Annotated in this window: 34 protein-coding genes; 19 read left to right on the forward strand and 15 right to left on the reverse strand. The window is 60.8% G+C overall.

The features are described 5' to 3' along the window. Positions 1 to 456 (reverse strand): hypothetical protein (locus tag ACXJKO_RS11510; RefSeq protein WP_457091229.1); only part of this gene is annotated, 456 nt, incomplete at its 3' end. Between the two features lie 780 nt (positions 457 to 1,236). Here ACXJKO_RS11510 and ACXJKO_RS11515 point away from each other — a divergent pair. Further along, positions 1,237 to 1,827, forward strand: coding sequence for an NUDIX domain-containing protein (locus tag ACXJKO_RS11515; RefSeq protein WP_457091230.1), 591 nt, complete (start codon positions 1,237 to 1,239; stop codon positions 1,825 to 1,827). 305 nt (positions 1,828 to 2,132) lie between these two features. On the opposite strand, the gene ACXJKO_RS11520 is transcribed toward ACXJKO_RS11515, so the two are convergent. Beyond that, a complete protein-coding gene (locus tag ACXJKO_RS11520) occupies positions 2,133 to 8,768 on the reverse strand; it encodes a VCBS domain-containing protein (RefSeq protein WP_457091231.1) in 6,636 nt (2,211 codons plus the stop codon). Positions 8,769 to 9,072: 304 nt separating this feature from the next. After that, positions 9,073 to 9,246 (reverse strand): hypothetical protein, encoded by a 174-nt coding sequence (locus tag ACXJKO_RS11525; protein ID WP_457091232.1) that lies wholly within the window; start codon positions 9,244 to 9,246, stop codon positions 9,073 to 9,075. A 228-nt stretch (positions 9,247 to 9,474) separates the two neighbouring features. Between ACXJKO_RS11525 and ACXJKO_RS11530 the strand changes: the two genes are divergently transcribed. Next, entirely contained in the window at positions 9,475 to 9,666 is a 192-nt protein-coding gene (locus ACXJKO_RS11530) for a phage tail protein (RefSeq protein WP_457091233.1), read from the forward strand. 180 nt (positions 9,667 to 9,846) lie between these two features. On the opposite strand, the gene ACXJKO_RS11535 is transcribed toward ACXJKO_RS11530, so the two are convergent. Then, entirely contained in the window at positions 9,847 to 13,713 is a 3,867-nt protein-coding gene (locus ACXJKO_RS11535) for a VCBS domain-containing protein (protein ID WP_457091234.1), read from the reverse strand. 1,160 nt (positions 13,714 to 14,873) lie between these two features. On the opposite strand from ACXJKO_RS11535, the gene ACXJKO_RS11540 reads away from it, so the two are divergent. Next, entirely contained in the window at positions 14,874 to 15,071 is a 198-nt protein-coding gene (locus ACXJKO_RS11540; RefSeq protein ID WP_457091235.1) for a hypothetical protein, read from the forward strand. A gap of 534 nt (positions 15,072 to 15,605) precedes the next feature. Here ACXJKO_RS11540 and ACXJKO_RS11545 read toward each other — a convergent pair. Further along, the gene (locus tag ACXJKO_RS11545; protein ID WP_457091236.1) at positions 15,606 to 16,862 is read right to left on the reverse strand and encodes a serine hydrolase domain-containing protein; all 1,257 of its coding nucleotides are present in this window, start codon (positions 16,860 to 16,862) and stop codon (positions 15,606 to 15,608) included. Positions 16,863 to 17,149: 287 nt separating this feature from the next. After that, positions 17,150 to 17,428, reverse strand: coding sequence for a sugar phosphate nucleotidyltransferase (locus tag ACXJKO_RS11550; protein ID WP_457091237.1), 279 nt, complete (start codon positions 17,426 to 17,428; stop codon positions 17,150 to 17,152). Between the two features lie 448 nt (positions 17,429 to 17,876). On the opposite strand from ACXJKO_RS11550, the gene ACXJKO_RS11555 reads away from it, so the two are divergent. From ACXJKO_RS11555 to ACXJKO_RS11565, 3 genes are all read left to right on the forward strand, one after another. Continuing rightward, positions 17,877 to 18,095 carry an antitoxin gene (locus tag ACXJKO_RS11555; RefSeq protein WP_457091238.1) on the forward strand — a complete coding sequence of 73 codons (219 nt, stop codon included), beginning with the start codon at positions 17,877 to 17,879 and terminating at the stop codon, positions 18,093 to 18,095. After that, the gene (gene vapC, locus ACXJKO_RS11560) at positions 18,095 to 18,508 is read left to right on the forward strand and encodes a type II toxin-antitoxin system tRNA(fMet)-specific endonuclease VapC (RefSeq protein ID WP_457091239.1); all 414 of its coding nucleotides are present in this window, start codon (positions 18,095 to 18,097) and stop codon (positions 18,506 to 18,508) included. Before ACXJKO_RS11555 ends, vapC begins: the two co-directional genes overlap by 1 nt. A 746-nt stretch (positions 18,509 to 19,254) precedes the next feature. Further along, positions 19,255 to 19,791 carry a type II toxin-antitoxin system VapC family toxin gene (locus tag ACXJKO_RS11565; protein ID WP_457091240.1) on the forward strand — a complete coding sequence of 179 codons (537 nt, stop codon included), beginning with the start codon at positions 19,255 to 19,257 and terminating at the stop codon, positions 19,789 to 19,791. A 185-nt stretch (positions 19,792 to 19,976) separates the two neighbouring features. Here ACXJKO_RS11565 and ACXJKO_RS11570 read toward each other — a convergent pair whose 3' ends face one another. The 6 genes from ACXJKO_RS11570 to ACXJKO_RS11595 form a co-directional block, all read right to left on the reverse strand. Further along, positions 19,977 to 20,567, reverse strand: coding sequence for a hypothetical protein (locus tag ACXJKO_RS11570; protein WP_457091241.1), 591 nt, complete (start codon positions 20,565 to 20,567; stop codon positions 19,977 to 19,979). Between the two features lie 93 nt (positions 20,568 to 20,660). Further along, entirely contained in the window at positions 20,661 to 21,035 is a 375-nt protein-coding gene (locus ACXJKO_RS11575) for an HNH endonuclease (RefSeq protein ID WP_457091242.1), read from the reverse strand. A 12-nt stretch (positions 21,036 to 21,047) separates the two neighbouring features. Further along, positions 21,048 to 21,326 (reverse strand): hypothetical protein, encoded by a 279-nt coding sequence (locus ACXJKO_RS11580; RefSeq protein WP_457091243.1) that lies wholly within the window; start codon positions 21,324 to 21,326, stop codon positions 21,048 to 21,050. An 822-nt stretch (positions 21,327 to 22,148) separates the two neighbouring features. Continuing rightward, positions 22,149 to 22,472 (reverse strand): HGGxSTG domain-containing protein, encoded by a 324-nt coding sequence (locus ACXJKO_RS11585; protein WP_457091244.1) that lies wholly within the window; start codon positions 22,470 to 22,472, stop codon positions 22,149 to 22,151. After that, the gene (locus ACXJKO_RS11590) at positions 22,408 to 23,040 is read right to left on the reverse strand and encodes a hypothetical protein (RefSeq protein ID WP_457091262.1); all 633 of its coding nucleotides are present in this window, start codon (positions 23,038 to 23,040) and stop codon (positions 22,408 to 22,410) included. Before ACXJKO_RS11590 ends, ACXJKO_RS11585 begins: the two co-directional genes overlap by 65 nt. Before the next feature lie 305 nt (positions 23,041 to 23,345). After that, entirely contained in the window at positions 23,346 to 24,269 is a 924-nt protein-coding gene (locus ACXJKO_RS11595) for an IclR family transcriptional regulator (RefSeq protein WP_457091245.1), read from the reverse strand. 401 nt (positions 24,270 to 24,670) lie between these two features. On the opposite strand from ACXJKO_RS11595, the gene ACXJKO_RS11600 reads away from it, so the two are divergent. From ACXJKO_RS11600 to araD1, 12 genes are all read left to right on the forward strand, one after another. Next, the gene (locus ACXJKO_RS11600) at positions 24,671 to 25,873 is read left to right on the forward strand and encodes an ABC transporter substrate-binding protein (RefSeq protein WP_457091246.1); all 1,203 of its coding nucleotides are present in this window, start codon (positions 24,671 to 24,673) and stop codon (positions 25,871 to 25,873) included. A gap of 54 nt (positions 25,874 to 25,927) precedes the next feature. Continuing rightward, entirely contained in the window at positions 25,928 to 26,788 is an 861-nt protein-coding gene (locus ACXJKO_RS11605; protein ID WP_457091247.1) for a branched-chain amino acid ABC transporter permease, read from the forward strand. A gap of 64 nt (positions 26,789 to 26,852) precedes the next feature. Continuing rightward, positions 26,853 to 27,824, forward strand: a complete 972-nt coding sequence (locus ACXJKO_RS11610; protein WP_457091248.1) for a branched-chain amino acid ABC transporter permease — start codon at positions 26,853 to 26,855, stop codon at positions 27,822 to 27,824. 4 nt (positions 27,825 to 27,828) lie between these two features. Continuing rightward, entirely contained in the window at positions 27,829 to 28,608 is a 780-nt protein-coding gene (locus ACXJKO_RS11615; protein WP_457091249.1) for an ABC transporter ATP-binding protein, read from the forward strand. Positions 28,609 to 28,611: 3 nt separating this feature from the next. Further along, positions 28,612 to 29,337 (forward strand): ABC transporter ATP-binding protein, encoded by a 726-nt coding sequence (locus ACXJKO_RS11620; protein ID WP_457091250.1) that lies wholly within the window; start codon positions 28,612 to 28,614, stop codon positions 29,335 to 29,337. 41 nt (positions 29,338 to 29,378) lie between these two features. Next, positions 29,379 to 30,293: an N-carbamoyl-D-amino-acid hydrolase gene (locus ACXJKO_RS11625; RefSeq protein WP_457091251.1), complete on the forward strand. Its 915-nt coding sequence runs from the start codon at positions 29,379 to 29,381 to the stop codon at positions 30,291 to 30,293. Between the two features lie 111 nt (positions 30,294 to 30,404). After that, positions 30,405 to 31,409 (forward strand): quinone oxidoreductase family protein, encoded by a 1,005-nt coding sequence (locus ACXJKO_RS11630; protein ID WP_457091252.1) that lies wholly within the window; start codon positions 30,405 to 30,407, stop codon positions 31,407 to 31,409. A 4-nt stretch (positions 31,410 to 31,413) separates the two neighbouring features. Then, entirely contained in the window at positions 31,414 to 32,892 is a 1,479-nt protein-coding gene (gene hydA, locus ACXJKO_RS11635; RefSeq protein ID WP_457091253.1) for a dihydropyrimidinase, read from the forward strand. A gap of 70 nt (positions 32,893 to 32,962) precedes the next feature. Further along, on the forward strand, positions 32,963 to 33,694 hold the full coding sequence (locus ACXJKO_RS11640; RefSeq protein WP_457091254.1) for an aspartate/glutamate racemase family protein: 732 nt from the start codon (positions 32,963 to 32,965) through the stop codon (positions 33,692 to 33,694). 91 nt (positions 33,695 to 33,785) lie between these two features. Further along, positions 33,786 to 35,054, forward strand: a complete 1,269-nt coding sequence (locus ACXJKO_RS11645; RefSeq protein ID WP_457091255.1) for an alanine racemase — start codon at positions 33,786 to 33,788, stop codon at positions 35,052 to 35,054. 32 nt (positions 35,055 to 35,086) lie between these two features. Continuing rightward, entirely contained in the window at positions 35,087 to 35,452 is a 366-nt protein-coding gene (locus ACXJKO_RS11650) for a RidA family protein (RefSeq protein WP_457091256.1), read from the forward strand. Between the two features lie 9 nt (positions 35,453 to 35,461). After that, on the forward strand, positions 35,462 to 36,454 hold the full coding sequence (gene araD1, locus ACXJKO_RS11655; RefSeq protein WP_457091257.1) for an AraD1 family protein: 993 nt from the start codon (positions 35,462 to 35,464) through the stop codon (positions 36,452 to 36,454). A gap of 770 nt (positions 36,455 to 37,224) precedes the next feature. Here araD1 and ACXJKO_RS11660 read toward each other — a convergent pair. Beyond that, positions 37,225 to 37,614 carry a type II toxin-antitoxin system VapC family toxin gene (locus tag ACXJKO_RS11660; protein ID WP_457091258.1) on the reverse strand — a complete coding sequence of 130 codons (390 nt, stop codon included), beginning with the start codon at positions 37,612 to 37,614 and terminating at the stop codon, positions 37,225 to 37,227. After that, a complete protein-coding gene (locus ACXJKO_RS11665) occupies positions 37,601 to 37,876 on the reverse strand; it encodes an AbrB/MazE/SpoVT family DNA-binding domain-containing protein (RefSeq protein ID WP_457091259.1) in 276 nt (91 codons plus the stop codon). Before ACXJKO_RS11665 ends, ACXJKO_RS11660 begins: the two co-directional genes overlap by 14 nt. A 1,257-nt stretch (positions 37,877 to 39,133) precedes the next feature. On the opposite strand from ACXJKO_RS11665, the gene ACXJKO_RS11670 reads away from it, so the two are divergent. Continuing rightward, on the forward strand, positions 39,134 to 41,794 hold the full coding sequence (locus ACXJKO_RS11670; protein ID WP_457091260.1) for a peroxidase family protein: 2,661 nt from the start codon (positions 39,134 to 39,136) through the stop codon (positions 41,792 to 41,794). 86 nt (positions 41,795 to 41,880) lie between these two features. Here the strand turns inward: ACXJKO_RS11670 and ACXJKO_RS11675 are convergent. After that, a partial coding sequence (locus tag ACXJKO_RS11675) for a transposase (RefSeq protein WP_457091261.1) occupies positions 41,881 to 42,076 on the reverse strand: 196 nt, incomplete at its 5' end.

Below are 42,076 nucleotides of genomic sequence, written 5' to 3' on the forward strand. Positions count from 1 at the left end.
GGCGTCCACTGCCCCGACGACGGCTTGCCCGCCCGCCCCAACATTGACCATCTCCACGTTGACCATGGCCGCCCCTTTGCCGCGGTGGCGGTCGAGCCCTTCCAGCTGCCGCTGAAACATGGCCATCAGCCGCATCGCTTGCCGGAAGCAGAGGTCTCGAGCTTCGGGCGTTTTCTGCGCCGTGGCTTTGCGCATGCAATCGACGGCGGCATAGTGCAAAAGGACGATCTGGGCGACGGCCATCCCTTCGAGGGCATCCCGCGGCTTCAGGTCAGCCATAGCCGCAACAGCGGCCGCCGCCTGTCGGTTGGCGTCACTGCCAAGAGCCGCCGCGAGCGGCAGGGCCATGGTCACCTGCGAGACCAACTCCTGCTGGAGATCGGTGTCATCGGTCCCGGTTGCGGCTTTAAAGCCGACTTCGGCCAGCTTTTCCGCCGGCCCGATCTGGTCATTCATGATGTGTCTCCTCACGATTGAGTGAGACAGCGAAATACTCCCTGCTTCGGGTAGTGCGGCACCCTCCAATTTAAAGAAATCCGTAACCCGTTGTGGAAAACAGGCTCTGCACCGCACGCCCACAGAAGACGCGCCCTAAAGCTGCGCAGCGTTGCCATGACGCCTATGGGCCAGCGGCGCACGCAACCTCGCTTCACCTCATTCAGCATGTGGTGTGAGCATTGCAACAGAGCACTCACCGGCTGACGCTGCCTATCGTGTCTTGCGTCTGCAAATCCCATCTGTAGCGCAGTCCGGTTGCCCATCGGCACTCCCGTTCCACGGGCTCCGCCGTGCATCCGGCGCCGCTTCTTCCCGCGAACGGCGGGTGCCTGACGCGCGACCCCAGAGCGCGTCATCGCTCCACATCGCAGACTGCTCCGCATGGGCCCCTGTTGCGCACATGGTCACCCACGGCGGGGACATCCGCTTGAGCCGTGCCTCGCCGCCCCCACAGACCGGGTCGCCGTCCGCCCCAAGGGACTCCCATCGCCGCTCCCTCCCCTGTTTCGCCGTCGACAAAACAAGGACCCTCCCGCGGGAACACGTCTGTCGCGTTTCTCATTGCATCAGCCTGGACGCTGAGCACGCTGCAGGCCCGTCAACCTGATCAGCCTGGTGAGACTACGGCCCTTTCCTCCGCGTGTGCCTTGGCTGAGATCCAAAGCCTATCGTCTGGGGCGTGGTCCGACAGACTCCCAGCTATCCTAACCCTCGACACTTCCCTCAGCGGCCGGTGACATGATGACAGATCAGAGCAATCCTTGGGTGACCCTGTCCACGCAACACTTCTATGACAGCCGCTATGTCGGTGTTGAGGAAGACCAAGTTCGTCATCGAAGCGGACGCGTGCACCCCTATACAGCCCTTCGCTTCCGCATCGTCGGCATCGCTGTTCTGCCGATCCTCTCCGATGGCAGCACGCTCCTGGTCGGACAGTATCGCTACCTGTCGCAATGCTACACCTGGGAATTACCGCGCGGCTCAGGCCCGAAGACCGAACCTGCGCTCGCAACAGCGCAGAGAGAGCTTGAAGAGGAAACTGGTCTGGCAGAGGGCCAGTGGCTGCAGCTGTCCAACCTCATGGTCTCGCCGGGCATCAGTGACGAGCGGGCTCCCTGCTTTGTGGCATGGGATCTTGAGCAAAAGGCCGCTCATCCAGACCCGCAAGAGGATCTCACCCTCAGAAGGCTTGCGTTTCAGGACGCCGTGGACGCTGCCCTTGATGGAACGATCCAAGATGCTGTGAGCATTGCCACTCTTCTGACGGTGCAAAGTCGGGCCGCGCGCAAGGATCTTCCCGACGGCCTCATGCGACTTCTCGCGCTCTAAGGATCGACTCACAGACCCTGTCTGAGACAGACCGAACGCCCAATGAAAAATTCGGCTGGAAGACGAAGCCAGGTGCAGTTGCCATCCCACCGCGTCGAAACTTCAGGAGCGGTCTAGCTGTTGCTCCTGCCAAAAGACAAGTTCGCCCGCCCATCCAATAAAACGCAGCGAGACGCAGGCAACAAAGCGCCTCGACCGCCAGCTCCCGTCCAGCAGCCAGAACACCAACGGCGGAAGGAAAGGCCTCCGCGCTATTACGGAAACGAAGAGGCCGGGCGGAATCATATCCCGCCCGGCCTCTGTTGTCAGAGCAGCACGTCTCCGGCCGAGAAATGGCCTACGATTCTGATCTGGAAGTCGGACCGGCCGTTACCGTCCACGTCGCCCATCAGGATGCCGTCGGCATAGCGCAGTTGTCCTGCCGTGCCGGTGAACGCAGCCGACAGGAACGCTGAGGCGTCGCCGGGGTTCAGGAACGGCACCAGGACGTCGGTCCAGGTGAAGGCCTGGTTGCCCTTGACCAGTGTGTTGGCGTCGATGGTGCGCAGGTCGACTCGGTCCACACCCGACTGGAAGTCGTGGATCATGTCGCGCTGCGCGCCGACCCGGCTGTCCTTGATTGTGTCGAAGTCGAAGATGTCGGCACCAGCCCCGCCCCACATCTTGTCGCGGCCCAGCCCACCGCGGATCCAATCCTTGCCAGCCTCGCCCCGGATCAGGTCGTCGCCGGCGCCGCCGAGTAGCGTGTCATGGCTGGTGCCGCCATAAAGGCGATCGTTGCCAGCTCCGCCGTCCAGACGATCACGGCCGGAATCGCCATAAAGGCTGTCATTTCCACCACCGCCATCAATGGTGTCGTGGCCGGTGAGGCCGTGGAGCAGACTGGATGCGTCCGTATCGACAAAGCGGTCTCTTCCGGATGTGAACACCGGAATGACGATATCTTCCGTCCCGCCAACGGTGATGCGGATGATCTGCACAGTGCCATCGAGCGATTTGACGGTGAATTGCTCTGTCCGGATCTCGTCTGATCCCAGGCTCTGCACCGCCGGATCGGCATTGGCCAGCACATAGCGCCACGACCCTGTGCTCGCCTCAAACGAGAACGTGCCGTAGGTGCCTCGCTGGTCGGCCTGGGATTGGAAGCCAGCTTGCCCGTCATCGATATCGGCGACCGTCAGGATGCCGCTCGCACCCAAGGTGCCGTCCTCAACCACCGCTCCTGTGTCGGTGCCCTTGAAGCTGGCAGCATCGTTCTCGCCGGTCACCTCAAACGTGAGGCTGGCCGAGTGCGTGCCGCCCTGCCCATCGGAAATGGTATAAGAGAAGCCATCGGTTCCGACCACGCCCTCCCCGAGGACCTCCGCCGCTGCCGTGTTGGCGACATAGGCGTAGCTGCCATCCACGTTCAACATCAGGGCGCCATAGATGCCGGTGATCGCCGTGCCTGCCGCCACACCCGGCGCGCCACCCTGTGAGGCTGCACGGACCGACAGCACGTCGCAATCCGCATCCGTGTCGTTGGCGAGAACGCCGGTCAGAGCAGTGGCTGTGACCGTACCGTTCTCGGCCACAGCAACCGGACCGTCATCGATGGCAACCGGCGTGTCGTTCACCGGTTGAACGACAACTGTCAGGCTCTGATCATCCGAGAGCTCGCCATCGCTGACGACAAGCGAGAGCGTCGTCTCGACCGACTGGCCGGGCGCACCGGCATTCTCGACGGGAACGAAGACGATGCCACGCAGGGCCGCCTGGAGTTGAGCGGCCGTTCCGCTGAACGAGTAGCGGCCGTCCGGATCCTGCGCGAAGCCGCCGAGATTGCTCAGAGAGCCCGTGCCGGTTTTGTCGAGTGTGATCGTCGCGGTCAGGATCGTGTCTGCGCCATCGAGGTCGCTGATGGCCACGTCCGGGAACGGCTTCCCAGTCTCGGTATCGTTGATGTCGAGCCCGGCCAGGAACTGGCTGATCGCCGGTGCGTCGTTGACGGTGGTGACATTGACCGTTGCGGTGATCGGATCGGACAGGTTGTTCAAGCTCTGGCCATCATTCACCTGGAAAGTGATGGTGCGGGTCGTGGCGCCGCCGGCGGTGGGGTTGTCGCTGGTCGAGTTGAACGTGGCCGACTGTAACACGGCTTGCATGTCCGCCAGGCTGCTGGAAGACAGCATGTAGACGCCGTTACCCATAGGGGTGACCTCGACCCCAGTGGTGCCGACGGTGAAGGACAGCGCGTCTCCATCCACGTAGCCGCCGATCGTCACGCCCGCCGTGACCGTGGTGCTGTCAACATCGGTCAGCGTGCCAATCTGGTTCCCGACCGCGGCCATTCCGGTCTGTTCCGTATAGGAATAGGGGCCGGAGTCAGTGTCACCGAGAACCGGCTTGTCGTTGAGGGCACTCACGGTGACGGCGACCGTGTCCGTGACGGACGAATAGGCCGAGGAACCGCCGTTCGTGCTAACATTCACGCCCGAGGTACCGCTGTCCGCCGCCGTGCCACTGCGGTCCCAGGCGCGGAAGGTGATCGCGTCCGAGATGATGCCGTTCACGTTCGCAACAGGCTCGAAGTAGACCAGCGCGTCATCATGCAGGACAAGCGCGGAGGTGTCCGATGCCGTACCCGTGAATGCGATCCAGTTCGTGCCGTTGTCGAGCGAGTACCAAAGCGTTCCCTGGCTGCTGACGCCCGTGATGGCGATGCCTTGACGGGCATCCGTGTCCACATCCGAGACCCCGCCGAGCAAATCGGCAACGCGCGTGCTGCCCGTCGTCGAACCGTTCACCGGGTGGCCCGGGTCCTCCGAGGTACCGGTCAGGGCGGGGGACAGGGTGGCATCGAGCATGGGTGCATCGTTGACCGGAGTCACGACGAGAGTGAACTCGGCTTGGTCGGCCTTCGCGCCACCTGTGCCGACGTTGCCGTTGTCGCTGATGCTGACCGTGACCTCGACGTCGCCGCTGGCGTTCGCCGCTCCGAGGAACGTCACCTGGCTTGCAGCGATGAAGGCATTGATATCAACGATGGTACCCGACAGCGTCAGGGCCGAGGCGGTCCCACCGACAGCCACGCCGCCTCCGCTGCTGGCGGCCAGCGTTCCAGAGGGAACCGAGACGGTAACCGTCACCAGGCCCGTTGCGGCATCGACATCCGCGACGCTGATGCCGGTCAGGGCCGTTGAGACGTCCTCCTGGACCAAGACCGTTGCCGGCACCGTAACGACAGGAGCATCGTTCGCGGCTGAGATGGTCAGGTCGACCGTCTCGGTATCGCTGAGCGAACCGCCGCTCCCGCTGTTGCCGTCATCGTCAATCGAAACGGTGAGCACGCGCGTGCCGGTCTCGTTGGCAGCCGGCGTATAGGCCACGCCGCGGGCGGCGATGAAGGCGTTGATGTCGGCGATGGCGCCCGTGAGCGTCAGAGCCGAGGCGGTGCCGCCCACCGTCACGCCGGCGGCGCTGGTGGCCGACAGCGATCCCGCAGGCACGCTCAAGGTCACCGTAACGGCGGCCGCGGCCGCATCGATATCCGCAAAACTGATGCCCGTCAGGGCGGTCGCGGTATCTTCCGATACCGCGATGCTGGACGGCAGCGTGGCGACGGGGGCATCGTTCACGGCTGTGACGGAGACCGAAACCGTGTCGGTGGTGGCCGAGAAGGCTGTTGATCCGCCGGTCGATGTGACATCGGCCGTGCTGCCGTTGGTGCCGCTGGTGGCATCCCAGGCGCGAATGGTCAAACCTGCCAGGACAGTGCCCTGGTAGTCTGCCGCCGGGTGGAAGTAGAGGCGCGTGCCAGCATCCGCCATCAACAGCCGGCCCGCACCGGCCGATGGCGCTCCCAGCGATTGCCACTGGCTGCCGTTATCAGTCGAGAAGAACCACGTTCCCTGTGTGGTGTCAGCCCCGACGATCGCAATGCCCCGCAGGGCACCAAGATCTGCATCGGAGATGCCACCGATCAGGGAGGAGACGAGGGTTCCTGTGGCGCCCACCGGGCTGCCCGAGTCCTCAGTCACGGGATCGAGAGCGAGTTCGGTATCAGCCAGGATCGGGGAATCATTGACGCTGCTGATCGTGACAGACGCGGTGTCGACTGCCGCGGAAAAGGCCGAGCCGCTGGTTGTGTCGATACCTGTCACCCCGTTGAGGTGGCCGTCGGAGCGGTCCCAGGCTTTGAAGGTCAGGGCATCGGAGAGCGTGCCATTCAGGTTGCTGGCGGGCTTGAAGTAGATCCTTGCATCGCTGTGAAGCAGCAAGGCGTTGGTCGCCGAGAGGGCAGCCGTGACTTGTGTCCAACTGGCGCCGGAATCAAGGGAGTACCAAAGGCTGCCTTGGGTGCTGACGCCAGTCACCGCTACGCCTTGCAGCGCGCCGACATCGACATCGCTCATGCCGCCCAGGAGCGCAGCCACAAGTGTGCTGTTGGCTGTGCTGCCGTTGGTCGGGCCCGCGAGATCCTCAGCGATGCCGGTCAGCGTGGGAGACGCTGCGATGTCCAGCACAGGCGCATCGTTCGTGGCGACGACAGACAGCGTGACCGAAACGGGCGCACTGTCCAGGCCACCGCTGTCGCTGACTTTGACGCTGATCACCCGATCCGCATTGCCTGCGCCCACTGACGGGTTATCGCTCGTCGTGCTGTACGTGACCGACCGCAGCGCGGCCTGGTAGTCTGCCACACCTGCGGTTCCAGTGAGTGTCAGGACGCCAGTCGACGCATTATAGCTGCCGGTGATGCCGTTGGCGGCGACAAAGCCCAGCACGTCACCTGCCACGAAATCAGTGATCGTGAGCGTCGCCCCAGCGAGCGAGGCGCTGTCGGTGTCGACGACCGTCACGGCTGGGGCAACACTGGTCGCCGTCCCTCCCTCGGTGTGGGTGGGCGTTGGCGCGCCGCCAACTGTGACCACGGGCCGTGCGATGATCACGATATTGAAGGTCTGCCCCGTTACAGCCTGAGCCCCATCCTCGCCACCATCGGCCAGGGAGAAGATAAAGTTGTCGCTTGGGCCTGCTCCGCCGCCATGCAGGTACTTGATGCGGCCCCCATCGATGTCCGCCTGCGTGAAGGTACTGGCCGCGCTGAGGGCCTCGCCACCGTCAACGATGTTGTTGCCGTTACCATCACGGAACAGCGTACCCTGATCGGTGGCATCGGTGACCGTATAGACGAGGCCTGTGCCTGCGTCGTCCGGATCGCTCGCACTGAGGTGTCCGGATATGATGGTGAGAAGATTGCCTGTCTGCGTTGAGGCGCCGAGATTTGCGCCCATCGCCGGGGCGTCGTTCACGGGTAGGACCGTGATACCAAGAGCAACTGTTTTGCCGCTGAATGCACCCGTCAGGCTACTGCCACTCAAGTCCGATGCATCAAAGATGCTGCCTGAAATATTTCGGCCCTCACCTGAGCCAAAGCCGCCCTGGCCATCCCAGAGGCGCACGGATAGCAGTCCGGGCGTTCCATTATAATTCGCCGCAGGGACGAACCGGATCAGTGTCGTGGCCGTCAGGATCGTCGCATTCGCGTTGGAGAGGTTAGTCGCCAGTCCAGCCCATTGAGCACCGCCATTGATCGAATATTGCCACGTTCCCTGACCGACCGCTGCCCCGTTGGCGACAACCGCCACCCCGGCAAGCGCGTGATTATCCTGATCGTCGAACCGGCTGCCGACCAGGGAGATGATGGAAACCCCTGCCGAGGATGTGAAGTCCTCCTGAATGTCTGCGAGGTGAGCCGGAGCGCCTGTCGCCGTCGGACCGATATTGTCGTAGAGTCGCGAGACAATGTCGTTGTCCTCGCGTCCGTTGTTCGTGGTGTCGCTCTCCCAGACAATGATGACGCCGCCATTCGGCCCCTGCGCGATCTGGGGATGAGAGGCTTTTCCAAAGCTCGTGCCGTTGCTGACAAGGAACTCATCGGTTCGTGCGGTACCCGCCTCGTCGTAGAGGCGCGCAAACAGCCGAATGTTGGCCGCGTCCACAGGGCGGGCCCACACGATCATATACCCGCCGCCCGGCAGCGTCGTCGCGTCGGCCGAAACGGGTCCGTATTCCGAAACGGATRTGTTGACGATCACGGGCGGCTTGACCGGGGCGAAGGGTGGGGCCGACCCAATCTCACGGGCATAGAGGATATCGCCGCCATCGTCTGAATAGAGCTGCAGGATAGTCCCGTTTGTGAGAACAGTGCTGCTCCAGAGAACGCCGACACCAGGCCCGTATTCGTGAATGCCGTCACCGGCATTGTTCGCCGCGACGTTCGACAGCGTTCCATCGGTGTTGACGGTAAAGGAATCGATGTACGGATTTGTCTGATTCCATTCGACCGTGACGGTGCTGCCGTTCGCTGACAGCGCCGTGCCATACCCCCAGCTGTTGTCGTCAGGATCACTGATAGAGGTGACGCCGGAGCCGTTGCTGCCCTCCAGGTCGAACGTCCGCACCGCAATGCGCGGATCGGGCGACTGGCCGCTATAGAACCCGGCAACCTGGTGCCAGGCGATGACAAGCCGACCATTGGCCACAACGGCCGAGGGATAGGTCGAGTCGTTTGATGGATTGACGTCTACGTCGAAACTGCGAACACGCGATATGGCTTGCGTGGTGGCGTTGAATTCGTAGATCTCGCCATAAATACCCGGGATCCAGTCCGCGCTCCATCCTTCATAAACAACCGCAAAGCGATATCCGCCGGCTGTTGCGCCGAGCGACACGACACTAGCACTTGTTTCATCGGCTCCCCGATCCAGCACACGACTTTCAACCGTGATCGGCGTGCCGGACGGTCCAAGCACCCGGAATGCCACTGTCGTTTCGCCCGACGGCAGATTCGAGTTCCAAGCTGCAACGGAATACCCACCTCCTAGGTCAGAAACGACAGGACTGAACTGGCGAAGATTCGCGCTGTCCGTCGCAATTACAACTTCACCGTTCGCCATGTCCTGAAACCCCACGATTGGGCGTGCTTGAGCGCAGCCTCGTCGGCTCGGTTTGGCACAAAGCCATGTTTATAATGATGAGATCATTCGTCTCGCTTAGAGAATTCCCCGGGATGTGATGTTACCGCAACAGCAGGATGGGCAATGCCGCTGTGATCTGTTGTATGATCTGTCCAAAGCAAAGTTGATCCGTCGTTAAATTCGACGGCGGGGAAAGGTGATCACGACTCGGAGGGGACGCTTCCTCACGACCTTCGCCTCTAGTGACTATGATGAGGAAGGAGTTGTGCGACAGCCGAACGAGTCAGTTGTGGCTTTCCTGCTTGAACGGGTTGGTAATTGTCAGGTCTGGACCAATCCTCTGCAGGTCTTCGGAGTAGAGGGTTGTGCACTCTGCGCGTGCGGCCGCTGCAAGGATCCCGCTGTCATCAATCGGGAAGCCATGGCGGCGCATGATGTCGAATGCCTGGTCGTGCATCTCGAGCGTGACCGGYCGGACATCACAGAGATCCAGGCAAGGACGGCACACATCTCGTCCAGGCCCATCTTGAGTTTCTTTGTCATGACCTTCACGGCCTCGTTGAGGACTTGGATGCTGACCGTGCCGCCCTGCGCGAGAGAAGTGCGGGACCAGACCTGAGAAGAAAGCCCGGTTCATTGAGCCTTGAGGAGCGGGGTGAATCCGTCTTCCGTGCTAAGAAGGGGCATGGACCCGTTGACCCGCCTGGCTCTCTTGCTCTGGCAGTTCTCCCGCCGCCGTCATTCCAGGACAGAGATCATCTTTTATGCTGCCGTGCTCGTAATCAGCATCACCCTCGGCCTCATCGAATGGGCTGGCTATTGGCCGGACGATTGGAAGGTTGAGAGAGGCAGGCTGCCGAAAGTCACTCCGCTGTGACGGAGAAGCAATCAGTCTCGCAGGCAGATGAAAACTTTATCTCTGTCCCAATATGCGAGGCGCGACATCGCACAAGAAAAGGGCCATCGCGATGACGCGGTGGCCCTTTTCTCATCACGGGAATTCCAAGAATGCTTCGCTTCCCGCAGAAAGGCAGGAAAAGCGAAGCAGAGATCATCCTTAGATCACAAAGAAGTCTTTCTCGGTGAGGCTGAGGCCCTTCGTAATCTTCGCGAACAGAACCTTCTCGCCCTGCCCTGACCCATCCGCATCGTAGTAGAGATAGCCCTTCTTCTTATCGTAAACGATGTAATCGTTTTTGTCCTTGGCATTGGTGCCGACTGTGAAGAAGGATTTGCTCAGGTCGCCCGTTTTCTTCAGTTGCCGGAAGATGCCATTTTCAAGATGGATCGTGTCATCTTGGACCGAGAAGTCGGTGATCGTATCAACGTTCGTCGACTTGTTCAGCTTATCCCTGAACACGAAGGCGTCGTTGCCAAGGCCGCCTGTCAGACGATCGTTGCCAGCGCCGCCGTTGAGGCGATCATCACCGCCCTCTCCGCTCAGGTTGTCCTTGTTGACGCTGCCGGTCAGGGTGTTGTTGCCCTCGTCACCGACGATCTTCTCGTTAACAACGCGGAAGTCCTTCTCCGTGAGGCTCAGGCCCTTCTTGACCTTGGCGAAGAGCACGGCCTTGCCATTGCCGGACCCGTCGGCATCGTAGTACACGTAGCCCTTCTTCTTGTCGTAGATGATGTGGTCATTCGCATCGAGGGCTTTGGTGCCGACGACGAAGTTGGACTTGCTCAACGTGCCGGTCTTCTCCAGCTTCGTGAAGATCTTGTTGTCCAGCTGAATGGTGTCATCCCGAACCGAGAAGTCAGTGATCGTGTCAACATTCGTCGACTTGTTCAGCTTGTCCTTGAAGAGGAAGATGTCCTTGCCTGCGCCGCCCGTCAGGAAATCATTTCCAAGGCCGCCATTGAGGATGTCATTGCCGGCACCGCCGACGAGATAATCAGGGCCCGGAGCACCAGCCGCGACCTCGTTGACCAAATCGGCCACGGACAGCGTGAACACCTTGTCGACACTCAGCCCGGAGCGATCCGTGGCACGCACAACCACCTGGTGGCTCTGTGCCTGCTCGTAATCAAGCAGCGTGCCATTGGCGACGACGATCTGGTTGCCCTGGATCGCGAACCGGCCACCGGCATTGTTCAGCAAGGTAAAATTGAAGCTGTCGCCGGCATCGACATCAAAGGCCGAGAGGCTTGCCACGACGGTTCCCGCCGCCGCGTTCTCGAACACCGACCCGCCCGCCAGTCCGATGTCGGTCGGCGCATCAGCCACAGGCGTGATCGACAGCGCGATCGCTTGCGTGTCCGTTCCGCCGAACGGATCGGAGACCGTGTAGGCGAAGCTGCCCGCCGCGCCTTCGGCATTCGCCACAGTCTTGAAGACCAGGCCCTGCAGTTCGTCGGCGGTCAATTCCTGGCCAGCGACGACGGCTGTCACACCATCCGCCAGATAGACGCGACCCTTCGAAGAGTCCGGCACGCGGCTCACGACGATCTTCAGGCCGTCATTGTTGGCATCGGTGGGCTCCGTGATGCCAAGCGCAATGATGCCCTCTTCCGCAACCACCAAGCTCTTGTTGGCCTCAGCCTCGGGCGCCGTGTTGTCCGGGTTGTCCACCACGTGACCGATCTCGGCCTGCTCGATTGCGCTCTCAAGGCTGGCCCCGGAGAACTGATCAGCCACTGCGCCGATGGTCTCAGGCGTTGCCGTTGCCAGGCTGCCGGCGGCGCCTTCATCAGACTGAGCCACCACGGAAATCTTGGTGACCTGCGTCAGGATCTCGGCGGCGCTGCCAGAAGCATTTTGAACCGCCGTATTGATGGAAGCGACGATGCCGGCAATGCTATCGACGAAATCGGCATCGGGTGCCGGTTTGCCGGCTGCGCTGAAGGCCTCCGAAATCAGGTTTCCGAGTGAGCCAGCACCGCCCGATGCCATGTCCAAGGTGCCCGCGTCGATCTCTGCGGCCAAAGCCGAGACCACCGCGCTCATGACATCGTTCGTCACCTGACCGGACGGGTTCTGTCCGGCCGCAGCTGAGACAATCATGGTGATGGTGTTGAGCACCATCGCGCCAGCTTTGAAGAGGTTCTGAGCCGCTTCGCGAGCAGCCGGCGAGGCATTTGGATCAACGGATGCTGCAAGCGGATCCAGGTTTGCAAGCGACTGACCGGGCGCAAGCGTGATGCCGAAGGCGGTCGCGACTGCAGCTTCAGCCTGCTCCACGGTCATTCCGGGACGGACCAGGGCCTGCACGATGGTCGTGACCGGGGTCACCACGCTGTATCCGGACGGCGCCTTCAAGGTTCCGGTGAACGGCAGCTGTGTCGCCAGGTCGATCGCAACCCCACCGTCGGGACGTGTGGTGGTGACCAGAGTCCCCAAGCCATCATGATCCAGGGTAAACCGGCCTTCGGCATCGGTAATCGTTGATGCCTCGTCCTCGTCCCATTCTCCATCATTGTCTTTGTCGATGAACACGAACGCGTTCGCGATATAGCCGTCGGACACGGAGCCCACGGTGGTGCCGCCACCCGTCCCGGTTACTGTCCAGGACACCGACGCTGGCGTCGTGGCTCTGCCGTCCGACACGCCGTACTCAACGGTCACTGTCGTGGCCTGGCCCTCACTCAGAGCCTTGTAGGCCGGGTGGCTGGGGTCGAGCGTGAAGGAATGCGTCTCCGCATCGTAGGTGACACCGGCCGGCAGGGTACCGATGCCGACGACGTTGAGGACATCGATCGTATCGACGTCGCTAGCATTCTGAAGGGCATTCAGCGTCGAGGCGACATCGCCTTCCGTCGCGACACCGGTAACGGCGCCCGTCACGAGCGGCACATCGTTTGTGCCGGTGAGCGTGATGGTTACATCCCGCTGCACTGTGGCATTGGAGTCATCGACCAGTTCGAGTGTGTAAACGAGCGTCCGCGTCTCGCCCTCCGCCAAGCTGTCGAGCAGACCCGGTTCGACCGATACCGTCCAGGTAATCTCACCCGCCGCATCGCCCGAGGCATCTTCCGTCACGGAGGCGGTGAAGATTACACCATCGGCGTCCGTCGGCTCACTCACGACGTTCACGTCACGCACATCCGCCACGTCGACATCGGTGAAGGTGATCACGCCTTCCTTTGACAGGACCGTCGTGGGTTGACCCACAACAGGCTCGGCGAACGATGCGCTGAACACGCCACCCGTGATGACGGGTGCATCATTCGTTCCGGTGAGCGTGATGGTCACGTTCTGCCGTTCCGTGGCACCGGCATCGTCTATCAGCTCCAGTGTATAGACCAACTCGCGGGTCTCGCCCTGGGCCAGGCTGTTCAGGTAGTTCGGCAGAACCGACACCGTCCAAAGAATCTCGCCCGACGCGTTTCCGTTCGCATCCTCGGACACGGAGGCGCTGAAGATGACACCCTCAGCATCAGCTGGCTCGCTGACGACCGTGACGTCACGTGCATCGGCAATGTCGACGTCCTTGAAGGTGATTGCGCCTTCCGCCGACACAACCGACGTCGGCTGACCAGAAACCGGCTCCGTAAAGGATGCGGTTGCTTTGCCGCCCGTGATAACAGGTGCGTCGTTCGTGCCGGTGAGTGTGATGGTCACGTTCTGTCGCGCCGTGGCGCCGGCATCATCGACCAGCTCCAGCGTGTAGATCAACTCGCGGGTCTCGCCTTCCGCAAGGCCATCCAGGTAGCCCGGCAGAACCGACACCGTCCAGAGGATCTCACCCGGTGTATCGCCATTTGCGTCGTCTGACACTGAGGCATTGAAGACGACACCGTTGGCACCGATCGGCTCGCTGACCACTGTGACGTCACGCGCATCAGCAATGTCGGCGTCGGTGAAGGTGATTACGCCTTCCGCTGACACGGCCGCCGTCGGTGAGCTGGAAGCGGGCTCCGCAAAGGACGCGGTGAATTCGCCGCCCGTGATAACAGGCGTGTAGTTTTGAGAAGTGTCAGACATGCCCCACCTTTGTCTTAAAGACAGATTTCGCGCCTATTACGGCTTTTAGGATTCATTACCGGTCTCGCGGCAGTTAGGAAAGTCTTTTCTGCTGCGTTGCACCAGCGATGGGTTTTCGTGGCCGAAGGTGACATCAATGCCACATAACAGCTGGTGCTGATCCGCAAGTTCTTCCAACATCATGTCGGCCAGATGAAAACCGTCCGAGTGAGCCTTCTCGCCCGATCGTAGCCAACTCAGTTGTATACGTTACAACATATTGTTAGTACGCACTCGAAGCCGTGAAGCCTCATTGGCGCACGGGCAGTTAAGACAGATCTGCGCTTTCTCGAATTTTTGATGAAGTGTGTCCGATCCCTCCAGCCTCATGTCAGCGCCTCGAGGCTCGCTTTGCCAGTGCCGCGTGCTCCTCATTCTGAGGGAGATCATGAAATACCCGGAGCCCGGGATGGAGCGGCCCCTTTGGATCGCAGATTTTCCTGATAATGCAAACCGTGATCCTCGCCGTCCGCGTCGTCGGCCCACCACGGCGAGTGCCCAGGAGGGCGAAGCGCCATCCTCTGTTGCGCAATCAATCCACGCCGGCGTTGAAACACCTGAGGCTGGTTCCTGTGAACAGAACATCGCTACAGGCCGAACGGCCCCAACCGTTTCCTCACTCACCGGCCTGAGATCGCGCACCTACAGTGCATGGGGTTGATTTCCATGCCCGCGGCTGGAAGGCTCGCCTCATGCTGCCCTCCCCTGCTTCGCCGTCCACAAAACAAGGACCCTCACGCGGGAACACGCAGGCGCGCAACCTCAGCACCACTCCCGCCGCCGAGGCACCGTTGTGCCGGGATGCGGCGGCGTGAGGCCTCCTTGAGGCGCATTCGCTGATGACGGGAGGCCCCTCATCCATATCAGGACGCTCGCCTTCCCCGACCCCGAGCGGGCACTCGCACGATCCATGTCTCTGCCTGACCCGCCATCGCGGTAAATCTCCCAATGCGCCGCGCCCTATCCCTTTTGAGACCATTCTAACGGACAGCTCACTCGATAGGATCAAGACCTTCTCTTGATGGATCATTGTGATGAAGTGCGGCACCTCAGGACATCCTGTCCGGCATCATGAACAAGGTGGATGGGGGCCTATCCTGACTCCGCAGGATGCCGGGAATTTGCTCGTCGTCATCATCACGAGCTGGATCACCGCGATCGGCACTCTCGTCGCCCTAGGAAGGTTTCATGTGGGCCTGATGCTGACAGTCCTCGGCTTTGTCACAGTCCTGATCGTTCTGAGCACCGGCGTATCCCTGCTCATCGCGGCGATGGTCCAGAAGGTATCATCGGACCGGCGAGGCCGGTCCCGCCTCTAGCCCTTCGGCTGCACGCCCCGATCAGGCATCCGATACCTCGATTCTCTCTCTAAGAACGGATCCTAGATCCAGTCGGTCATCGTCGGTGTATCCGGTTCCGAAGAGCAACCTCCGGTCTGCGACACTTCGTGTGCCATCACCCTGGGTCTGATAACGATGCGCTCGGCCAGCAACCGAACAGTTTGATGCAAGGCTTCTGAAGATGCGGCATGAATACATGGACGGAAGCTTCCCGCGCGTCAGTCGCTATCCGATCGAGCATATTCTGAGTGTTGCCTAGCCAAGCCCGCGATCTATGGATGGATGCCACCATCGTTCAGAACGGCTCTGCACAGCCTCAGCCCGGTTCGCCTTGGTCGTATTTCCGGAGAGCAGGCAGAGCCGGCATTCGGGAGCAAATGCCACCAGACTTGAACCTACCCATCAGGTCGTCTCCGGCTCCACTCGTGGAGTGGGCCATACGCCGGACATTGCCGACGCAATGCGGCGTGAAGGCACCCCTGCTCGTGGCAGGGGCGCTTTTCCGGAGGCGAGCTACTTCAGCGTCGCGACAATAGCGTCAAAGAACGCCATCGAATCGATCACGTCCTTGCCCGTGGGCTTCGGCTCGGCCGCCGTCTGGGCGATCACCACGTTGTGGGCCGGGTTGATGTACACGTACTGACCTTGGATGCCGACCGCAGAGAACGCATTGTCCTTCTTCGAGGGTTCCGTCCATCCGGTCCACCACATGTAGCCGTACTCGAGCGGCTTGCCGCCCTTGAGCGTCTTCGGCGAGCTGGCCTCCTTCGTCCATTCCTCCGGCAGCACTTGCGTGCCCTTGGCCTTGCCGCCCTCGAGGAAGAACTGGCCGAAGCGTGCGAAGTCCCGCAACGTCGCGCTAAGCCCGCTGCCGCCGATCTCGACGCCGTCCGGCGCGTCGAGCCACCACTTGGCGTCGGCCTCCATGCCGACAGGGACCCAGATCTTCTCCGACAGGTACTCCGCGAGGGGCTTCTTGATCGCGCCGCGCAGAATCTCGGCAAGGACCTGGGTCTCGCCCGTGCTGTAGGTGTTGACGGTTCCCGGTTCCGCAGCACGCGGGAGGGCGGCCATGACGTCCATCGCCGCGCCAGGCTTCTGGGCGATCTGGGCCCGCAGCAGAGCCCGGCGATCGGATGTCGAATCCGTGTACTTCTCGTTCCATTTCACGCCTGAGGACATCATGAGGACGTCCCTGACGGTGGCTCCGTCGTACGCGGTTCCCTTGAGCCGTGGGACGTAGTCGACCACGTTGTCGTCCAGGCTCTTGATGAGGCCGTCCTTGACGGCCGCGCCGACCAGAGTCGAGGAGATCGACTTGGCAACGGACATGGACATCCAGCGCGTCTTCGGGGTGTTCCCGCGCTGGTAGGTTTCGTAGACGACCTTGCCGTCCTTCAGCACGAGAAGCCCTGTGACCTGGTTGAGGGCAAGGTAGTCGTAGAGGTCATACTTCTGACCCTTGATATCGGCGACAACCTTGCCGAGTTCCTTCTCCGACCTGGACAGCTCCGAGGGTGATCCGCCGGCCTTGATCGTGCGCGTCGGGAACAGCCTGTCGATGTTGCGGAAAGTGTTCACCGCGAGGTCAGGGGTCAGCGCCCCGTCGTAGATCTGCTCGACATGGCCGATGGGCTCGTTCGCGTGGGAATACGCATCCTGGGCGAGCGCGACATTCGGCCCACCGAGCAAGAGCCCGGTTGCAAGGATGGATGAGTGGCTGAGCACTCTCAGCGAGGTGCGATGCATTGGACGGATGGAACCGGACATTTTCTTCCCTGACGCCCCCATTGGCGTGCGTTCGTCTTAACGGTGGATTCTTCTGCGGAATCCCGAAGCAGGACCTTAGCAAGCTCGTTCCGGCTTCTCAATCGGGCGACGGCGCTCATCGGAAGACGCCATCCGCTCCCACCGCCCGTCGGCAACGGATTGGCAGGACGAGGCCGCATCAAGCGGGTTTTACGAACGAGTGGGGCAGACGACTGCAACAAGGAGCATTTCACAGAACATAAAGGCCATCTCTCCCTCTCGCCCCTGGTCGCAGGGGTCTACGGAATTTATCGTCCCGGGCCGGACAACGTGATCACGCCCGTTACGATGAACTCGACCGTCGACACTCGGGGACGTCGCTGGTCGGACGAAGCCCGTGCGGCCTTGTTGCGGCCCGTGACGAAGATGAAATGCTCGATTCCGGCGGCGCGCGCCTCGTCCACCACATGCTGAACCACGGGGCGGTCCACAACGCACAGCATCTCCTTCGGCACAGCCTTGGTGGCCGGAAGGAAACGGGTGCCGAGACCGGCAACGGGAAGGACTGCTCTGCGAATGCGCTTCATTGAGTAAGCCGTGAAATCAAATCGAGACGATACCGACTGCAAAAACGGAGAGGAGTGTCGCCTGTCACGGCTTGCTCGCTGGATTCGTTCGCGAAGCAATCAATGAGGCAATCGTCCGTGAGCTGTCGGCTTATTCTACTCCGCGTTCACGGCCTGCCGTCCCCTCATCTTATCAGCCTTAAGATGGCCCTGCTGCCGCCATCACCGGGGAATAACTCTCCCTGAGATTGTCCGCTTCCAAGGGCTGTTTTTCCCCAAACGGTAGCGATCTTTTGGCAGCCTCCGCGCCAATGTGCCTGAGCTTCTGGCGCTTCCTTCCAAAGCATTGATGATCACCACTTCGTTTGGTTCCTGGTGTCATGGATGTGACTGTTTGGGCCGGTTGAGACCACAGCTTGAAAAGATCTCGAGACACTGTATATACTTTATTGTATCTACGGAGGCTCCGATGACGACGGCCAAGGTTTTCCTGTCCGGCAACAGCCAAGCTGTCAGGCTCCCGAAGCAGTTTCGCTTCAACAGCGACGAGGTTGAAATCTTCCGCCGTGGGGACGAGATCGTCCTGCGTGAGAAGGCCACGGATCTCACCCGTGCGTTCGAGCTCCTCTGTGACCTCCCCGATTTCGATCGCGAGGATGCCCCGCCGCAGGAGCGTGAAGGTCTTTGATGGTCGAACCCAGCTATCTCCTGGACACGAACATCTGCATCTACATTCGCCGGGAGCGGCCCCAAGGCGTCCTGGAGCGCTTTAAAGCGCTCGCGCCCGGCTCAACAGCCATCTCCATCGTAACCTACGGCGAACTGATCTACGGAGTGCACAAGAGCCCCAATCCCGACAAGGCGATGGCGGTCTTGCAGGAACTCATCGCGCTGATCCCGGTCTTGCCAATAGCCGGTGATGTGGCGAAGGCGTATGGAACGATCCGAAGCGATCTTGCTGTCCGAGGTGAGCTCATCGGCAACAACGACCTCTGGATTGCTGCCCATGCCAAGAGCCTCGGGTTAGTCCTTGTGACAAACAACGAGAGCGAGTTCCAGAGGGTGGATGGCCTTAAGATCGAAAACTGGGCCAGGGGATAGCGCAGCCTTAACGATCCTCGTTCCATCACTATCGGTTTCATGGACGTGTTCGCCACACCGTTTGGCTTCAGCCGTTGTCCAGACGGCACCTCTCCCGCATGGAGCTGACGGTCGAAGCCGTCGCAATCATTGCAGCCTTCAGCATTGGTCTCATTGAGTGGGCCGGCTATTGGCCGGAAAGCTGAAAGGTTCAGCACCGCGGGATGCCGGAGCTGACACCGCTTTGATCAGCGCGGCGTCAAGTGCCATGTCGTAAGAGAGGCGATAACCCGGGCAGAGGCTTGCCCTCTGCCGGCTCAACCAATCCCGCCAAGCATCTTCCGCGAGCGCCTTAGGTTGGCGTTCACGGCCCTGATCGGCTCAATCGCCTCATGTGTTGACCGCCCGTGCTTGAGCGCTGCGGTTCCCCTGCAGCGCTCCCGAGCCTGACGGCTGATCCGCGATACGATCATAACAACCTGGACCTACTGTGCTCAGGGACGGTTTTCTTGTTCTGGCCTTTGACGATGATGCTTCGCCCGTCGAGGCCTGCGTCTCACCCAGGCTTGCCCGCACTTGGCAGAACGAACCCAACGCGGGTGGCGACATGCAACAGGACCAACGAACCGCGCTCACGTAAAGGCTTTCGAGCGAACCGGCCTCCGGTTCATCCCCCAGAACGGAGGTGGTCCTGGCGTTCGCTTCCGCGATCCCATCGGCGATCAAGCGCAGTTCCATTAGATCTGACCGACAGGTGAGGAAGAGGGATGAGCCGCGACATCCACTCGCCTCACAGGCCTGCATGGCCACGGCTCTCGTGGCGCTCCTGCCAATCAACTCGGACCGGACAGCCAGCAGACAATCCCATCGTCGGTGAGGCCGTCCTGCGCGTCGCAGAAGCCACCCTCGACGTGCTGCCGGTGCCTGACGGCAACCATCCGAAGCAATCCGCCCAGGCCCCAGTGTTCATCGACCGTCACACCGTCTGTGTCGGCACAACCGCCCTCCTTGAAACCGAATGGGTCCTGCGCGGCGCCAATGGCTATGCTCCGGCTCAGATTGGAGAAGCCCTTTGGGCCTTTGCGGGGCTCCCGCAGGTCAAGCTGGAGGATCCAGCTCTTACCGCGAGAGCTTTGGACGGGATGGCTCAGGGCATGGATTTCGCGGATGCTCTCCACCTCGTGACGGCTGAGGGCTGCGCGGTCTTTGCCAGCTTTGACCGGCAGTTTGCAAAAGCGGCCAGGCGGCTGAGTCAGATTGAAGTCCGGCACCCTTCGACGCTCGGAGCCACACGCTCGGTCTAAACCAAATTTGATGTGTCGTTCAACGTGAGGACGGGGAGATGTGATCGCGATCCGGAGGGGCTGTTGCGTCAGGACCTTCGCCACCGGAGACGATGAGGTGGAAGGGGCTACGCGACAGCCAAACGCATCACTTGTGGCTTTCCGGCTTTCTTGTCAGCGCCAGACCAAGGCTGGGCGACCGGTTGCTACGACGCCTCCTTGGTGCACGTGCAACGGGCCACCTGGTCCTTCATGCTTTGCACCATATCGATGACCGACCGTGCCAGCTCCCGTTTGCGCTGGACCTCAGCCTCATCCGCTGGGCCTGCCTCTTGCTGCTGCTTGTAACAGATCCCATAGGCTCGCCGCTCGCCCTCCTGAGCTGTCTTCAGAGCACGCGCGTCCTTCTCGAACAGAGCCTGCAACCGCGCACTGTGCGACAGACGCTGCTCCGTTGTGCCCATTTCAGGGTCTATGAGAACGCGAAAGACCTCCTCCCGCAGTGGGTAAAGCGCCGCCCAGGCTGCCTTGTGTCGGCGCAGGAGTGCCGCGCGCTGATCGGCGGGCGACATGGCCGCCTCCAGTTCCTGCGAGGACGCCGCCAACCTGTCCCGCAGCGACTGATATGACCCTTCAGGTCCGCCGCACGTAGCCCTACGGGCCCAGCCCAACTTTTTTGCGCGGCGCGTGATCCTGGCACGTGACAGGTTGAACTGCCTCGCCAGTGCCGCGACGGGAACCCCGTCAGCATACTGCGTCTCGATCTCGGCCCACACCGATGACATCGCCGTCTCCATGGTCGCCTCCTCTCCGTATCCCTCACTGACCGTGATTTACCCTTGCCCTTGGGTAGTGCGGAAGGGGCTTCATCCGTCACGCCGAATGTCGGCTTACCGGGGAATGACGCGTCCGGAGAGGGTTCGCTTCCAAGGGCTGGCGCGTCCAAACGGCAGGGGCCGCTTCGAGGCCTCTGCGCCGATGTGTCGGATCTTCTGCCGTTTGGCCCGGGCCGTCCGGTGGTGATCATCCCGGGTCTTCTCCCAAGCACAGGTCTCGTGCGCCGGTCCCATGTTGGCGAGATCATCGGCACCCCCAAGTTCGAGGGCCCGTATGTGCTCGGCAATCCACCGCTCGCGCACGCCATCGATGAGGCCTCCACAGACCACGCACTGACCGCCCGTTCTTTCCCACACAGCGAGCCGCCGATGGGGCGTGAGTTTGCGGCGAGCGGTGGTGCTCACGTCTTCGGTCGCAACAAAGGGCATGTGAGACCTCCGTCAGACATCAGGCGAATGAGTGGGGTCGCGCTCAGGTTGACCGTGCCCGCTCTCGGCCCTGAGCACCGCCAGGATGTGCCGGAACAAGCCCTCCTGTTCAGCATGCAGAGCGTCCCAGGCCGCCAACAGATCGGTGAGTTGGTGCTCCCCGGCGACATCGGCCGGAACGAGGCGCACCTGCAGGCCGAGTGAGGCCACGGTTGCGGGTCTGCTGTTGGGATGAGCCAGCGTTGGCGGGTGCAGACGGCAAAGCCGACACCGGCATGGGGCTCCGGTCATGGCAAATCTCCTGAAACGGGCCTGCGTCCCGTTCTGTGAGGGATGACAGTCGGTCGAACGAGGCGATGGCTCGGGCTATCGCATGGGGCTTTGGCTGGCTTCACCGAGCGAGGGCCAGACACGGCAGCGCCTCGTGATGGCGCTGTCAGATCGGTCGAACAGACAAGGGCGAGCCGAAGAACCTAAGCGGAATCATGCATTGATTGGAAAAATCCAATGTATAATCATAGCAAACCTCCACCATCAACTGGATCTATACTATCGTGATTCGCCTGAGTTTTCAATAATTTACGGAAATATGCTTGCCGCTCAGAAAGTGATACTACAAGCCCGGGGCAGTAGTCGCGCGAGATCGCCCCTTCCATTGGCCGAACGAGAACGTCGTGTCAGTCTGGGACGTCCCTGGTCCGTTCGATGGCCCGCTGAGACCCAAGACGGGGCCATCTCCGGCCGCAGTTTGACAATGGCGTTCCTGAGCCGTGCAGAAGCCGCTGCGCTTCAGTTTCTCATTGATGACGGAGCGGCCCCAACGCGCCTCCGCCATCCCATCGGTCGCGGGAACAACCTCAGCACCCATGGTCCGATCCCCCACCCCCGGAGGACCTCCAACCGCATTTCGGCTGAGAAGCGTACAGACACGCCCACAGGCGCGCGTGATACCTCCCCGCCTCAAAAGGCGAGGTTTCCTTGGCCTTTCGGGCAAGGCGTCTTGTCTCCGAGACGAGCAATGTCCCCCGCCGCAATCGCCGCACACTGATCGTCTGACGCCACGAGCGCCCCTCCTTCCTCTCGCTCATGAAAGGGGGATTGGGGCGCAATCCTCTAATCCAGCTCACTCAGCATCTGCCGTGCGCGCTGCAACAAGGCCCTCACAGCGCGACGCTGCTCCATCATGTCGCGCGTGTGCGTGCCCGCCTTGAGCGCATTCTGGTTGCCGTGCGGGGCTCCCGATCCCACAGACCCCCCGTGCATGCGGCACCGCCGCTTGCCCTGAACGGCCGGAGCCTGACACGCGGGGCCCGAGCGCGTCCTCGCCCCACAGCGGGGGCTCAGGCGCATCGGACCGGTGTTGCGTGGATGCTCAGATCCAGTCCGACCCTCGGTCATCGGAGGTCTCCTCCACAGGGGGCCGTTTGAGGCGCTCATCCTCGAACGGCAGGGCTGCCGGAGAATTCTCCGCAAGCCTCGCCACCGGCTGATGATCAATGACTTGAGCGACGGACGGCCCAGAGCCTCTGCGGGACAGCCGGTGSGGCGCGCGGGCGTCCACTGCCCCGACSACGGCTTGCCCGCCCGCCCCAACATTGACCATCTCCACGTTGACCATGGCCGCCCCTTTGCCGCGGTGGCGGTCGAGCCCTTCCAGCTGCCGCTGAAACATGGCCATCAGCCGCGTCGCTTGCCGGAAGCAGAGGTCTTGCGCTTCGGGCGTTTTCTGCGCCATGGCTTTGCGCATGCAATCGACGGCGGCATGGTGCACCAGGACGATCTGAGCGGCGGCCATCCCTTCGAGGCCATCCTGCGGCTTCAGGGCCGCCAGCGCCGCAACGGCGGCCGCCACCTGTCGGTTGGCTTCACTGCCATCAGCGGCGAGGGGCAGCGCCATGATTATCTGCGAGATCAACTCCTGCTGGAGATCGGCGTCATCGGTCCCGGTTGCGGCTTTAAAGCCAACGTTGGCCAGCTTTTCTGCCGGCCCGATCTGGTTAGTCATGATGTGTCTCCTCAAAAGTAAGTGAGACAGCGAAATACTCCCGGCTTCGGGTAGTGCGGCACTCCCCCATTTGAAGAAAACTGCAACCGGTTGTGGAAAACTGGCCTAGGCAACGCCTAAGGCATGACCGCCCGCTGCGGTGGCGCAAGCCAATCTAGTTGAGGGCCCACACAGCAGCAGGCCTCCGGTTCAGTCCAAAGAATAGCGCACCGAACGTCCGCCTCCGCCCACGTCCCTGGAGGGTTCCTCATGTTCCGGGCGGGGCTCAATATTGTTATTCGTTACGAGCCTACTGGTGCTTCCTTTCAGGCCGGAAAATCTGCTGGTACGCGCCCCATAATCGATCGATTGATCTCAATTGCTGCGCGTACAACTTCACTCGCAATGTAGTCTTCGCGCGGGGCCAGACCTGATATCAGACCAGAGCAGGTGAAAACATAGATCACCTCGCCGTGCCGTCCAAAGATCGGCATTCCAATCGCCATCAGGCCTTCAGTATGCTCCCCAACACTCCGCGCATAGCCGCGCTTGCGCGTCGCTGCAATTTCGGCACGCACGGCCTCTTCAGTCACCAAAGTCGTGCTTGTGTAGCGCACCGGCTGCCATTTTCTCATCCACTCGTCGATCACATCTTGCGATTGCCACGCCAAATATGCCCGCATGTTAGCCGTCGCGTCCCGCGGGTAATGATGACCGATTGGGAAGGCGAACTCCATGGACGCTGCGCCATTGAACTTGTCAACGACGATAAACGAGTCGTCAGGTTGTGGCTGGACGAGAACTGCCGGGATTCCGATCCGGTTGACCAACTCAAGCAGCACATGGCGGATCCGATCTAGAGCTGGAGAGCCCAAGAACGATGATGAGCTGGCAACCAGTCCGCCATTAAGCTCATAGCATCTGGAGCGCGCATCATACTTCAGCCAACCCACGTGTGCCAACGTCCTCAGAACTGAGTGACAATGGCTCTTGGAGATCGTCAGAGCCTTGGTCAGGTCTGCAAGTGCAAATGAGTGAGGGGGATTGCTGTTGACATAGTTGATGATTGCGATCGCATTCTCGACTGCGGGCACGAGGCCGAGGGATGGAGCTTGAACAGGTGCACCCTCGTTGGCCATCAACTGCCAACGATTTCCATCCTGAAGAAGCGCAGAACTATAGCGACTCCTTGGCGCTGCCAGCTCTTGCTCCGCCAATGTCTTCGACGTTTTCTGTTTCTTTGTGGCCATACCTAACCTGTTGTCCTGACCAGCTCAGCAAGCTGGATTGCGCTTCGAAGTCTCGACATCCTTCCCTGCGGCAGTCGTCGTCCTAATAGCAGGACATCGTCCTCAGATCAACGCCGTTTTGGCAGATCTCGTTCGCAGACAATGCGTGCTCTGCCAGAAGCAGCCACGATGCATGTCCTCAAGTCAAAAGCTCCAACCACGAAAGGGTTTCCCTGCTCTTGTCGCCTCTCCCGCGTGGTCTCAATCATCCCCGTACCTCAACACGAAAAACATCATTGACAGGCTCAACGTCCACCCATACCAATTATGTACTGTATGGAACACTTCGTTCTATATGGAGAACGAACCAGAACGGGCTGAGACAGCAGCCGGTCAAAAACGTGACAGAGGGATTTCGCAACATGACTACATCTCGTCGCAGTCTAATGACGTTCGTCGGAGTGACCGCCCTGGCTTCCACGCTCGGCTTGACGGCCAGCGCCCAGGCCCAGGAAAAAACCCTGAAAATCGGACAGCTCGGTGTCATGAGCGGCGCCGAGGCATCGTGGGGGCTTGTCAACAAGTACTCCGCAGAGGCCACCGCCGCGATGTGGAATGCCAAAGGCGGCGTTGAGATTGGCGGCGAGAGGTACAAGATTCAGATCGTGTCGGTCGACGACCGCAATGATCCGAAGCTGACCGTATCCGGCGCCGAGCGGCTGATGGGCCAAGAGGGCATCCGCTACGTGATTGGGCCCAACACCGATGTCACGGCAACAAGCGTGCGGCCCATCGCAGAAAAACACAATGCGATCTACTTCCCGTATGCCTCGAGCCGCACGCTGTTCACTAAGCCGGCACAGAACGCCGTCATGGGCATGGTGGCAAGCTATCAGGTCGCGCCGGCGATCCTGCAGCTGCTGAAAAAAGACCGTGGCATCAAGAAAGTCGCCTTCGTCGCCCGTAACGACAGCGACGGGCTCAGCAACCGCGACGACGGCGTCGCAGCGGCCAAGAAGCTTGATCTCGACATCGTCGTTGCCGATGCCACTTACGAGCCGAACGTCACCGACTTCTTCCCGGTTATGTCCAACGTCGTGAATAAGTCACCGGACCTGATCTTCCTTCCCGCCTCGGCCCCCTCCAACACGCCGCTCCTCATGCGCGCGGCGCGCGAGCTCGGCTATACTGGCCTCTTCGCGAGCGATTCCGGCCAAGACATCAAGGTGATCAAGGAAATAGCCGGCGACTACGGAGATGGCCTGATCTCCATCGGCGGCGCATCCACACCGGAAATCCGCAGCGCCTACATGGACGAGTTCATCAAGCAGTACACGAAGGTCGCGGGCGAGTGGAACGACGAGGCCGGCACCAAGGTCTACGCACTTGAAGTCATTCTGGCCACCCTCCAAGCCGCAGGTCCGGCGGCGATCAAGGATACAAGCCTCTTCAAGAACGCCATTCCTAACTTCTCGATGCGGAACCCGTTCCTGAAGGAAGACAGCAAGCTCACCTACACCGGCGAGACCGACTACGGTCAAAAGCGGCAGATCGGCGTGCCGCTCGTGCTGACAGAGACCAAGGGTGGTCAGTTCGTCACGATCTCGATCGGTGCGGTGAAGTAAGCGGCAGCCTACCGAACGTCCAAGCCGACCAAGCGCAATCGACGGAAGAACGACATGGAACAAGTCATCATCAATGGTGCGATTCTATCGGCCAACTACGCGTTGATTGCGCTCGGTCTGACTCTCATCTTCAGCATCATGAACGTGCTGAACTTCGCCCATGGCCAAATGTTCATGATCGGCGGTTTAGTCGTGTACTGGGTCTGCACAGTCTACAACATGCCCTACGGCGTCGGACTGGCGGCTGCGGCTGTCGGCGTCGGCGCGGTCGGGATGGCCATGGAGAGAGGGCTCTTCCAGCGGGTGTTACACTCCGCGGGACGCGAAGAAAACTCCATGCTGCTTGCCGTGGGCACTGCGTTCCTCCTGGAGAACAGTGCGCTCTTCCTCTTCGGGGAAAAGCAGCGTGGCATTCCCCCAATGGTTCAGGGCGTCTATCGCCTCGGCAATGCGTTTTTGCCGGCAAACCGCCTCATGGTCTTCATCATCTCGCTCCTGCTCATCGCGGCGGTACTCTCATTCGTGTACTACACTCGGACAGGCCGGGCGATGCGAGCCCTTGCACAGGACCGGGCCGCGACCACGCTGATGGGTGTAGAGGTGGGGCGGATCAGCATGTTCGGCTTCGGCCTCGGCGCTGCATTGGCCGCGGTGGCCGGCGGGCTGCTTATCTCTGTATCCGGTGTCAATGCGGGCATCGGCACCGCGATCTCCACCAAGGCCTTTATCATGATCATGATCGGAGGCGCGGGTGTGATCGGCGGCGCATTGCTCGGCGCAGTCGTCCTCGGCTTCGCGGAGGCGATCGGCTACGCGCTGTTCCCCGGATCCGTGACCTATCTCATCATTTTCGCGGCCCTCATCATCTTCCTCCTGGTGCGTCCGCAGGGGATCATGGGCAAGCCGTGGGGTTGACTCAGTCTCTCCACAACACGTCTCAGCGACCGTAACCGATCGAACACCGGCAAGGACGGATTCCATGGCGAAAACTCTCTCCGCGACGCCGCTCCCAGCTTCCATGCGCGTCCTCGATAACAGTCGCGGCCTGCTGACAATCGCCGTCCTTGCGGCCTTCCTATACGCAGGCGTCCCGTTCTTCACCTCCGGCCACTCCTATTGGCTGAACGTGATGACGAATGCGTCGCTGCTGTCCTTTGCGAGTCTCGGCGTGTGGATAACCTTCGCCATCGGCCGCGTGAACATCGGTCAAGGCGCCTTTGCGCTGCTGGGCGGATATGCGACGGCCATCCTATCGACGACCTACGGCATCTCCTTCTGGCTGTGCCTGCCGATTTCAGCCCTGGCTGCGGCCTTCGTCGGCTTCTTGATCGGCTGGCCACTTCTGCGCCTCCGCGGCATCTATTTCGCCATGGTCACGCTCAGCCTGACAGAAGCAGTCCGCCTGTTATTCCTCAACACGCTAGGCGCGAGCGGCGGCGGCGTTCTCAACATTCCGCGTCCGGCCGGTCTTTCTACGCCGCTGTCGTTCTATCTCTTCGCCGCGACCCTCCTGCTTGTCGGCTACGTTGCGGTTTGGCGCCTCGCCAACAGCCGCATTGGATGGATCTTCCGCTCCATGCGCGAAAACGAGGAGTTGACCATGTCCATCGGCATCAACATTGCCCGCTACCGCGTGCTCGCCTTCGTGCTGTGCTCGGCGATGGGTGGGATTGCAGGAGCGTGTTTCGCGGCCCTGCAGCAGAACATCTATCCGGCGACCTATACCGTCTCCGACTCAATCAACTTCATGCTCTACTGTTTTCTCGGCGGGCTGGAATTCGTCCTTGGCCCGATTGTGGGCGCCTTCGGCCTCGTCATGGCGTTCGAGCTGCTCCGTTCGATCCAAGAGTACCAAGCGCTGCTCTATGGCCTGATGATGATCATCGTCATGCTCTTCCTGCCGAACGGCCTGCTCAGCATTGGCTCTTTGCTGCGCCGCGGATCAAGGTGACCCCATGAGCTTCCTGACTATTGAGAACCTGACGAAGCGTTTCGGTGGGCTGACGGCGGTCAACGACATCTCCTTCAGCGTGTCGAAGGGTGAGATCCTGTCGGTCATCGGGCCGAACGGCGCGGGCAAGTCGACGCTGTTCAAACTGATCGGCTCCTTCGTTAAGCCCACCTCCGGCCGGGTCCTGCTCGACGGCACGGTGGTCAGCGGCAGACAGCCCCATCAGGTAGCGCAGACTGGAATCGTCCGCACCTTTCAGGAAACAACCGTCTTCAAGGAGATGACAGCCCTTCAGAACGTGGTTGTTTCTCATCAGCTCGGCCTGAAGGCGACACCGCTCGGGGCATATTTCTCGACCGCTGCGGCGCGCGCCGATGCAAAGGCCTCAGCTGAGAGCGCAGCCGAAATCCTCGATTATCTTGGTCTCGGACATGTCAAGGGCGAACTGGCCCGCAACCTGCCACACGGGCATCTTCGCGCACTCGGCATTGCCATCGCGCTTGCCGCCAATCCTCGCGTGCTTCTGCTCGACGAACCGTTCGCCGGCATGAACTCTGAGGAGACCGACCGGGCCGTAGAGATGGTCGAAGGCATTCGCAAGCGCGGCATCACAATTCTCCTTGTCGAGCACGACATGCGCGCAGTCATGCGCATCAGTGACCGCATCGTTGTGGTGAGCTTCGGCTCAAAGATCGCGGAAGGACTTCCTGAGGAAGTCCGCGCCAATCCGGCCGTCATCGAAGCCTATCTCGGCCAAGACGACGAGACGATCGGGAGCTATTAGGGCATGACGGGCAGCAGCATGAAGTACTTCGAGGCGCGCCACATGACCGTCCGTTACGACCGGGTCAAGGCGATCAGCGACATCAGAATCGGGTTCGATGCGGGCGACGTAGTGTCCCTTATCGGGGCCAATGGCGCGGGCAAGAGCACTAGCCTGCGGGCGATCACCGGACTCGTGAACCTGGTCGAAGGGGAAATCTGGTTCGACGGGCAGCGCATCGACCGGCTGCCGGCAGCGCGCCGCGTCGCGATGGGCATCTCCATGGTGCCGGAAGGTCGCCGGGTTTTCCCGTTGATGACAGTGAAGGACAATCTCCTGATGGGAGCCTATACGCGCCGCGACGGGGCGGTGAAGCGAGACCTTGACCGTATTCTGGAACGCTTTCCCCGCCTGCGCGAGCGCCTGAAGCAACCGGCTGGCACGTTGTCGGGTGGCGAGCAGGAGATGCTGGTGATCGGCCGCGCCCTGATGTCGAAGCCGCGCCTTCTTCTCCTCGACGAGCCTTCGCTCGGACTCGCGCCTCTCGTTGTGCGCGACATTGCCCGCCTAGTCACCGAGATCAACCACGAGGAAGGCACCAGCGTTGTGCTGGTGGAGCAGAATTCGCGCATGGCGCTTCGCATCAGCCGATACGCCTATGTGCTCGAGACGGGGCGCATCGGACTCGAAGGGCCATCACTGGACCTTCTGAACGACGACAAGGTCAAGCAACTCTATCTCGGCGGCTGAAGCCGCCGGGATCGGAAAACCATGTAGAAAAGGACAGGAAGATGCCAGGAAAGATCATTCTCGCGGTAGGGCAGCTCGGACCCATCGCCCGTAGCGACAGCCGTGAAAAGGTTGTGGCGCGCCTTGTCGATATGCTCGAGCAGGCTGCGGCCCGCAATTCGGACTTTATCGTCTTTCCGGAACTGGCGCTGACGACGTTCTTCCCTCGCTGGTATTTCACGGACGAGGTCGAGCTGGATGCGTTCTACGAGACGGAAATGCCGAGCCCGGTAACGCGCCCGCTGTTCGAGGCTGCTTCCAAGCACGGCATCGGCTTCAATCTGGGCTTCGCCGAGCTGGTGATGGAAGACGGAAAGAAGCGGCGCTTCAACACCTCGATCGCCGTCGACAAGACGGGCCGAATTGTCGGCAAGTATCGCAAGGTCCATCTGCCTGGCCACAAGGATTATGAGGATTACCGCCCGTTCCAGCATCTCGAAAAGCGTTACTTCGAGACGGGCGATATGGGTTTCCCGGTCTATGATGTCGACGGCTTCAAGATGGGCATGTTTATATGCAACGACCGGCGCTGGCCGGAGACCTGGCGCGTGATGGGCCTTAAGGGCGCAGAACTGATTTGCGGCGGTTACAACACGCCGCTGCACAATCCACCGGTACCGCAGCACGACCAGCTCAGTTCGTTCCACCATCTCCTGTCGATGCAAGYTGGCGCCTATCAGAACGGCGCGTGGACGGCTGCGGCGGGCAAGGTTGGCGTGGAGGAGGGCTGCATGCTGCTCGGTCACTCCTGCATCGTCGCACCCACCGGGGAACTCGCCGCGCTCACCAACACGCTGGACGACGAGGTCATTACGGCCGCTGCCGATTTCGCCCGGTGTCGGGAGATCCGCGAGCATATCTTTAATTTCGAGATGCACCGCGAGCCGAAGAACTACGGGCTGATCGCGGCCGTCTGACCGACGCGGGCTAACACGGAAAGGTGGTTGCTGACGACCGCCCCTCGTGGGGCGGAACGGGAATGGCTTGCCTGCCCGCGTTGGTGGTGGTTACAGGAAAGGGAGAAGAACATGCGCGCGATCCTGCTGGATCGGCCAGGCGAGTCCCCGGGTCTACTTCGCGTCGCCGAGGTGGCCTCGCCAGCGGCGGAACCAGGGCAACTCGTCGTCGCTGTCGCATACTGCGGCTGCAATTTTGCAGACACGATGATGTGGCGCGGCACCTATCCGCATCCCAAGCACTACCCGCTCGTTCCGGGCTCTGAAATTGCGGGCACCGTGACGGCGATTGGCGAAGGCGTGGAAGGCTTCGCCGTTGGCGACCGGATAGCCGGCTATCCCGAAGCCGGCGGCGGCTTCGCGGAGCTGTGCAGCGTACCGGCGGACGGTGCCATCCGGCTTCCTGATTCCGTAAGCTTTGAGACTGCCGCTGCGTTCCTCATCCAGGCCCAGACCGCTTGGCATCTCCTGCACACCGTCTCCACGGTCCGGCCGGGCGAGGTTGTCCTGATCCACGCCATCGGCGGCGGCGTCGGGCTCTACCTCACCCAACTCGCTGCCCAGGCCGGTGCCATCGTTCTGGGAACCGTCGGCACTCCAGGCAAGGAACACCGTGCGCTCGATTATGGCGCAAGCCTCGTCGTTAATCGCGCGCAGGCAGATTTTGTGGCGGAGATCGGAGAGTTTGTGGGTGCCCGCAGGGTCGACAAGGTCTACGATTCTACGGGCGCGACAATCCTAGATCGTAGCTTCGCAATCCTTGGCCCGCTCGGCCACATTATAAGCTATGGCGAGGCGGAGGGGCGGCCGCTCGAGAATCTCTGGGCACGGTTGGTCGAGAAGTCCGCGACCTTTACACGTTTCCATCTGGGCCATCTCGATTTCAGATCGCAAGCTTGGCGTGATGGGCTGCGCCTAACCCTTGATGCCGTTGCCGACGGGAGGCTCCGCGTCCCAGTCGAGCGCATCTTCCCGTTCGAACAGGCAGAGCAGATGTACGAATGCCTTGAATCCCGCACAGTGTCGGGAAAGCTCCTGCTCGCTGTCAATCCAACTGCAACTAATAGCCGGAGCTAAAACAATGAAAGAGTTCGATCTCGTCATCCGTGGAGGAACCGTTGCTAATGCGAGCGACTGCTTCCGGGCAGACGTTGCAATCACCGACGGAAGGATCGTCGCGATGGGTGAAAATCTCGGCCCTGCCTTACGCGAGATTTCGGCGGAGGGACGCCTCGTGCTTCCCGGCGGCGTCGATTCCCATTGCCATATCGAGGAGCCGCAGGTCGGCGAGGTCAGAAATGCCGACACCTTCGTTTCCGCTACCTCTTCGGCGGCAGCCGGCGGCACCACGACAGTCATCTCCTTCTCCCAACAGACTAAGGGGAGCGGTGTCACCGACGCTTTGCGCGACTATCACCGCAAGGCGTCCCGCTCACTAATCGACTATTCCTTCCACCTCGTTGTCACTGATCCGACCGATGCCGTTTTAGAGGAACTGGTCCCACTCATTGAGGAAGGACACCGTTCGCTCAAGATCTTCATGACCTATACCAACGTGGTGCTCGACGACGAGCAGACACTCCGCGTGCTGGCGCTCGCCCGACGCTCCGGCGCTCTCGTCACGGTTCATGCCGAAAACCATGCGGCGATCATGTACCTGACTCGTGCGCTTGAAAAGGCGGGGCTCACCAGCCCGAAGCACCACGCCTGGGCGAAGYCAATGCCGGTCGAGCGAGAGGCGTGTCATCGCATCATCATGCTTTCCGAATTGCTGGACGTGCCGATCCAGATCTTCCACGTCTCTGGTGCGGAGGCCGCGGAGGAGATCCGCCAGGCGCAGAACCGCGGCCTGAAAGTCTTCGGTGAGACATGCCCACAATATCTAATGCTGACTGCTGCGGATCTCGACAGGCCGAACTTCGAGGGCGCGAAGTTCCTGTGCAGCCCCGCGCCACGTACGACGGCCGACCAAGAGGCGCTGTGGGATTATATCCGCACCGGCACGATAGGGGTCGTTTCCTCCGACCACGCGCCCAACCGCTTCGACGATCCCCATGGAAAGAAGGTCGGCGGCGAGGACGCCCCTTTCAGCGCCATTCCGAACGGCGTGCCGGGCCTCGCGACACGGCTGCCAATCCTCTTCTCCGAGGGGGTGAGCAAGGGCCGCATTGACCTCAACACCTTTGTGGCGCTGACCGCGACAAACCCGGCAAAACTTTTCGGCCTACATCCGAAGAAGGGGACAATTGCCATCGGCGCGGACGCGGACATCGCGATCTGGGATCCGGAGCGGAAGGTGACCATTCGCAACGATATGCTGCACCATGGGGTCGACTACACAACCTATGAAGGCATCGAGGTGACGGGTTGGCCGGTCATGACGTTGTCGCGTGGCGAGGTTGTCTGCGAGGACGGTGTGGTCGTCGGCAAGCCAGGGCACGGGCGTTTCCTTGCCCGTGGCCCCTACGATGCCATCAGGCCGCGCGGCAAGCATGTGACGCCATTCGATCCTGTGACTGGCAAGGTCCTTTCAGGTGAACTGCAAGCGGCCAACCACTAATGCAACTCCGGGAAAAGCGTAAAGCGGCTTTTCTTACGGAACTGCTGAAATGTTCAAGCGGGAGAATGCGATGAGGATCAAGGTCATCAATCCGAACACGACGCTTACCATGACCTCAAAGATTGGCGAGGCGGCTTCGATCGCCGCGTTTGCGGGGACAGAGGTCGTAGCCGCCAGCCCCTCGATGGGGCCAGCTTCCATTGAGGGGCACTATGATGAGGCGGTGAGCGCGCTCGGCGTGCTAGACGAGGTGCGCAGGGGAGCGGCGGAGGGATTTCAGGGTTACCTCATTGCCTGCTTCGACGATCCGGGCCTGCATGCCGCCCGCGAAATCGCTAATGGACCAGTCGTCGGCATCGCGGAGGCCGCCATGCATATGGCGTCCTTCATCTCGGAAGGCTTTTCTGTCGTTGCGACTGGCCACCGCAGCCGCATCATCCTCGAACATCTGGCGCGCGCCTATGGGATGGAGCACAAATGCCGCACGGTTCGCACAACGGAACTGGCTGTGCTCGATCTGGAAGTCGAGGGATCGGACGCGCGCAATGTCATTCTAGAGGAATGCCGCCGGGCGATCGCCGAGGATCATTCGGACTGCATCGTATTGGGTTGCGCCGGCATGGCTGACCTCGTCGACTTCATCTCCCGTGAACTTGGCGTACCGGTCGTCGACGGCGTTGCCGCTGGCGTGAAGATTCTCGAAGGGTTGATTGGCATGGGTCTCTCCACCAGCCGGGCCCGCGGCTACGCCTATCCCAACCCCAAGAACTATACTGGGGAGATGGCCCGCTTTCAGCCCTGATGAGCAAGACCCTATGCAGAGGAATGTTACTGTGTCGAACGTAAGCACCGAGACGAGATCGCCGCTATTCTACCCGCTCCCGGACGTATCCGTGGACAGGCGCACTAAGGGAATGCCGGGAAACCTCGCGGACATGCCGCTTGCCGACATAGGTCGGCAGGGCTGGAATCTTTTGCGACGTGATCTGCCGACACCGCTTGCGGTGCTCGACTATGGCGCAATCGCTGAAAACAGCCGCTGGATTGCGGCGGTAACGGCCCAGTACGGCGTATCGCTCTGCCCACACGGCAAGACCACGATGGCGCCGCAACTCTTCCGTAAGCAGCTCGATAACGGATGTTGGGGCATCACGCTCTCCACGCAGCACCATGTCCAGGTGGCGCGCCACTATGGCGTGTCTCGGATTTTCCTGGCCAATCAGATCCTTGAGCCAGGTTTTCTCTCATACATCGCCCGATCGCAGATTGAGGACCCGGACTTCGACTTCTACTTTCTCGTAGACTCCCTAGATGGGGTCGCTCTTCTCGAGCAGGTCGCGGCCGGCCATCCCGCCCACAGGCCGTTCCAGGTGCTGATTGAACTCGGATCGCCCTTCGCGCGTACCGGCTGCCGGACCGAAGCCGATGCACGGGCTATTGCCGATCGTTTGGCGAGAATGCAACATTCGGCTACCCTCGTCGGCATCGAGGGCTTCGAGGGAAGCATCCGCGGGGCGGATAGGGCTGAAATTGAGCGCCGCATCGGTGACTTTCTCGCTTTCATGACGGAGACGGCCAGCGCCTTCGCGGCGGCTGGCCTGTTCCGCGGACGGGAGATTTTGCTGACGGCCGGCGGCTCGGCCTATTTCGATTTAGTCGCCAAGGCGCTGAGCCGCCCGGTCTTCGACAAGCCGTCGCGCGTTGTGCTGCGCAGCGGCTGCTATATCTCGCACGACGCCGGCATGTACGAGCGCGAGATCGCACGCGCGCTTGAGCGGTCGCCTGAGCTCGCGGCGCTGGATGCGAAGCCACGGCAAGCCCTGACTGTGTGGGCGACGGTGCAATCCCGGCCGGAACCTGGACTGGCATTCCTCAATGCCGGCCGGCGAGACCTGTCCTATGACGCGCATCTGCCTCGGCCGCTCCGTTACGCATCCGGTGTGGGCGGGTTGACGGTGCAGCCCCTGCCGGAAGGCTACGAGATCATCATGCTGAACGACCAGCATGCCTATCTCAAATGTCCCGTCGAAAGCCCCTTGCGCGCTGGTGACCTCGTGGAATTGGGAATCTCGCATCCATGCACGACTTTTGACAAATGGGACGTGCTCTGCGTGATCGACGAGCGTTTCGATGTAGTCGAGGCAGTGAAGACTTTCTTTTAAGATGGGGGAATACGATGCCAAAGCAGAATATCGTGCTGGAGAATGCGCCCAAGCGCGCAGGCCCTTATTCTCACGCCGTCACCGCCAACGGCTTCGTCTTCGTGTCGGGACAGGGACCGGTCGATCCGGAAACGGGGACGATGCCGGCCGACTTCAGTGCACAGGTACGCCAGGCACTCCGCAACATGGAGACAGTCCTGGAGGGTGTGGGAAGCAGTCTGTCGGATGTGGTTAAAGTCAACGCTTATCTCGCCAACCTTGCCGATTTCGACCACTTCAATGCAGTCTACTCAACCTTCTTCGACGAAGACAAGCTCCCGGTCAGGACGACAATCGGTTGCACTCTCAACGGCATGTTGTTCGAGATTGATTGTGTTGCTGTTCAGGCAGAACAATAGGAAACAAAAATGCTGATTTCGCAGGTTAGACACGCCGACAACTCGATCACCGTGGTCGTGCGCGAGGACGGTGGCAGGGGCCGGACCGTGAAGGATGCTGGAAGCGTCTATACGCTCGCTTTGGATGCAGCTAATAGCAACCGGTCACTGAAGGATTTAATCGAAGCGAAGGGCTTAGGCGAAGAGGTCGATCTCGACGAAGCCTATGCGGGCGGTCGCCTGCTGTCGCCGATCACCCATCCGGATGCCGCGCACCTGCACCTGACTGGTACGGGGCTTACCCATCTCGGCTCGGCGGCGACGCGCGATTTGATGCATAAGACGGCGGAAGCGGCCGAAGAGACGCTGACGGACTCTATGAAGATGTTCCGCATGGGCCTTGAAGGCGGGAAACCCAAGGCCGGTGAGAAGGGCGTGCAGCCGGAATGGTTCTATAAGGGCAATGGTAGGCAGGCGGTGGCACCCGGCGCTGCGCTGACCTCGCCCTCCTTCGCGCTCGACGGTGGCGAGGAGCCGGAAATAGCGGGCATCTACGTCATCGCCGCCGATGGCTCCCCCTTTCGCATCGGCTTCGCCGTAGCGAACGAATTCTCAGACCACGTGACAGAGCGCATCAACTATCTCTATCTCGCGCATTCCAAGCTGCGGCAGGCGAGCTTCGGCCCGGAAATCCGTATTGGCGCCGCCCCAGACGATATCCGCGGCTTCTCGAGCATTATCCGTGGCGGCAAAGTACTGTGGGAGAAGCCGTTCGTCTCCGGCGAGGCGAACATGTCCCATTCCTTCGCCAACCTCGAATACCATCACTTCAAGTACAGCCTTTTCCGAGCGCCGGGTGATGTTCAKGTCCATATGTTCGGTACGGCAACACTCTCGTTCGGTGACGGCATTCGCACGCAAGAGGGTGACGTCTTCGAGATCGAAGCGGACGGTTTTGGCCTTCCGCTGCGCAATCCTTTAGCAATTGCCAAGGAGGTAGAGATTGAAATCCAGCAATTGTAATTGTTGCAGCGGGCTGCTTGCCGGGACCACAGCACGATCGATCTAAGGCTCAAAGTCCAGGATCATCGATCAATACCTGATAACTGGTCAATAGGTCGGCAGCAAGGCGAACAAGAATATCAATCCGTCGAACATCAATGAGGTGGCGGGTCAATACGCCGTTGGTTCCTTGAGGACGAGTACTCGGTGATGGCTATGGCCAAGTCGACAATCATGGCTTAATCGCAGTCCGGCAATCCTTACTATGCAATTCAAAGAAGAATGCCGAGTTCGGTTAGCTGCTGTCGCGTGAAGCAAGGCGAGACGCTGCCGTCGGTATCCCTCAACTCCGGTGCAGAGCTCACTCGCGAGTCGGTCGAAGTGCATCGTCAGACGAGCGCAAGAAAGATCAGGCCGAGAGCAGGGATACTACTAGGTCCTGTCTGAAGGCCTGTGAACCTGCATAAGGATATGGCTGTTGCTTTGGTGGGGCTCACCAAGGTGGAAACCGGCGATGCGGCGGCATGAACTGAGCGATGCCCAATGGGAGCTGACTGCCGATCTTATGCCCACGGTTAGGCGGCACGGCAGTTTGATCGAATCCTTGTGGCCCAACCAATGGTCGAAGGTATTTTGCTTCTCACATCCGACGCGATCGTCGCTCGTTATCCAGGTGCTGTGCACCTTGTATGATGCGCCCCTAGCGTCCGCCGTAAGCCATGTGGCGATTCGGGTCTTTGTGTGGAATTCGCTCGAGCTTGCTCTTGTGAGGGAGCGGCAATTTCATCGGGCTATGGAGCCCGGACCTTCACCTCGCTGACGCGGTTTGCGGCTTTAGCAAACCGCTGGTCAAAGCTGACAAAGGCCGTGCATCCCACCGCTTTTGCCAAGTGAAGAGCGTCCGCAAAATCGAGCCCTTTGGCCATCCAATCGAGAGCTTTTGCGGCCAGGGAAGCGTCTTCCAAAGTGACATGCGGCAGTCCGGCAAAGGCGCTCAACGCCGCTCCGATCTGAACCGGAGTATAGCCATAGGCGCTGCGCAGGACCCATTCCGTCTCCAGAAGAACGGTCGTGCAAATGAAGACATCTTCCCGATCAATCAGGCCTCGTGCTTGCGGCGATTGCTCAGCGTGATCGCCCGTCAGGTAGCGAACGATCAGATTGGTATCAATCGCGAGCATGACGCCGCTTGGCCTCGGCAACGATGCTGGCTTCCATCTCCTCAAGGGACTTGGGCGGGCCCTGATGGGGCAGGCACCCATACACATCGTCCGGCTGGGTTGGGGAAAACACGGGGGCTGCCTTCAGCAAAACGCCCTCCGGTGTCTCCTCCACGACCAACCGGGTTCCGGGATCCCAGTGCCGATGCTGCCTGATGGATTTGGGCAAAATCACCTGGCCTTTGGTGGAAACGACCGTCGTGAGGCGCTCTGATCGTGTCATAGGGACCCTGCCAAGAAAGGTAAGACGATGGTAAGATAAACAGTCTGCAGAGCCGTTTCAAGGCCATTTCGTCCTGAGATCAAGAGCTGCTCCACACCGAATTCCGAATAGGCAGAAATGTCGAGCGCATCATGGCGTGCACGCGTGAACCTCCCCGCCTTAAAAGGCGGGGCTTCCGTGTCCCTTCAGGCCAGGCGTCTCGTCTCCAAGGTGGGTGATGGTCACCGCAGCATTCTGGGCGTGGTCGTGGTCCGCGCCGCCATCGCCGCACACCCATCGCCTGAGCGTCAGTCCTTTCAGCCCTCTCGAACCGCTAATGCTTGCGCACTCAAATTAGGTTGCGTTGTCTCCGCTTCATCGACCTCGCTACACGGTGCCCCTGCGTGATCGCATGTGTATCGGAGATCATTGCGCAGCATCGACCACCCGGCATCGAGAACGCCCTTTGCCATTGAGGTCTTGGCCCGTTTCGAGGCTGATACAATGCCGATCGAGTTGGAACGGGCGCTGATCTCGTTGCTGTCGTTCCGGACCACGGTAACAGCGTTCCCGAGCGTGACCAGACGCTTTCCGCTCGTCGCATCATCACGCCCACCTCGTGTTCACCGGTTGCGGCTTTAGACCCAACGTCGGCCAGCTTTTCCGCCGGTCCCATCGGGTCAGTCATGATGTGTCTCCTCGAAATTGAGTGAGACAGCGAAATACTCCCGGCTTCGGGTAGTGCGGCACTCCCCCATTTGCAGAAAGCTGCAACCGGTTGTGGAAAACTGGCCTAGGCAAAGCGTCAGTCATGACCGCTCGCTGCGGTGACGCAAGCCAATCCAATCGCGGCGAGGCATCCGCTTGAGCCGTGCCTCGCCACCCTCACAGGCTGGGTCGCTGTCCGCCACAAGGGTCTCCATCGGAGGGGACGCCAATAGGTACGCATCCATCTCCGCTCCCGGTCACCTGCATCCCAACAACGCCCTGCCCGCCCGGCGAGATGTTGCGGAAGGCTCCCTCATGACCGGGGCCGGGTCTTTGCCCTGATCCCGCTCATGGCCTCCAGCATCCGAAGGCCCATTCCCCCGAGTTTCCTGTCTTGGCGCAGGTTCATGTCCCACCCCCGCAACTCGTTCGCTGATAGGATTTAGAGTGGTAGACCAATGGAGTTGCGACCTTAGTCAGGTGGTGCCTATCGGACCTCAGTCCGTCTAGTCATCACGGCGACCTCTTCTCACAATAGGGAACCTGTTCACCCTAGACGGAGGAAGTGGGATGGCATTGCAGCTTGGAAACGAGGACCTTAGAGACCTTCTTGACCTGATCCGGAGCGGGCAGATCCGGGATGCCAGTGGCATGGGCAACAACGTCGAGAACCCTCATTGGGCTACGGCAGGGCAGCAGTTTGTCCGACTCACTGACCCCTACTACACTGATGGCATCACTGGCATCCGCACGACGGTGAACACGCCGCGTGAGATCTCAGACATCATATCCAACCAGGACAACAACGGCGACGGCATTGAGGAAAGCATGCCGAACGCATTTGGCGGCAGCGCGTTCCTGACCTTCTTTGGGCAGTATTTCGATCATGGTCTCGACTTTGTCCCAAAAGGGCAGCCTGGAGTCGTTCAAATCGGATCAGACAGCTTCCCGATTTCCGCGTCACGCGCCAACTATGCACCCGGAACTGGGATCGATCCTGATGGCGTCCCCAATAGCGGCGATGAGATTGCAGCACAGCATCTGAACATGACGTCGCCCTATGTCGACCAGAACCAGGTTTACGGTTCCCACGAGCAAGTCACGGACCTTCTGCGCAAATGGGAGCAAGGGCCGAACGGTCCCGTGCAGACAGCCTACATGCTTGCAGGAAACGCTGATGGCTCCGGCCGGCGACTACTCCCAACCCTTGATCATGTCCGTGAGAACTACCGGATCATGACAGGTGGGCAGGAACTAACTTCCGCAGACGTCTCCAACTTTGACAGCACAGGGCACTCGCTGCTGCTCGATTTCATACCTTCCTTTGTGGGGAACAATCCGGCGGAAGGCTACGACCTCGATGCTATGGGGCATTACTACGTCGCCGGTGATGGCCGGGCGAACGAGAACGTGATGCTCACCTCTATGCACACGATTTGGGCACGCAATCACAATTTCTGGGTGGATCATCTCAAGGAGCGTACGGGCAGCACCTGGACGGAAGAGGAGTATTTCCAGGCGGCGCGTATCGTGAACGTCGCCGAGTACCAGCGCGTCGTGTTCACCGAATTTGCCGACGCCATGGCGGGCGGCATCGACCCGGGCGAAAAGGAGCACGGCTTCGACGGGTACGATCCCACGGTCGACGCCTCGATTTCGGCGGAATTCGCCCATGTAGCTTATCGGTTCGGCCATTCCATGCTCAACGAGACAGTGAGCTACAAGGATGCCGACGGCGAGATGCACGACATCTCTCTGGTGCAAGCCTTCCTCAATCCGGGCAAGGTATCCGAACTCGGCATCGACGAGTTGCTGCTAGGTGCCACCAGCGTCGCGCATCAGGCGATCGATGTCGACGTGGTCAACGCCCTGCGTAACCAACTCGTCGGGCGGCCTCTCGATCTTGCTGCCCTCAACATCTTCCGCGGTCGCGACACGGGTGTTGCACCTTTCAACTCCGTCCGTGAGCAGCTTTACGAAAAGACCGGACTGGCGAGTCTACGGCCCTATGAGGGCTGGGGCGATTTCCAGAAGCGCAACGACCTCTCCGATGGCTTTATCACTCAGCTCAAGCAGGCCTACCCGGAGGGCTTTGAGCATATGGACCTGTGGGTCGGGGGCTTGGCGGAGAAAGCCACCAAAGGGCAACTCGGATCCACCTTCGGCTACATCTTTCTTGAGCAGCTCGACCGGCTGCAAGATGGGGATCGGCTCTACTACTTCGAGGTCTTCGACGACAGCCTGTTTCATGACAGCGGACAGACTTTCGCCGACATCATCATGCGCAACACGGGCATCACGGGCCTATCCCCCCATGTGTTCCAGGTCTCCATAAGCGGGCAGACGAACGGCAGCCGCCTTTCTCCCGAGGCTCCTGCCGATCCGGATCTGGTGCAGCCAACCGATCCTGTCACACCCGCAGATCCGGATCCGGTGCAGCCGACCATTCCCGTGGCGCCTGAAAACCTCTTCCTCGAAGGTACCTCGCGCAGCGAGTCGCTCTGGGGCGGCGACGGTCATGACCAGATGGACGGCGGGCGCGGCCACGACCGGCTCTACGGCCATGGCGGCAATGACAAGCTCTACGGCGGCGATGGGCACGACCGTCTAGACGGCGGCGAGGGCCACGACCGCATGTGGGGCGGGCGCGGCAACGACGTCTACATCGTCGACCACCAGCAGGATCGTGCCTATGAGAGTCGAGGTCAGGGCACCGACACGGTCAAGACAACGGTATCCTACTCCCTCTCGGGCACTCACGTGGAAAAACTCGAGCTCACAGGAACGGAGGACATCAATGGCACAGGCAATCGCCTAGCTAACAGCCTGACGGGTAATTCCGGCGATAACGTGCTCAAGGGCGGGGCCGGTCACGACGTGCTTAAGGGCAAAGATGGCAGCGACAAGCTGCATGGCGGATCCGGCCATGACAAACTCCAAGGCGGATCTGGCAACGATCACCTCAAGGGGGGGGCTGGGGATGACAGGCTCACAGGCGGATCGGGACAGGATGTCTTCCACTTTGAGAAAAACGGTGGTTATGACACGGTAACCGACTTCCGCAACGATCACGACAAGATCGATGTGAGAGGCCTATCTGGGGTGAACAGCCTGTCCGACCTGAACTTCATGCAAGTGGGTCAGGATGTGATGATTGGCCACGGCTCCGATATCCTCGTCCTCAAGGGTGTCACGGCATCCGATCTCGACAACAGCGACTTCATCTTCTGACGCTGTCTGCCCGAGATCGGCGTCGCCCTGCCGGGAGCATCCCTCAAACGCTCCCGGGGGGCGGCGCCCTCTAGMGCATCGGATGTTTAATCGGACGCATATCCAGCAGCCTTGAGGTAGTTCCAACATTCTTGTGGCTCGAACAGGTTGCAGATCTCACCGAGGGTGCGCCAGAGCGCGTCCAAGGTGCGGGCTTCGGCTTTGCGCAGATGCGCTTTGATCTTGGCAAAGGTCTGCTCAATCGGATTCAAATCCGGACTGTAAGCAGGCAGGAACAGGAAC

It is taken from the genome of Microvirga sp. P5_D2, from assembly GCF_054049475.1.

Bases quoted from the DNA above. Each gene is read 5' to 3' on its own strand.
- ACXJKO_RS11515 (WP_457091230.1), top strand. From the start codon at position 1,237: ATGATGACAGATCAGAGCAATCCTTGGGTGACCCTGTCCACGCAACAC.
- ACXJKO_RS11525 (WP_457091232.1), bottom strand. From the start codon at position 9,246: ATGCACGACCAGGCATTCGACATCATGCGCCGCCATGGCTTCCCGATT.
- ACXJKO_RS11530 (WP_457091233.1), top strand. From the start codon at position 9,475: ATGGACCCGTTGACCCGCCTGGCTCTCTTGCTCTGGCAGTTCTCCCGC.
- ACXJKO_RS11535 (WP_457091234.1), bottom strand. From the start codon at position 13,713: ATGTCTGACACTTCTCAAAACTACACGCCTGTTATCACGGGCGGCGAA.
- ACXJKO_RS11545 (WP_457091236.1), bottom strand. From the start codon at position 16,862: ATGTCCGGTTCCATCCGTCCAATGCATCGCACCTCGCTGAGAGTGCTC.
- ACXJKO_RS11550 (WP_457091237.1), bottom strand. From the start codon at position 17,428: ATGAAGCGCATTCGCAGAGCAGTCCTTCCCGTTGCCGGTCTCGGCACC.
- ACXJKO_RS11555 (WP_457091238.1), top strand. From the start codon at position 17,877: ATGACGACGGCCAAGGTTTTCCTGTCCGGCAACAGCCAAGCTGTCAGG.
- vapC (WP_457091239.1), top strand. From the start codon at position 18,095: ATGGTCGAACCCAGCTATCTCCTGGACACGAACATCTGCATCTACATT.
- ACXJKO_RS11565 (WP_457091240.1), top strand. From the start codon at position 19,255: ATGAGCCGCGACATCCACTCGCCTCACAGGCCTGCATGGCCACGGCTC.
- ACXJKO_RS11570 (WP_457091241.1), bottom strand. From the start codon at position 20,567: ATGGAGACGGCGATGTCATCGGTGTGGGCCGAGATCGAGACGCAGTAT.
- ACXJKO_RS11575 (WP_457091242.1), bottom strand. From the start codon at position 21,035: ATGCCCTTTGTTGCGACCGAAGACGTGAGCACCACCGCTCGCCGCAAA.
- ACXJKO_RS11580 (WP_457091243.1), bottom strand. From the start codon at position 21,326: ATGACCGGAGCCCCATGCCGGTGTCGGCTTTGCCGTCTGCACCCGCCA.
- ACXJKO_RS11585 (WP_457091244.1), bottom strand. From the start codon at position 22,472: ATGAGCGCCTCAAACGGCCCCCTGTGGAGGAGACCTCCGATGACCGAG.
- ACXJKO_RS11595 (WP_457091245.1), bottom strand. From the start codon at position 24,269: ATGGCCACAAAGAAACAGAAAACGTCGAAGACATTGGCGGAGCAAGAG.
- ACXJKO_RS11600 (WP_457091246.1), top strand. From the start codon at position 24,671: ATGACTACATCTCGTCGCAGTCTAATGACGTTCGTCGGAGTGACCGCC.
- ACXJKO_RS11605 (WP_457091247.1), top strand. From the start codon at position 25,928: ATGGAACAAGTCATCATCAATGGTGCGATTCTATCGGCCAACTACGCG.
- ACXJKO_RS11610 (WP_457091248.1), top strand. From the start codon at position 26,853: ATGGCGAAAACTCTCTCCGCGACGCCGCTCCCAGCTTCCATGCGCGTC.
- ACXJKO_RS11615 (WP_457091249.1), top strand. From the start codon at position 27,829: ATGAGCTTCCTGACTATTGAGAACCTGACGAAGCGTTTCGGTGGGCTG.
- ACXJKO_RS11620 (WP_457091250.1), top strand. From the start codon at position 28,612: ATGACGGGCAGCAGCATGAAGTACTTCGAGGCGCGCCACATGACCGTC.
- ACXJKO_RS11630 (WP_457091252.1), top strand. From the start codon at position 30,405: ATGCGCGCGATCCTGCTGGATCGGCCAGGCGAGTCCCCGGGTCTACTT.
- ACXJKO_RS11640 (WP_457091254.1), top strand. From the start codon at position 32,963: ATGAGGATCAAGGTCATCAATCCGAACACGACGCTTACCATGACCTCA.
- ACXJKO_RS11660 (WP_457091258.1), bottom strand. From the start codon at position 37,614: ATGCTCGCGATTGATACCAATCTGATCGTTCGCTACCTGACGGGCGAT.
- ACXJKO_RS11665 (WP_457091259.1), bottom strand. From the start codon at position 37,876: ATGACACGATCAGAGCGCCTCACGACGGTCGTTTCCACCAAAGGCCAG.
- ACXJKO_RS11670 (WP_457091260.1), top strand. From the start codon at position 39,134: ATGGCATTGCAGCTTGGAAACGAGGACCTTAGAGACCTTCTTGACCTG.